45 protein-coding genes, 1 other RNA gene and 1 pseudogene (1 of these 47 cut by a window edge) are annotated in these 57,671 nt (G+C 43.3%); 26 read left to right on the top strand and 21 right to left on the bottom strand.

Features of this window, described 5'->3' with window-relative positions:
- The first annotated feature begins 237 nt into the window (after nt 1–237).
- Entirely contained in the window at nt 238–819 is a 582-nt protein-coding gene (locus INT03_RS14245) for a hypothetical protein (protein WP_193009447.1), read from the top strand.
- A 1,440-nt stretch (nt 820–2,259) separates the two neighbouring features.
- Here the strand turns inward: INT03_RS14245 and INT03_RS14250 are convergent.
- From INT03_RS14250 to INT03_RS14295, 10 genes are all read right to left on the bottom strand, one after another.
- Nucleotides 2,260–4,380: a DUF3987 domain-containing protein gene (locus tag INT03_RS14250; RefSeq protein ID WP_193009448.1), complete on the bottom strand. Its 2,121-nt coding sequence runs from the start codon at nt 4,378–4,380 to the stop codon at nt 2,260–2,262.
- A gap of 107 nt (nt 4,381–4,487) precedes the next feature.
- Entirely contained in the window at nt 4,488–4,889 is a 402-nt protein-coding gene (locus INT03_RS14255; RefSeq protein WP_193009449.1) for a hypothetical protein, read from the bottom strand.
- Complete coding sequence (locus INT03_RS14260) at nt 4,882–5,424, bottom strand: hypothetical protein (RefSeq protein ID WP_193009450.1); 543 nt, start codon at nt 5,422–5,424, stop codon at nt 4,882–4,884. Before INT03_RS14260 ends, INT03_RS14255 begins: the two co-directional genes overlap by 8 nt.
- Nucleotides 5,417–5,677 carry a hypothetical protein gene (locus INT03_RS14265; RefSeq protein ID WP_193009451.1) on the bottom strand — a complete coding sequence of 87 codons (261 nt, stop codon included), beginning with the start codon at nt 5,675–5,677 and terminating at the stop codon, nt 5,417–5,419. The genes INT03_RS14260 and INT03_RS14265 overlap by 8 nt, the downstream gene beginning before the upstream one ends.
- A complete protein-coding gene (locus INT03_RS14270; RefSeq protein ID WP_193009452.1) occupies nt 5,674–5,928 on the bottom strand; it encodes a helix-turn-helix domain-containing protein in 255 nt (84 codons plus the stop codon). The genes INT03_RS14265 and INT03_RS14270 overlap by 4 nt, the downstream gene beginning before the upstream one ends.
- A 3-nt stretch (nt 5,929–5,931) precedes the next feature.
- On the bottom strand, nt 5,932–6,228 hold the full coding sequence (locus tag INT03_RS14275; protein WP_226950211.1) for a helix-turn-helix transcriptional regulator: 297 nt from the start codon (nt 6,226–6,228) through the stop codon (nt 5,932–5,934).
- 121 nt (nt 6,229–6,349) lie between these two features.
- Complete coding sequence (locus INT03_RS14280) at nt 6,350–7,273, bottom strand: hypothetical protein (RefSeq protein WP_193009453.1); 924 nt, start codon at nt 7,271–7,273, stop codon at nt 6,350–6,352.
- A 118-nt stretch (nt 7,274–7,391) separates the two neighbouring features.
- On the bottom strand, nt 7,392–8,633 hold the full coding sequence (locus tag INT03_RS14285; protein WP_193009454.1) for a tyrosine-type recombinase/integrase: 1,242 nt from the start codon (nt 8,631–8,633) through the stop codon (nt 7,392–7,394).
- A gap of 163 nt (nt 8,634–8,796) precedes the next feature.
- Nucleotides 8,797–9,174: a transfer-messenger RNA gene (ssrA, locus tag INT03_RS14290) on the bottom strand.
- A gap of 85 nt (nt 9,175–9,259) precedes the next feature.
- On the bottom strand, nt 9,260–9,931 hold the full coding sequence (locus tag INT03_RS14295) for an alpha/beta hydrolase (RefSeq protein ID WP_193009455.1): 672 nt from the start codon (nt 9,929–9,931) through the stop codon (nt 9,260–9,262).
- 363 nt (nt 9,932–10,294) lie between these two features.
- On the opposite strand from INT03_RS14295, the gene INT03_RS14300 reads away from it, so the two are divergent.
- The 3 genes from INT03_RS14300 (at nt 10,295) to INT03_RS14310 (ending at nt 13,275) form a co-directional block, all read left to right on the top strand.
- Nucleotides 10,295–11,089, top strand: coding sequence for a response regulator (locus tag INT03_RS14300; protein ID WP_193009456.1), 795 nt, complete (start codon nt 10,295–10,297; stop codon nt 11,087–11,089).
- A gap of 69 nt (nt 11,090–11,158) precedes the next feature.
- Entirely contained in the window at nt 11,159–12,958 is a 1,800-nt protein-coding gene (creC, locus tag INT03_RS14305) for a two-component system sensor histidine kinase CreC (RefSeq protein ID WP_193009457.1), read from the top strand.
- 116 nt (nt 12,959–13,074) lie between these two features.
- Complete coding sequence (locus INT03_RS14310; RefSeq protein ID WP_193009458.1) at nt 13,075–13,275, top strand: hypothetical protein; 201 nt, start codon at nt 13,075–13,077, stop codon at nt 13,273–13,275.
- Nucleotides 13,276–13,426: 151 nt separating this feature from the next.
- On the opposite strand, the gene aroC is transcribed toward INT03_RS14310, so the two are convergent.
- Together aroC and prmB are read right to left on the bottom strand one after the other, a co-directional pair.
- On the bottom strand, nt 13,427–14,530 hold the full coding sequence (gene aroC, locus INT03_RS14315; protein ID WP_193009459.1) for a chorismate synthase: 1,104 nt from the start codon (nt 14,528–14,530) through the stop codon (nt 13,427–13,429).
- Nucleotides 14,531–14,674: 144 nt separating this feature from the next.
- A complete protein-coding gene (gene prmB, locus INT03_RS14320) occupies nt 14,675–15,841 on the bottom strand; it encodes a 50S ribosomal protein L3 N(5)-glutamine methyltransferase (RefSeq protein WP_045451878.1) in 1,167 nt (388 codons plus the stop codon).
- A gap of 290 nt (nt 15,842–16,131) precedes the next feature.
- On the opposite strand from prmB, the gene INT03_RS14325 reads away from it, so the two are divergent.
- The gene (locus INT03_RS14325) at nt 16,132–17,571 is read left to right on the top strand and encodes a L,D-transpeptidase family protein (RefSeq protein WP_087814153.1); all 1,440 of its coding nucleotides are present in this window, start codon (nt 16,132–16,134) and stop codon (nt 17,569–17,571) included.
- Nucleotides 17,572–17,686: 115 nt separating this feature from the next.
- On the opposite strand, the gene INT03_RS14330 is transcribed toward INT03_RS14325, so the two are convergent.
- Nucleotides 17,687–17,899, bottom strand: a complete 213-nt coding sequence (locus INT03_RS14330; protein WP_087814154.1) for a hypothetical protein — start codon at nt 17,897–17,899, stop codon at nt 17,687–17,689.
- Nucleotides 17,900–18,190: 291 nt separating this feature from the next.
- Between INT03_RS14330 and INT03_RS14335 the strand changes: the two genes are divergently transcribed.
- The 5 genes and pseudogenes from INT03_RS14335 (at nt 18,191) to INT03_RS14355 (ending at nt 25,443) form a co-directional block, all read left to right on the top strand.
- On the top strand, nt 18,191–19,960 hold the full coding sequence (locus tag INT03_RS14335; RefSeq protein WP_087814155.1) for a DUF389 domain-containing protein: 1,770 nt from the start codon (nt 18,191–18,193) through the stop codon (nt 19,958–19,960).
- Between the two features lie 164 nt (nt 19,961–20,124).
- Nucleotides 20,125–22,797: an alanine--tRNA ligase gene (gene alaS, locus INT03_RS14340; protein WP_193009460.1), complete on the top strand. Its 2,673-nt coding sequence runs from the start codon at nt 20,125–20,127 to the stop codon at nt 22,795–22,797.
- 325 nt (nt 22,798–23,122) lie between these two features.
- Nucleotides 23,123–24,409 (top strand): aspartate kinase, encoded by a 1,287-nt coding sequence (locus INT03_RS14345; RefSeq protein WP_055124395.1) that lies wholly within the window; start codon nt 23,123–23,125, stop codon nt 24,407–24,409.
- Between the two features lie 369 nt (nt 24,410–24,778).
- Nucleotides 24,779–24,946 (top strand): annotated as a pseudogene (csrA, locus tag INT03_RS14350) (carbon storage regulator CsrA); the annotation flags it as partial.
- Nucleotides 24,947–25,068: 122 nt separating this feature from the next.
- On the top strand, nt 25,069–25,443 hold the full coding sequence (locus INT03_RS14355) for a HopJ type III effector protein (RefSeq protein WP_045445094.1): 375 nt from the start codon (nt 25,069–25,071) through the stop codon (nt 25,441–25,443).
- Between the two features lie 86 nt (nt 25,444–25,529).
- Here the strand turns inward: INT03_RS14355 and INT03_RS14360 are convergent, their stop codons facing one another.
- The gene (locus INT03_RS14360) at nt 25,530–25,841 is read right to left on the bottom strand and encodes a YeaC family protein (RefSeq protein ID WP_045451872.1); all 312 of its coding nucleotides are present in this window, start codon (nt 25,839–25,841) and stop codon (nt 25,530–25,532) included.
- 67 nt (nt 25,842–25,908) lie between these two features.
- Nucleotides 25,909–26,913, bottom strand: a complete 1,005-nt coding sequence (locus INT03_RS14365) for an NAD(+) kinase (RefSeq protein ID WP_226950210.1) — start codon at nt 26,911–26,913, stop codon at nt 25,909–25,911.
- 299 nt (nt 26,914–27,212) lie between these two features.
- On the opposite strand from INT03_RS14365, the gene INT03_RS14370 reads away from it, so the two are divergent.
- On the top strand, nt 27,213–27,935 hold the full coding sequence (locus tag INT03_RS14370) for a Bax inhibitor-1/YccA family membrane protein (RefSeq protein ID WP_045445091.1): 723 nt from the start codon (nt 27,213–27,215) through the stop codon (nt 27,933–27,935).
- 204 nt (nt 27,936–28,139) lie between these two features.
- Here the strand turns inward: INT03_RS14370 and INT03_RS14375 are convergent, their stop codons facing one another.
- Complete coding sequence (locus tag INT03_RS14375) at nt 28,140–30,920, bottom strand: heavy metal translocating P-type ATPase (protein WP_193009462.1); 2,781 nt, start codon at nt 30,918–30,920, stop codon at nt 28,140–28,142.
- A 477-nt stretch (nt 30,921–31,397) separates the two neighbouring features.
- Between INT03_RS14375 and mrcB the strand changes: the two genes are divergently transcribed.
- From mrcB to INT03_RS14410, 7 genes are all read left to right on the top strand, one after another.
- Complete coding sequence (gene mrcB / locus INT03_RS14380; protein WP_060490725.1) at nt 31,398–33,875, top strand: penicillin-binding protein 1B; 2,478 nt, start codon at nt 31,398–31,400, stop codon at nt 33,873–33,875.
- 35 nt (nt 33,876–33,910) lie between these two features.
- On the top strand, nt 33,911–34,720 hold the full coding sequence (locus INT03_RS14385) for a tetratricopeptide repeat protein (protein WP_193009463.1): 810 nt from the start codon (nt 33,911–33,913) through the stop codon (nt 34,718–34,720).
- 122 nt (nt 34,721–34,842) lie between these two features.
- The gene (prmA, locus tag INT03_RS14390; RefSeq protein ID WP_193009464.1) at nt 34,843–35,769 is read left to right on the top strand and encodes a 50S ribosomal protein L11 methyltransferase; all 927 of its coding nucleotides are present in this window, start codon (nt 34,843–34,845) and stop codon (nt 35,767–35,769) included.
- 196 nt (nt 35,770–35,965) lie between these two features.
- On the top strand, nt 35,966–37,258 hold the full coding sequence (locus INT03_RS14395) for a DUF3426 domain-containing protein (protein WP_193009465.1): 1,293 nt from the start codon (nt 35,966–35,968) through the stop codon (nt 37,256–37,258).
- A 275-nt stretch (nt 37,259–37,533) separates the two neighbouring features.
- Entirely contained in the window at nt 37,534–37,893 is a 360-nt protein-coding gene (gene fis / locus INT03_RS14400) for a DNA-binding transcriptional regulator Fis (RefSeq protein WP_193009466.1), read from the top strand.
- A 153-nt stretch (nt 37,894–38,046) separates the two neighbouring features.
- Nucleotides 38,047–39,627: a bifunctional phosphoribosylaminoimidazolecarboxamide formyltransferase/IMP cyclohydrolase gene (gene purH, locus INT03_RS14405; RefSeq protein WP_193009467.1), complete on the top strand. Its 1,581-nt coding sequence runs from the start codon at nt 38,047–38,049 to the stop codon at nt 39,625–39,627.
- 144 nt (nt 39,628–39,771) lie between these two features.
- Nucleotides 39,772–40,791 carry a transposase gene (locus INT03_RS14410; protein ID WP_193009468.1) on the top strand — a complete coding sequence of 340 codons (1,020 nt, stop codon included), beginning with the start codon at nt 39,772–39,774 and terminating at the stop codon, nt 40,789–40,791.
- Between the two features lie 133 nt (nt 40,792–40,924).
- Here the strand turns inward: INT03_RS14410 and INT03_RS14415 are convergent, their stop codons facing one another.
- Nucleotides 40,925–42,799 carry a SurA N-terminal domain-containing protein gene (locus tag INT03_RS14415; protein WP_193009469.1) on the bottom strand — a complete coding sequence of 625 codons (1,875 nt, stop codon included), beginning with the start codon at nt 42,797–42,799 and terminating at the stop codon, nt 40,925–40,927.
- Between the two features lie 385 nt (nt 42,800–43,184).
- Nucleotides 43,185–43,457, bottom strand: a complete 273-nt coding sequence (locus INT03_RS14420) for an HU family DNA-binding protein (protein WP_045445077.1) — start codon at nt 43,455–43,457, stop codon at nt 43,185–43,187.
- A 519-nt stretch (nt 43,458–43,976) separates the two neighbouring features.
- Between INT03_RS14420 and INT03_RS14425 the strand changes: the two genes are divergently transcribed.
- The 8 genes from INT03_RS14425 (at nt 43,977) to fdx (ending at nt 51,362) form a co-directional block, all read left to right on the top strand.
- A complete protein-coding gene (locus tag INT03_RS14425; RefSeq protein ID WP_193009470.1) occupies nt 43,977–44,621 on the top strand; it encodes a hypothetical protein in 645 nt (214 codons plus the stop codon).
- 545 nt (nt 44,622–45,166) lie between these two features.
- A complete protein-coding gene (locus INT03_RS14430) occupies nt 45,167–45,676 on the top strand; it encodes an Rrf2 family transcriptional regulator (RefSeq protein WP_045451863.1) in 510 nt (169 codons plus the stop codon).
- Nucleotides 45,673–46,899: an IscS subfamily cysteine desulfurase gene (locus INT03_RS14435; protein WP_193009471.1), complete on the top strand. Its 1,227-nt coding sequence runs from the start codon at nt 45,673–45,675 to the stop codon at nt 46,897–46,899. Before INT03_RS14430 ends, INT03_RS14435 begins: the two co-directional genes overlap by 4 nt.
- A 198-nt stretch (nt 46,900–47,097) precedes the next feature.
- Entirely contained in the window at nt 47,098–47,508 is a 411-nt protein-coding gene (gene iscU, locus INT03_RS14440; RefSeq protein ID WP_055124404.1) for a Fe-S cluster assembly scaffold IscU, read from the top strand.
- A gap of 248 nt (nt 47,509–47,756) precedes the next feature.
- Entirely contained in the window at nt 47,757–48,077 is a 321-nt protein-coding gene (gene iscA, locus INT03_RS14445; RefSeq protein WP_045445072.1) for an iron-sulfur cluster assembly protein IscA, read from the top strand.
- A gap of 118 nt (nt 48,078–48,195) precedes the next feature.
- A complete protein-coding gene (gene hscB / locus INT03_RS14450; protein WP_193009472.1) occupies nt 48,196–48,777 on the top strand; it encodes a Fe-S protein assembly co-chaperone HscB in 582 nt (193 codons plus the stop codon).
- Between the two features lie 274 nt (nt 48,778–49,051).
- Nucleotides 49,052–50,932, top strand: a complete 1,881-nt coding sequence (gene hscA, locus INT03_RS14455) for a Fe-S protein assembly chaperone HscA (RefSeq protein WP_193009473.1) — start codon at nt 49,052–49,054, stop codon at nt 50,930–50,932.
- A 91-nt stretch (nt 50,933–51,023) separates the two neighbouring features.
- Nucleotides 51,024–51,362: an ISC system 2Fe-2S type ferredoxin gene (gene fdx / locus INT03_RS14460; RefSeq protein ID WP_045445066.1), complete on the top strand. Its 339-nt coding sequence runs from the start codon at nt 51,024–51,026 to the stop codon at nt 51,360–51,362.
- A 128-nt stretch (nt 51,363–51,490) separates the two neighbouring features.
- Here the strand turns inward: fdx and INT03_RS14465 are convergent, their stop codons facing one another.
- From INT03_RS14465 to mfd, 3 genes are all read right to left on the bottom strand, one after another.
- Nucleotides 51,491–52,768, bottom strand: coding sequence for an adenylate/guanylate cyclase domain-containing protein (locus tag INT03_RS14465; RefSeq protein WP_226950209.1), 1,278 nt, complete (start codon nt 52,766–52,768; stop codon nt 51,491–51,493).
- 659 nt (nt 52,769–53,427) lie between these two features.
- The gene (locus INT03_RS14470; RefSeq protein WP_045445060.1) at nt 53,428–53,859 is read right to left on the bottom strand and encodes an HIT domain-containing protein; all 432 of its coding nucleotides are present in this window, start codon (nt 53,857–53,859) and stop codon (nt 53,428–53,430) included.
- Nucleotides 53,860–54,108: 249 nt separating this feature from the next.
- On the bottom strand, nt 54,109–57,671 hold the 3' portion of the coding sequence (mfd, locus tag INT03_RS14475) for a transcription-repair coupling factor (protein ID WP_193009475.1). The gene runs 193 nt beyond the window's last position; 3,563 of the gene's 3,756 nt are visible here — the last part of the coding sequence; its start codon lies beyond the right edge, outside the window — the gene reads right to left on this strand; the stop codon is at nt 54,109–54,111.

Genomic DNA, 57,671 nt, shown 5'->3' on the forward strand with positions numbered 1-57,671 from the left:
CTCTAAAGGCTTAAAGCTCATTCACTAACACTCACATAGTTATCAAGCTTGCAGCTATAGTAGCTACTTGTGTGGAAAGCGTTCGATATTAAAACGTCCACATGCCAACAATTATAAATATAACGATTAGAATCTATAATTAATAGCTTGGCGTAGCTTACCGACGCTTATAGATGTTGCTCAAATATCACTAATCGGTTAAAGTCGAGTAAATATAAATTTGTTGAGTATTGAGCAATGAAAAGACTGGTAGCTTTGGGTGTGATATTGGCATTAAGTGGGTGCGGTGGTGGGTATGATAGCTTGCCACCACAAGTAAGTAACGGCAATGGTGGGACAGTTGGTGCGGGTGGCAGTTTTCCTACCAAAGAAGATGGTAAGTGGAAATACGGTGATGTAAGCAATGAAAGTGGCGTTTTTTCATTATCCGCTAGAATAGATGCTACTAACACATATATCGTGCCAAAATATCCAAACCTTAAACAGCGATCATGGATTGACTTAGAAAAAAGAAAGATGGCAGCAGGTACAATATCTAAAAGATTTACTATCTTTGCACCAGAGCAAGTTAAGTGCACACCAACCTGTGATATAAGAATTAAGTTTAATAGCCAGATAGCGACTTATAAATTTGAGCAAAGAGTTGAGGGCGTATTAACCCCGATAAATGATCAGGTATCATCTGAGTTGTTTGATAAGACCACGCAATCCAATAGCGCTACTGTTTACCTACCTATCGTGGGATTATCAGACGATGTTGAGTCCGAATTTAACCTTAGAGGCTATAACAAGGGTAAGATGACATTTGAGAGTCTATAACAAGGGTAAGATGGCATTTGTTGCTTCACTCAATATTATTTTTCCTGTTTACCGTTTCAATATTTCTCAACATGATAGGGCGGTCTAATTGTTCAGGACTTCGCAAGCTGTGACCGCTGCCTAAGTGATTTTTATGCGTCCGCGTAATTAAAAGTTTAGGGCTTGCACTTTGTTTGCATGGGGTTGTTTTGCTAATGACTGCACGCGCTCAATAATGGCGCTTAAATGCGTGCGTTTTTCGTGCGTTTCTGTGCGTTTAGCTCGCATAAATTCGCATTGCCTCGCGATACCTGTCCGAAAAGTCCCTTATGCTGCCTCATGTTACTTGTCGCGAAACTATCCAGCATGGGCAAAATATGCCCCGTGCGCTTACTGTTCCATAAACTACCCCTAACGTGTCCAACAATACATTTTTAGCCCTCTTACGGTGTCCGAAAAGTCCCTTACGATACCTGTGCATAAAGTCCCTTTTATGGACTTGCAAAATTACCCTTAGTCGATTTAGAACAGTCCGAAAACAGTCCCTTTTTATGGACTCCAAAAACCACCCTCTGCGATGTCCGAAAATTACCCCAGTCCTTTTAAAACAGTCCGAAAAATTAGCCTCTTACGATGTCCGAAAATCCCTTTTTCATAGTGTATGAAAACCCCTGTAATTGCTGTTTGCCTCGCTTGCGCGCGCGATACTTGTCTATTAATTAGCTAAGCCCTTATACTGTATAGCTTTGTGATATTGGCAATGATGATTGATTGCCTTGCAAAATGTTAGCATTTGTCAACATTGGGCGGCGTGTGATTTGGTTTTGAATATCAGGTTTTATCAGGTTTTGGATAACAAGTTTTGACAAATTGGCGGCTGTATTAATCGGCTTTGAATGTAAGGTTTTGTAAGGTTCTAACGTGTCCGAAAACTACCCTTTGCATGAGATAGGCTCAAAACTGGGCGCATCTAAAAACTAGGGGAAACCTAAGGTTTTTGAGCGTTATAAAAAGGCTTGGTTTGTCCAATGAATGCCCCCTTATTAAGTTTTAAACCTTAACATACCTTAACAGGCTGCCAGTGCTCAAACTGTTTTGAATGTTAACAAATGACAACATGCGGCGCGATGTCTGTTGATCTAAAACATGGAAACCTTAGGGTTTCTTTACACTATAAAAAAAGGCAGACGATAAACGCCTACCAATATCACTTTATACCTAAGAAAACGTGCCTAAACTGCCTAAATAGCTTGTAAGTCTTGCCATGTATAGCATCAAGTTAGTAATGCCCCCGTCCTAAGCGTGCCTAAATTGCCTTTATTGTGCCTAAATGGGCATGTTTTTAGGACGGTTTAGGCAAAAAAGGCACGGTTAGGCAAACGCCTTTACTAAGCAAAAACCCCTAGCTATATGGTCTAAGGGCTGTTTAGGCAAAAAAGGCACGTTTCTAGGTACATATGCTTATATAAGTAACTTAGGATTAATATAAATCACTTTCTTTTTACCCTCCTCCATCTGTCTTATGTGCCCCATACTTTCTAAGTTATCTAACTCGTTTTGCAGCACCTTGTTATTTTTACGCATTGGCTTAGGTGCGCCATTGTAAGCATCAGTACGATTTAACATAGGCGGATTTTTACCCCTCGCTTTATCCACTAGCCAGCTGCTTAACTTCTCACTGTCGTTCTGCTCACCTGTAGGCGTTGCATCAAGGTAGCGTAAGCGTTCGGCTGTGGAATACTCAACCAGCATAAAAGCGCGCGTTATATCATCAACCGTGATTATCTTACGTCCCTCAAAGAACGCCATTAACGAGGCTATGCGGCTCGCATTTTCTGCCATGCGTGAAGCATACGCTTTTAAATATTCCAATGTCTGCCCGTTAGCTTGGCGGTTCTCTATCCCCTGCATGTGACTGCAAAATACTTGTTCTGCACCCTCTGCCCATTGCATTTTGATGCGCTGGGGCTGTCCTTGTGCTGTCGTAGGCTCATTGGCTGGTAATGGGTCAAGTAAGCTCTGACAGCGTGACCAGTATTCTATTAAGTGTGGATTATCATAAGGGCTATCATTGCGGCGCTTAGCATCGTCCCATACTCTGTGACCGCGCAAGTCAGGTGGGCAAGCAATCAAAGCACGGGCTAAAAACCCTTGCCCATTCATCAGTGGGTCGGTTAATGCTTGCTCTAATACTACCCGTTGACCTTGTAACAATAGCGTCATGCGGACGCTGTGGGCATCGGTTTGCGGTGTGGCATAGGCAGACTTTTGCGAGCGTAAACGGGACACTTCGCCATCACTCCATAACTTAGTGAGTGCTGATAAGGCGCTGCCAGCGGTGTCACCTGTCATGGTATGACCATTAAAAAACTGCCCTGCTTCGTCTGTTGTCCATGATGCGTTATTCATCTCACCACTGATAAACCTATCGAGTATCGGCTCAATAGTGGCATCATCAAACAAGGTCTTAGGGTTTTGGGGCTTTGGGTTGTCCTCTAAAAACTGGGCTAACTCTTTACCTTTTAACCCTGCCTTGTCACTGTCCCACGCTGCTATGTTGTCTAAGTAAATGGCGTATTGCTGGCGCTCATACTCTTTGATTTTAAAGTGAGTCAAGCCCATTGCCTGTGTTTTACCGCTACCGCTTTCCCCCTCTGTGATTAGTATTAGACTGGTTGGCATGTGTCCGTGCCCCATCGGTGCATCAATAAACCGCTGCCCCATGTGTGCCAGTGCGCCTAAAACACATTGCCCTGCCATCGCATCAGGTACTTGCGAGTAGTGCGCTATCGCCTTAACAACATGCTTTAGCAGTCCTTTAAACGCCTCTATGGGGTATGGGGTGGGTTTGCTGGGATCATTGGCTAAAGGTTCAGGCGTGCCCCATATCTCGCTTTGTAGGTCAATGATGATTGTATCGTCATCGGCTAAAATAGCAGCATAGCTAGAATGATTATCTAGCTGTAGCAGTACGTCAAAAACAGTAATAACCGCTTTGACGTTGCAGCCTGCCAGCGGCTTACATACCTTATCTTTCTTATCTATGGTGGTAAAGATAGTAACGGGCGCTACTTCGGCAAAATGCTTTACCATGCCATTGAATAGCAGACTATCAAGGCTTACCAATATCGTAACATTGTCGTTTATTAAGCATTGAGCAAGCATTACAGCGTTCTCAAGCGTGTCATCAATCGCTATTAGTTCGCGGTTGCTGTCCAATGTGCCAATGATGAAAGCAGACGGCTGCATACGGTCAATGATTAGCGGCTTTGTATTGCCATTAGGGGTTATGCTGGCAAGGGTGACGGGTTGGTCTTGATTATCGCTTAATACTAGCCCTATCGTGCCAGCGGTGGGCGCTCTCCTGCCTGTATCAAAGCCTGTGGTTATGGTAATATCACTATCAAGGTGCAATAGCTTATTTTGTATGCCTAACTGCTCACATTGGTCATATAAACTTAGTAGGGTATTGTCATCTGCCAGCCCTTGCCGTGTGGCTGCATTAAACCTACTTATCATGTCTAAGCCTGTGCTGAATGCACGGGCTTTTTCATGGGCGGCGGTTTGTGGTGTGGTAGTCATCTAGTCCCCCCTTGCTTGTGACTGGTTCGGCTTACGCGCTGCTCTATATTTCTTGTAGTAGCTTTTGCGCTTGGCGTGCTTACGGCTTTGCTTTGGTGGGTAGCGTTTCATTGGCTGCCCTCCTTGCCGTAACCTGTCATTGCTAGGGTGTCGTTAATGCTTTCTAATTGCTCATATAGTAGGCTTGCCCATGTGTCGGTGGCATCATGTGCTAGGTGTTCCAGTGCTGGGATTGTATGCGCTTCTATCTTGTCATAGTGCATGAGTGCTAATAGCTGTCCAACATCATATAATGCAGTAGCAGCCCCATCAATATCACAAGCAATATCCGATAGCATGCGTGACGGTATTAAAATCACTTCGTCATCATTAGGATTGGTTAAGTCGATGACCTTACATTTTTTGTTTAGGACAATAGACAAGCCGTCATCATGCGAGCCGTTAAGGGCTTGATGCGCTGGTGTGCTATTAGTTTGAGTGTTTGAGGTCGTACGGATTGAATTAGGCATGATTATGCCCTCCTTGCGTTGTTTTTTGAGTGAATGCCACGCTATACGGTAAAAGTATAGGGTGACGGGTCTTACTCTCGGTCACGCAAGCAACCGCCCTGCATATTCGCCTTTCGGCTCTTTTATTTTGCAGCGTCAACCCGTCATAGTTGGTTAGCAAGTGATTTGCTATAGATATGATGGTTTGCCCCCTTGATACGCTTAAATGCGCTTGTGGGGCTATGCTTGAATAGATAGTGACAGCTTGAGAGGCTGCGGCGCTATTATCAGGCATAAAAAAAGCCAATAAGTAACGGCTTGGCGTGCCGCTTGCGTGTTCTTTTGAGAGGTCTATATAGTAACCATTGTTGGTATTGGTTGCAATCAGTTTTGCATCGACTGGCTGGCAAGCAAGCAATGCCAGTGCTAAGCCAATACCTGCCACCCATGCCATGAATATGGTAAAGCTAAGTAGTAAGCCGCGCTTATGTGGCTGTGTGCGACTGTGTGCCCCGTCACGGGCTTTTAGATTGGTTTTGGTATGATTATCACTCATAGCGCGTAACCTCCATTTCAGGCATTGATAGAACACTGTCCATCTGTTCGCTTGCATCAGTGGCAAACAGTGAGTCCCTAAACAATGCAGCAATGACGGCTTGAATAACGCCTTTAGATATTGGGTCGTTTGTCTGCACGGCTTGCAATGCCATAGCATAATGTTCTGTATCAATTGATAATAAGATTAGCTGCTCGTTGATATGCTCGAGTGTGTCTGCTATCTGTAATAGTCTGTCGTTTGATTGGCTCATAATTGCACCCCACTAGCGTTATTGTTGTTATCTGTCGGTTGGTCTATCCAGTAGCGTTTAAAGCGTTTGCCGTTATTCTTTACCCATTCATCTTGAATAGTTATACCTTGATCTCTTAGCTCACTGATACGCTGTAAAAAGCACGTAATATTGTATAGATCGTATGCTTCATAAGTGGATAGGCTTTTGCCTGCCAGCATGTGATTAAGAATGATTTGCTTATATTTTTGCTTTGTTTGCCGTGTGTTCATGGGTTACACCTCGCTAGTGGTTGAGGTGTGGCTGTTTAGCCAATGATGTACTTCGGCATAGCTCCATGCGGTCATGGTAGGGCTTAGCTTCTTGCCAGCTGGAAACCTCCCGTCCTTACTCCATTCAAACAAGGTGGTTTTGCTAAAGGGTAGAAACGGGAGTATGTCCTTAGCTCTACCCATGCCAGTAGTAGGCAGTTGCATAGCTGGACTGTTTGCGGTGGTTGGTTCGGTATCGTGCGAGGTGTCACCAGTAAAGGGAATTACTGGCGTGTTTTGGGTGGCTTGTTGCTTGTCCATGTGTCTAGCTCCATGATACGCCGTAACGGTGTGCTACGGTTCATGTGGCTATCTTATGGGGTAGGGTTGTTCGATAGTTCTAGTTAGAAGTTTAAGAGTTCTAACTAGAAGCTAATTAGAATTAAATACTATTTTCATGAGCAAGCTTTAACCAGTAAGCAATAACGTCCTTACTCACGCTATTACCTTGTTTTTCAATAGCTCTTTGTATTCTCCCATTACTATCAGTTGAATAAGGTTGTGTTAAGTCTATGCTTAACAGCTCACTGGTAAGTGCTGCTATAATTTTACTAGCATTATTGGCTGTTCTAGGGTGCATTGGCTCATCTTCACTTGATAAATACTTACCTTCTAAATTTCTTATTTTTTCTAGTAAATCTTTGACTTCATTTTCCTTTTTCTTCAATTTTTCAATAGCGCTATCATATATATCAGGATCAATATTTTGGCTTCTCGCTATCTTTTGCTGTTCTACTTTGAGTTTTTCTTTAAATTGGTGTCTCTCTTTTATATAACTAAGAGTTGTGCGAGCATCTATCGTTAATGCTTTTTCACATTCTCTATATGAATGCCTATCTAAACCTATGTGCTTCATGCAATCTAATTCTAGTATGTCTTCTACCTTCCAACACTTATCATTAAAAGAGTCATCTAGGTCATCTTCTAGCAATCGCTCTAAGAATTCCTCAGTTGGGTAGAAGCTGGGATCGTCGTCACTATAAGCATCGTAACTATAGCGGACATATGTAAGAACATGGTCTAAAGACTCTATAAATTCTCTACTAGTCCCTTCATTAATACTACATAATATATCTACTTCTGCTCCATTTTTATCTACTGTTATATAATCATGACGGTAAAAATCTAGTTTTAAAAATTCATCATTATTGATTAAATATTGTGTTATCAATTGCCTTCTATCATCAGCATAGAGTTCTAGCAATTCTATAAACAAATAGAAGCTAATAAACTTATCATCGTCTTCTGTTTCCCAAGATAGTTCTTCATCTTCTGCCTTTCTTATCGCTTCGTAAATAATTCCCACAATTCACACCCCTACACCCTTAAATCAAAGTAGGTGCAAGGCAGTGACAGCATAAGGGTGTGAATAGCTGTCGTTCGGGTAATTAGTCCTAGCCTTGCATAGTCGTTACAGCATGATGTTAGCCATGCTTTTGTTTTTGTTGTTTAAAGCTCGTATGTATGACGTTATCCAATTTGCCAGCATAAGCATCATCAATAAAGTTTGCCCATTGGTGCATCATGTCTATTCTGTATGGTAGGTGCTGCGCCCCGTTATAGGCTGCACTAATTTTGTTCTCTCTATCATGTGCCAGCTGTAGCTCTATAGCTTCGTGCATAAACTCTTTTTCATGCAATGTGGTACTAGCAAGCCCTCTAAACCCGTGCCCCGTCATCTTGCCTTTATAACCCATATTCCATAGGGCATTAATAAACGCGCTTTGACTGTATGGCTTACGGGTTGAGGTATTAAAGAAAACGTACTGATCCGAAAAACCTAGCTCTTTGATCTGCTTCAATATCGCTACTGCTTGCGGTGCTAGTGGCACAATATGCAAGCGCCTAGCTTTCATCTTTTCAGCTGGGACAGTCCATAAGCCGCGATTAAAATCTATGTCCTGCCATTCCATAAAGCGCAATTCATTGGTACGCACAAACGTATAGCATAAAAACCATAAGCCTAGTTTCACCAATACATCACCTTGATAAGCATCAATGTCTTTGAGTAGCTTAGGTAATTGCTGGATAGTGATGCGGCTATGATTGACGGTTTTGTGTGGCTTGATGGCTTCGGCTAGGTCGGTGGCTGGGTTATGTGTGGCTAGTCCATTGCGTATGGCGTGCTTGAATATCTGCCCTATCTCTCTAATGGTACGCCTTGCCATCTCATTAGCGCCGCGGCTCTCTACTGCTTTACCAATAGCCAATATGTCAGGTGCGGTAATGTCGTTTATATTCTTTTGACCAATAGATGGCTTAACATCGCGCATATAGGCGGAGTAGTTACGGGAAAAGGTGCTCTCTGCTAGGTAGGTTTTGCGCTCGCTATACCATGACTGGGCTATGTTATCGAAAACATTTAAACCGTCTTGGCTGGCTTGCTGCTCTTTCTTATGATCTTTGGGGTTCACACCATCAGCTATTAAGCGTTTGATCTCAATATTGCGCTGGCGTGCATTTTGTAGGCTCATTACTGGATAAGTGCCAATAGTCAGGGTTTGCTGCTTACCTTGCCAGCGGTAGGCACTGATCCATGACTTAACGCCCGTATAACGCACCCATAATTGCAGCCCGTTACCATCACTATGCTTGTCAGGTCGCTTTGTATCAATCGAGGTGCTACTGGGCTGTAGCTTATTGATAACGGTATGAGTTAAGGGCATTGGACTATCCTTTGTTGGTATTGAGCGCGTGTATAAACTCTAATACCAACAATAATACCAACATTCTATATGGGACGCCATACCCCTATATAACCCTCAATCCTTGAAAAACGCCCAAAATAAAGGGCTAACAGTCTATGACGGTCAGCCCTTTATCAATGTTTGGTGGAGATGGCGGGAGTTGAACCCGCGTCCGCCAGCATTACGCTCATGAATCTACATGTTTAGTTTCTGTCTTTAGATTTAATCCGCACCGATCCGACAGTCAGGATGGATTGGACGATTCTCTACTTTTGAACCCAAGCGATTGAGACAATCACTTGTGGCGAGCCTACATGCGGACGCTTCAACTTAGTTGACTAACTGTAGGTGATCAGCAACTAAGTAAACAGGTTTAAACCATGTAAACAGGATTTAAGCTGCTAGAGCGTAATTTTCGTCGTTTGCGACTATAACAATATATGTTTGATTAACGAGAGGACATATACTCTCGACATGCATCATTGAGTTTCATTACCAGCGTCGAAGCCAGAACATCCCCAATAAGGTCATCTATTATATAGGACTTATAGGTCGACTTTCAACATATATAATATCTATATTACATTACGTTACAGCTGAACTCTCTAAGCCAGTACTTTATTGAGCCATTTACCAATATTTTGAATCTGCGGCATGCAAACTTGATGTGCCATCGGATAAGTATGATAAGCAACATTATAGCCTTTAGCGGATAATAACTGCTGCGCCTGCTCGCCCAAAATTACAGGAACAACTGGATCATGCGTACCATGCTCAATCAATATTGGCATATCTTTATTAGCAGCGCTATAGCTAATATTATCATTAGTCGCTAGATAAGTAGAGAGTGTCATCAAGCCAGCTAAACGCTGCGGGTAGCCAAGTGCCACATGATATGCCACTGCACCGCCTTGCGAAAATCCTGCGATTACAATGTGTTCAGGCTTAACACCACGCTCTATCTCACGGCTGATCAAATCACGGATTTGCTGCGCAGACTCTTCAATCTGAGCGATATCGACTTTACGCTCTAGGCTCATCTCTAAGATGTCGTACCATGCTGGCATTATCATACCACCATTCACCGTCACTGGGCGCTTTGGTGCATGAGGGAAAATAAAACGCACTGCCATATCATCCGCTAAACCGAGCTGTGGTACCACTGGCTCAAAATCATGACCACTCGCGCCCAAACCATGTAGCCAAATAACGGCTCTATCTATCTTTTTTTGCGTTGGATTATGCTCAACGATGACCGCATCTAAATAGTCACTCATATTTTTAAATTCCTTTAAATAAAAATGGTAGGTACATCAAACTTATTTTTAGTAAAACTGAAATTCGCACTATATTTCAATATTTTTTATAATAATACTGATTATTTTACAGCCTTTCATCAGAACCGCTAGTCAAAAAAGTCTTCGCTAATAATGCCAATTTCCATCAACTTTTCACATCTTTTAAGGCCTGATAGCAAAAGCGAGTGCGACTTTTGTGCTACGATAAATTCGTCAACTTAGATAGCACTCTAGCTACTACTGTATGATGCCCTACACTCATTTTTCAATGTTCGTATCTCATTAGATATTAATACCCCCTTCATCTTAAATAGTTTTTCTTTATATAGCGATATAGAGCTTATGACCCATATTTTATTGGTAGAAGACGATCCTGCTATCGCGATGTCACTGAAAGTCACTTGCAAACGTGAAGGCTGGCAAATCACTTGGCTTGATAACGCCAGTAGCGTGTTGCCTTTTCTGCGCAATTTACATAATAGTGCTGAAGCGCAAGATCTATCGGCGATTATTTTGGATGTTGGGCTGCCAGATGGCGATGGTCTCAGTCTCTGTCAACAGATACGCCACACCCCTGATATTAACGGCTTAAAAGACATTCCTATCATCTTCTTGACGGCGCGTAGCGATGAGATCGATCGTATTTTGGGTTTAGAGATGGGCGGCGATGACTATTGTGCCAAGCCATTTAGCCCGCGAGAGTTGGTCGCCCGTCTAAAAGCCATTTGGCGACGTGAGCAATTATTGTCTCAGTCCTCCACCTCCCATACAACAGAAGCCAGCGATACAACCAATCCTGCATCTCCAAATACTATGTCAGGACAAGCGTTAACGTTTGAATGTCAGTCTGGCATCTGGTACTACCAACCACTCAATTACTCCTTGATATGGCAAGAGCAGAAGCTTGAGCTAAGTAACACAGAACGCAAAATCTTATTAACCTTGTTAAAAGCCCCTAATCAAGTCTTTAGCCGTGAGCAACTGCTGAGCGCGGTAAGCGACTATCCCGATCATCGCTTGGCGAGAACTATAGACAGTCATATCAAGTCCATTCGTAAGCAGCTGGCGACCGTCGACGCGAGCATTGATGTCATTCATACCCATCGCGGCTTGGGTTACGCCTTGTGTCCAGCATAGCTGCACTGCCTATAGCCATATTTTAATTAAAACCGATATTCTATAACGTCAAATAATACACCTAAAAATATGAATCCTAAAACCAACGATAGTGCTAATAGCCATCCTAATACTCATATTAATAAGGCTGATAACAGCGCGCATGTCAGCCAAAGTAATTGGTATGCAAAACTGCATCCTATCGGCACCGCGCAGCAAACGACTAAACCAAAACGACTACTGAATTTAAGTATATTTTTTAGGATTTGGCTCGCGTTGGCGTTAGTGCTGATTATCTGCGGTGTGGTCGCATTTACTCAGCTGTTTGGTTATGTCAAACCGACGGCACAGCAAGTCATCGAAGATACGTTGTTAGATACCAGCAAATTGCTGGCAGCAAGTTTGCAGATGCCGTTATCTTCAGGACAGCTATACGATGAGCAGTATCAAACGAAACTCGATGCGGCATTTATCGGCACGCCCACGATAAGTAAAACAACAGATCCAGAATATAAAAATAAAAGTCCTAGCAGCTTTCGGATATATGTCACCGATGATAAAGGGATTGTCATATACGACTCACTACCCGAACCTGACAATGATGAAGGACAAGATTACAGCCGCTGGAATGATGTCTATCTAACGTTAAATGGTCAGTATGGCGCGAGAAGTACAACGCTAGATCATAATCAGCGAGATGGTACGGTGATGTATGTGGCACAGCCAATAAAGGATAACGCTGACAATCTCATTGGTATCATCAGCGTTGGCAAACCTGTCGCTAGCGTGTTGCCTTATTTAGACGATACACGCAATCGCATGCTTATCACAGCGCTGCTCATGAGTATTGCTGCCCTTATATTAGCAGGACTGGTCGCCTGGTGGCTCAAGCAAAGCATCAGCCTTGTGACCCAATATACCAGTGCACTGGCAGAAGACACCAAAAAGCCCTATTTTTACTTAGGTCATGAGCTTAACAGCCTAACGGATACCATTGAGTCTATGAAACATCGATTGGAAAATCGCGCCTATGTCACCGACTATGTTCATACCCTGACCCATGAGCTCAAAAGCCCGTTAACCGCCATTCGTGCCAGTAGTGAGTTGCTAGAAGACGATGGGCTTGATAAAGAAGATCAACAGATGCTCATCCAGTCCATTGGTGAACAAAGCATCAAAATGCAACAATTGATTGATCGGCTGCTATTACTTGCCAAAGTTGAGCAACCGACTTTTAAGCTGAATCGCCAGCTGACCCCTCTACTACCGTTGTTGCAAACCCTTGCAAAAGACAATAGCGCTAAATTGCAACAGCAGCACCTAGCGCCTATCGACATCTATCTTAATGATAAACGGGTGACTGAAACAACAACTTTATCGCCAAATACCTTGGCAAATACCAACGTCTTCGCTGACCAGTTTTGGTTGGTACAAGTGCTGCAAAATGTATTGGACAATGCCATTCATTTTGCCGATAGCACAGTCGTTATTTATCTGCAAAGCATCGCGCAACATGGCTCAGCGCAAACTGTGACTATTGATATCTTTAATAATGGTAAATTGCTCCCTGAGTATGCCGTTGATAAAGCGTTTGACCGTTATTTTAGCTTATCGCATCAGAGTCAAGCTGCTGAAAAAACCTCAGATCATCTATCAGAATTTTCAGCAGAGAGTCACTCAACATCCGATACTACGCAAACACAGTCTAGCATGGCTAGCAATACCTTAAAAAAAGGCACTGGCCTTGGTTTAACCCTTGTGAAGCAAGTTATTGAGCATCATGGCGGTCAGGTAACTATTAATAACGTCCATGATGATAACGATAAAATTGGTACTGATAAGAATCAACGTTCTGGTGTCATGGTTAGCTTAACCCTACCATTGGCTTAAAAATAAGCATCTATGCCAGTCCATGAATTTTCCATCATTCCTACACAGGTTTTCTATCTGCTTGTTTTACGATAGCGTTATTCAAATTCGTAACCCCTATTAAGGATAGAAAGACCATGAAAGACGCTATTGAACAAAACCAAATTATAGAAAACTGTTTAGGCGGTAGTCGCCATTTTTGCCTACAAGCGCTGTCAGATGAAGGGATTGATAGTATCGCTTTTGGGCATTGGTTAGCCATTCCCAGTCAACAACTACTATTGGTATTTCGCCACCAGCAATGTGTGGCAGTTGACCACTATCAAGTAGCAGCTTAAGAATTCATTCAATTTACTGATTAAATCTTATCAACTAAGTTGCTGGCTTGTTAATTATTTATAAAAAATCAGTCAAAAAAACCCTCTATCATGTCTAGTTAGAAACACTAGTTAGAAATAATAGAGGGTTTATAATTTTACGGTAAACAATCTAAGTAATAGATGCTACTGGCGGCTTAACATCCGCATTTTGGCCGCGATGGCGCAAATAGTGATCGAGTAAAACAATGGCCAGCATGGCTTCTGCGATAGGCGTGGCACGTACCCCTACACAAGGATCATGACGACCTTTAGTCAACATATCAACCGACTCGCCTTGTGTATTGATACTCTTGCCAGCCGTCGTAATACTAGAGGTTGGCTTCAGGGCAATACTGACACGGATGTCTTGCCCTGAAGAGATACCGCCCAAAATACCACCAGCATGATTGGCAGTAAAACCGTCTGGTGTCAGCTCATCACGAGAGCTATGACCGAACTGTCCTGCCACTGCCATGCCGTCGCCGACCTCAACGCCTTTAACAGCATTGATGCTCATCATCGCATGGGCAATATCTGCATCCAAACGATCAAATACTGGCTCGCCAAGTCCGACTGGCACACCGCTAGCGATAATCTCTAGGCGTGCCCCGCAGCTAGTGCCTTCACGGCGTAAACTATCTATCAAGGTCTCAAAACGACTGACAGCATCGGCATCGGCGCAAAAAAACGGATTGCTATTCACAAAGTCCCAATCAATTTGGCTTGAGTCTAGGACATTGCTGTACTCACTGCCAATTTGGGTGACATGACCACGGACTTGCACACCTAAGCGCTCTTGTAGATATTTTTTAGCGATAGCACCTGCCGCCACGCGCATCGCAGTCTCGCGCGCTGAGGAACGCCCGCCGCCACGATAATCACGAAAGCCATATTTCATGCTATAGGTATAGTCGGCATGACCGGGGCGAAACGTGTCTTTAATCTCGCCATAGTCTTTGGACTTTTGATTGGTATTACGAATCAGCAGGCCAATAGAGGTGCCGGTCGTCTTACCCTCAAACACACCAGAAATAATCTCAACTTCATCGGACTCACGGCGCTGGGTAGAGTATTTAGACGTGCCCGGTTTGCGGCGATCTAAATCGATTTGCAAATCATCTGCGGATAAGACTAAGCCAGGCGGCACGCCATCGACGATTGCCATAAGACCTGCACCATGCGACTCACCACAAGTCGTGACTGTAAAAACCTGTCCAATGCTATTGCCTGCCATATTTATCCTTAAACAAATGAAGTCGATTTTTAAGTAATGAAGTCGATTTTTAAGTAATGAAGTCGATTTTTAAGTATCGCGTAAATCTCGATGGTTTTATTGCTCAATAGTTCTCTTGCTTGATAGCTTTGTTACTTTATAGCTCTATTGAATGCTATCTAACAGTTGTACGTAAGCATTGAACAGCTCACGATGTGCCATAAGCTCATCATAAGTAATCGCAAAGACACCGTGACCACCGTGGGCAAATTTCAACCAATCAAACTGAATTTCAGGATAGGCTTGCTTTAATGCCCACTCACTATCACCTACTTCACAAACTAACAAGCCTTCAGGGCTCAGATAATCTGGCGCTTCAAACAAAATACGATGCACCAAATCCAGCCCATCTTGACCCGCGGCTAGCGCATGCTCTGGCTCATATAAAAATTCAGGTGGCAGCTCTGCCATAATAGCCGCATCAACATACGGCGGATTGGTGACTATCAACTCATACTGGTGTTCAGCAGGAATCTTAGCAAACAGATCGGACTCAATCACATTAACCTGATGCCCAAGATCATGATGATCGACGTTAACCATGGCTACTTCAAGCGCACTTTTATCGATATCAACAGCATCAACCAGCGCATCAACAAAACGCGTCGCAAGTGCAATAGCAATACAACCAGAGCCAGTGCATAAATCTAAAATACGCTCAGGCTGCGACAGCTGCTTGACCTCTAAACCGTGATCATAAAATGCAGCAGCCTGCTCGTTGACGCTCTTACCAAGTGGTTTGGCAAGCTCATTGACATCAAAATATGGATGGAACTGCTGACGAATCAATTCTGCGATAGGCGATCTTGGAATTAGCACCCGCTCATCGACATAAAAAGGCAAATCACAGAAGTATGATAAGTTGATCAAATAGCTTAATGGTTTACGCTCAGCGATACGCTCTTCTAACAAACTCAGTACCAACTGCTTCTCTGATGTGGTCAAGCGACAATCGAGAATCTGCTCATTGGCTGACCAGTCTAAAGCCAGAGAATGCAAAACAATGGCGGATGCTTCAGCAAACTCATCGGTGGTGCCTTGTGCAACGACCACATCATAATTACGAAGCTGGGTGACCGAAAAGCGAATAAAATCACGAATACTGACCAATTGCTCGCGGGCCTCTTCTAATTCTGCAGGCAAATTGGCAAATTGATCGTCTTCACCCAGAATCCCACTCTCTAAATCAAACACCATTTCACTCTCTAGACCATCGTCATTGAAGTATTGATTTTGAAATTCTTCTGCGCTCATTGTTTGGTCTTCTGACATATCGCACCTTGCTGATTACATGTTCACTGACTACATGCGGATGGGTTAAAACGCCTTTTATTAAAAGCCGATCTATTAAATAAAAATTTATTCACCATTATAGACATAAACGCTAAGTTGCGCCAATTTTTGCAGTTTTATATTCATAAAAATGGCTCTAAAAACAATGTGAATAATGAGGATTGTAAGTAAGAATAGCGCATCATCTTATGCATACCCTCGCTCAGTTATTGCCCAACTGTAGTGAATACGTCAACGGTTGACGTTTGGCAAGACTTTAATGAAAAAAGATGTGTCAAAAGTTTGCGAAGCATTCAAATTATGCGCATAATAGCCCCATTAGTTATAACCATAAGTATCCCAATATGATGAAAATGAAGCCTCTTATTACCGCTATATCAATTGCTGTCGTTACTGCCAGTGTCAGCGCCGTTGCCGCACCTGATGATAATACGCGCACCTTACCAGTACGAACCGCTGACTCAATGCCTAGCATTGCCAAAAAAGTCAGCCTTAATGTACAAGAGAATCGCAGTAGCTCAATCGATGGTCGTGCTCCTGTCGTAGCCACGCCTGCTTTAAAGCCTAATATGCCTGACCGTATGACTCAGCTGATTGACGAAAAGCAGGAAGTCGATGTAGAGACAGCGCAACAAGCAGTCAGTGCTGATAACATGACGGTAGAAGAACTGGCTCGTAAGGATGTGCAGTCTGATAGCACTGACGATATTAGTGAAGGTCAAGCCGTCGCTGCCCCTACCGCAGCCATATCTGATACTAGCCCAGCAGATACTTCTATCAAAAGCATCGAAGATGTTAATGGTAAAAAACATACCACGCTGAATTTGTCGAATTATGCCAAACAAGTAAACGGTGCCACATGGACACCGAATATGAAAGTTAACTCGGCAATGACAATCAAAATGCAGGCACTGCTTGATTGGAACCATGCTTCTCCTGGCGCTATCGATGGCGGCTGGGGCATGAACAGTAAAAAAGCGCTGATCAACTTTCAAACCATGAAAGGTCTGCCAGCCACAGGTAAAATGGATCAAAAAACGTGGGATGCGTTAAATAAAAATATCCCAGCGAATAAACCGGTACTCGTGACTTACACCATCACTGAAGATGATATTAAGACCAACTTTGCTAGCACACCTGCAGGTTCAGAAGCCAAGTCCAAAATGAAAGGCTTATACTATCAAGACATTAAAGAGATGTTTGGTGAGCGCTTCCATATGGATGTGCGTTATTTAGATAAGCTGAATAAAAATAAGCAGTATAAAGCGGGCGAAACCATCACTGTTTTAAATACCCGTACACCACTTAAGCAGCGCATTAACCGTGTGGTTGCCAATAAAGCCGATAAGACATTATATGCTTATAACGGCGATAAGCTGGTGGCTACTTACCCAACGACAATCGGTAGCGATGCCACACCATCGCCACAAGGTTCGTTTAAAATCATTAACAAGGTGAAAATGCCTTGGTACAAAGCAACCGTTGGTAAAGGCGCAGACAAACAAATACATATGCTACCACCAGGACCAAATAGCCCTGTTGGCGTCGTATGGATGGGCTTATCTAAACCTTCATATGGTATTCATGGTTCACCAAAGCCTGAAGGCATCAGTCGCCAAGCCTCTGCAGGTTGTGTGCGTTTGACCAACTGGGATGTGTTAGAGGTTTACGCCAATATCGAAAATGGCGCGACTGTTGAGCTTAAATAAATTGAGCTTAATTAATAAGTCATAAATGATGAATAAAAAAAGACCTTACTATCAAGGTCTTTTTTTATGGCTGATAATCGGATTTATTGATTTAAATTGACAACATTATTCATTTTTATGCTTTATAGCCTTCTTCATTACCAGTAATGCTACCGACTTTTTTGGTAAAAAACATGCCTGCAGGGATGGACACCAAAACGCCCAATGCTACTGCTATTTGGATATGAGGTATTTCATTAAAACCTGTGACTAAAGCGCCAATCATAAAAACGCCAATGGTAACGGTTGCTGCGATTGAATAGATAACAGAGAATAATGGCCAGTTCATAACTTATTCCTCATTTTTATTGTGGATATAGTACCTTTATACACTAAACCCACAAAGAAAGTAAGTATTTCCTATAAACCTGCGAGCCAGCTATAGTAGGTGACTAAGCATAAAAAACCCTGTTAAAGTTAAGGTTTTTATTGTTATAAGTTAGTGATGCATAATTTTACTATTTTAAGTATTACTACTTAATGACACTGCGCTCTATTTAGTGGTAAAAAACCCATACGTTGTCCTCTTTTTATCATTACAATAATGTCTTTCTTTTACTTTTTAAGAAAGCTATTTGCCATGACCTCACCTGAAAACAAACCCTCTAATGATTCTTCAGTTATAAAAGATGCCTCAAGCACGGCCAATTATTCAGACAAAAAAGTGGTGCTAACTGACGCAGATGATAGCTCTGTACTAGATAGCACTGTTGAACATACTGAGTCTTCAAAAAGCTCAGAGACTCATGATGACAATGACTGTGGCGAGGATATGGCTTGTGCACAGCCGCCTGAAACAACGATAGCGATAAAGTCCATTGGTGCTGACGAGGTAGTGGCAACGTTAGAAACCGCTCAGCCCAACAATGAGTCTGAAACAACTAAACTTGAAATCACTGGGCTTGAGACACCACTATCCAATGAATCGTTAAAATCGACAACAGCGCCCAATCATAAAAATCTAAAAAATGTATCAGCAGAACATGCTCAAGCAGAAGAAGATAACGCTTACGAGCAAAATTCTCAAGAAGATGCTGAGGTAACGGTAGAGGCAGAGGATAGTGCCCCCGCTGATGCACAGAGCACTTATCCTATCTCTGATAACCCTCAGCAAGAAAGCAAAGCAAATAGTAACAACGCAAAACCGTCCTCAATTGATAAACAGCCAGACACGCCTAAAAATAATGACACTATCGTAAAAAATACTGTGAAAGATAAAGTTGATAATCAGGAAGAACTAGAAGACGAGATTAAAGAAAAAAAAGAAGCTAAATTGGAGTCTTATAAGCAATTTGTTGCCGAGCAATTCAGCAATCAAAAGGTAGACTATCCAGAAGTACGGGTCAGAATCGAGGCCAACGCTCTGCCTAGCAAAATATATTTCATTATGAATATACTTTCTGCCATCATCGCCAGTTATGGGTTAGTGACCAATTCAGCTGCCGTCGTCATTGGCGCCATGTTGGTTGCCATGATGTTAGGTCCCATTACTGGCATAGCGTTAGCGATTATTGATCATCGTATGCCATTGCTACGTAAATCACTGATTACGGTTATCGTTGGTGTGTCCTTAGTGGTATTGGTTGGTTTTATCGTCGGCTGGTTACACAAAGATCAGCCACTGACCGCAGAGATATTATCGCGCACTCAGCCAACCTCGATGGATTTAATGATTGCGCTGGCAGGGGGTACTGCTGGTGCTTATGCGATGGTTTCACCGCACCTATCAGTGGCAGTGGTCGGCGTGGCGGTAGCCACTGCATTGGTGCCACCTCTTGCCGCGAGTGGTATCTTATTTGCCAATGGCGAGACGCAGCTTGGACTTGGGGCACTGCTACTGGCGCTAACCAATATTATTGCTATCCAGTTTACCAATGCTTTAGTACTTTGGTTATTAGGCTTTCGCCGTTTGGTCGATGACGATTATAAATCCAGCACCTATTTGACCTTTTTACGGCGTAATGCGGTGACGTTATTATTGTTAGGTGGCTTAGGGACATATTTGACCATCAACCTACAGACCAATGCCAAACAACAGGTTTTTGAGAGTAGCGTCAAAGAAGCCATCAATAGCTACTTTATCGACAAAGGCAACGTGCTGACCAATACTCAGTTTGATACTTCAGAAGAAAATAAAGTCGTACGTGCGGTCATTCGCGGAGAGACGACGCCTACCTCATACGATGTACGGCAAATCGAAACCGTCATTGCTCAAGATATGGCAGAGAATTTCCCTGAGTATTTACCCATTAAGCTACAGCTACGCTACTTGCCAGTACAAGTCATTGAGTCTAATCCATTGATACAAGATAAACTGGATAAGACTGATGCGGCGATTTTGACCAATTAGCTTTTTTGACCAACTGGCTTTAAGATGCGCTACAAATCCATCGAGCATCTACATGCGTAGAATAACCTAGCCGTTGTAACTCTTGTACCAAGAGCTTGGGCGTTTGTGCTAAAATCGTTTGCAAAATTATTTTACTCAATTCTATTCGCCAGTAAGGAGCCGCTGTGAGCCAGCCATTTCGCTCAGCCGATATTCGTCAAGCTTTTATCGATTTTTTCATAAGCAAGCAGCACACCCCCGTCGCCTCATCGAGTTTGATTCCACACAATGACCCGACATTGCTATTTACCAATGCCGGTATGAATCAGTTTAAAGAAACGTTTTTGGGTATGGAGCCACGTGATTATACCCGTGCGGTGACCTCGCAGAAGTGCGTACGTGCTGGCGGCAAGCATAATGATTTGGATAATGTCGGTTATACGGCGCGCCATCATACGTTCTTTGAAATGCTTGGCAACTTCTCGTTTGGCGATTATTTTAAGCAAGCCGGTATTGGCTATATTTGGGAGTTTTTAACCTCGGACGAATGGCTTGCGATTGATAAAAATCGCTTGTATGTGACCATTTATGAGACCGATGACGAAGCCTTTGATATTTGGCATAAAGACATCGGTATTCCTAGCGAGCGCATTATTCGTATTGGCGATAATAAAGGCGCGCCTTACGCCTCAGACAACTTTTGGACGATGGGCGATACCGGTCCTTGTGGTCCTTGTACTGAAGTCTTTTATGATCATGGTGCCGATATCGAAGGCGGTCTACCGGGCACACCTGAAGAAGATGGCGACCGTTATATCGAGATTTGGAACTGCGTCTTTATGCAGTTTAATCGTCAAAAAGACGGCTCTATGCTACCGCTACCAGCGCCAAGCGTAGATACTGGCATGGGACTTGAGCGTATCAGCGCCATCATGCAAGGCGTCCATGGCAACTACGAGATAGATTTATTTGTACATTTGATGGATGCGGCGGCTGAGATTTTAGAGATTGAAAACCAGCAACAATCGTCATTAAAAGTCATCGCTGACCATATTCGCGCTGTTTCATTTTTGATTGCTGATGGCGTGACACCAAGCAACGAAGGTCGTGGTTATGTACTGCGCCGTATCATTCGTCGTGCGGTACGTCATGGCAATAAACTTGGTGCTGACAGTGAGTTTTTCTATAAAATGGTCGCGCCTTTGGTTGCTGAAATGGGTACGGCGTATCCTGAGCTAAAAGATAAGCAAAGCGTCATTGAAAATGCCATTCAAAAGGAAGAAGCACAGTTTGCCAAAACTTTGGCACAAGGCTTACGTCTACTTGCCAGCGAGCTGGAAGGTCTAAAAGATGGCGACACGTTATCTGGGGAAGCCGCATTTAAACTGTACGATACTTATGGTTTCCCGGTCGATTTGACTGCGGATATCACTCGTGAGCGCGGTATTGTTATTGATGAAGCTGAATTTGATGAGCATATGCAAGCGCAACGTGAGCGTGCTCGTGATGCTGGCAAATTCGACGTTGATTATAGCAGTGTCATTCAAGTAGAAAACCCAACGACCTTTATCGGTTATGAGCAGCTTGCAGAAGATGGCGTGACGATTGATGCGCTGTATCAAGATGGCAATCCAGCAGCCAGCTTAGCTGAGGGCATGGAAGGCGTCGTGGTACTTGACCGTACACCGTTTTATGCTGAAGGTGGTGGTCAAGTTGGTGAGCTTGGCGAAATCCGCACTGCAACTGGCGTTTTTGAAGTGCAAGATACCAAAAAATCTGGTCAAGCCATCATCCATTACGGTGTCGTGACCATGGGTGACATTAACACCAAACAAACAGCCGATGCGCAAGTCTTGTCCAGCATCCGTGCGGCTAGTGCCAAAAACCACTCTGCCACGCATTTATTGCATGCCGCATTAAGAGAAGTATTGGGTGATGAAGTCACACAGAAAGGCTCATTAGTATCAAGCGAAGTCTTACGTTTTGATTTCTCGTATGACAAGCCTGTCAGCACTGCTGAAATTACGCGTATCGAACGCTTAGTCAATGAGCAAATTCAAGCCAACACCCCTGCTCGCATCGAGAATATGTCTATTGACGAAGCGATGAAACAAGGCGCTATGGCATTGTTTGGCGAAAAATATGGCAGTGACGTTCGTGTCTTAACCATGGGCACTGACAGTATCGTCGATGGTCAGCGCAAGCCCTTCTCTATTGAGCTTTGTGGTGGTTTGCACGTTAAACGTACTGGTGATATCGGTGTGCTAAAAATTACCAGCGAATCAGGTATTGCTGCTGGCATCCGCCGTATTGAAGCTGTCACTGGCATGAATGCGATTAAAAACATTCAGCAAAGTGAGCAGCAGCTGAGCGAGCTTGCCAGTCAGCTAAAAGTGAAACGTCCTGAAGTGGCACAGCGCGTACGTACCATGGCGGATAAGCAGCGCGAACTTGAGAAACAACTGGAGCGCTTAGAGCAAAAAATTGCCAGCGCCCAAGCAGCCAATTTACTCGATGAAGTGCAGACCATCGCAGGCACGCCGGTGCTTATCAGTACCTTAAGCGGTATCGACGGCAAATCTATCCGCACCCTGATGGACGATATTAAATCTAAACTTCCTGATGGCGTGATTGTATTGATTGGTGATAAAGACGAACAGTTAGCCCTAGCTGCAAGCGTGGCAAAATCAGTCACCGCTAAAGTAAAAGCTGGTGATATCATTCGTCATTTGGCAGGTGAGCTGGGCGGTAAAGGTGGTGGTAAGCCAGATTACGCACAAGGCGGCGCGCCAAAGTCTGGCAACAGTACCGCGGTTATCAACGCCCTACCTGCTTGGATTGAAACTCAGCTTAGCTAGTCCTGAAAAAAACATGAATACAGCGCATCACTTGGGTCTACTACGCATAAGATACGCGATTGGTTATAACGGTTATAACCAATCGCCATGTATCTAAGCGCTACGGGCACTTAACGTTGTGACGTAGATATGATATAAAGGTCAACGTTTATATGCATCGTGCGTGCATTACCTAGTCAGCACTACTGAATACATAAACGAAAAGCATGGGCGCAATTCTTATAATACGGCTTTATCTATACAAGCATTGATTGAGCGTCACATCCGCATATTGGCTCTCATTGATGATAATAAAAGGCCATTAATGAATAATAGGTAGATTTTTATGGCGTTAATAGTACAGAAATACGGCGGCACCTCGATGGGCAGTATCGACCGCATCAAAAACGTCGCCAAACGAGTCAAACGCTGGCATGACAACGGTCATCAAATAGTTGTTGTCGTCTCTGCTATGAGCGGCGAAACCAACCGTTTGATTGATCTAGCACGCCAAATTAGCACTCAGCCTGATCCCCGTGAATACGACCAAATGGTCTCAACCGGTGAGCAAGTATCGATTTCATTGCTTGCTATGGCGATTAAAGAGCTTGGTGTAGGCGCTCGTTCATTTACTGGTCGTCAAGTCGCGATTAAAACGGACAATGCCCACAATAAAGCCCGTATCGAAAGCATCGATGACAAAAATATCCGTGAGCAACTTGATGCAGGCAATGTCGTCATCGTCGCAGGCTTTCAAGGTATTGATGACGAAGGCAACGCGACCACATTAGGGCGCGGCGGCTCTGATACCACAGGTGTCGCTATTGCTGCTGCCTTGGGTGCTGATGAATGTCAGATTTATACCGATGTTGATGGCGTTTATACCACTGACCCTCGTGTAACCTCAAAAGCCAAAAAACTTGAAAAAATTACCTTTGAAGAAATGCTGGAGATGGCAAGTCTTGGCTCTAAGATTTTACAGATTCGTTCGGTAGAATTCGCGGGTAAATATGGTGTACCACTGCGCGTATTATCTAGCTTTGATGAAAACAACGATGGTAGCTTCGACCAAGAATTTCAAGACAATGTCGGCACCTTAATTACGATAGACGAAGGAGACAATATGGAACAGGCAATCATCTCAGGTATCGCTTTTAATCGAGACGAAGCAAAAATAGTCGTGCGCGGTGTACCTGATCATCCTGGTATTGCCTCTGCTATCCTAAGCCCGATTGGTCGTGCCAATATTGAAATTGATATGATAGTGCAAAACCTCTCTACCAATGGCACCACCGACTTTACTTTTACTGTCAACCGTACTGACATGGACAAAACCATGAAAGTACTGGAAAATGAAGTCAAAGATGAGATCGGTGCTAAAGAGATATTGGCTAATGATGAAGTCGTTAAAGTCTCTTTAGTCGGCGTCGGCATGCGCTCTCATGCTGGTGTTGCGAGCCTCATGTTCCAAACGCTTGCTGAAAACAATATCAATATTCAAATGATATCAACCAGCGAAATCAAAGTGTCTGTCCTTATCCAAGAACAGTATTTAGAAAAAGCCGTTAAATCACTACATACCGCATTTGGTCTGGATCGTGAAGATGGCGAAAGTAAAATCGCTGGGCTATAACTTATTTTAAAACGCTTAGAATAATCGATTTAGCATTAACAGTTATGCATTAAGTCAGTATCAATTACTTTCAACAATGTATTAATTTAAATAGGGTCTTTTTAGATCCTATTTTTATTTTTTATTATTGCTAGGGTGAGTATTTACCCAATAGTTTTGTGAAAACCCGTGACAGTCTCTGTTATGCCCCCTATAATGGGGCTTTCATTTGGGCTAAATGAATCTACCTATCATTACCGCTATTGGCACAATAGTAAGCATTGTGGTTGTCATTGATACATTGTCTTTCTAGTGCTGCGGTAATGTCCTGCAATTGAGAAGTAATCTGATGAGTAATAATTTGTTGATGCGACATAAGGAGTGTGACGCATGTTAATTTTGACACGCCGCGTGGGCGAAACGCTAATGATTGGTGATGAGGTCAGTGTGACGGTCCTAGGTGTCAAAGGCAATCAAGTACGTATCGGTGTCAATGCACCGAAAGATATTGCCGTACACCGCGAAGAGATTTACCAACGTATTCAGCATGAGCGTTCTGTACAGTCGCAAATGCAACATCTTGAGCAGGGCAATTTTGCGCCTTCATTTGATGACGAAGACTATTTCAATCGCTAAGTTACATACTTTCACTTTTTAATCTGCTCTGAGGTCATTTATTTATGAGTATCCGCCAATCAGATGTATCGGCTCTACTTAATGGTTTGGATAAAAAAGCCATTGGATTCAATGATGTCATCAGTTTTATTGATGATTTTTATCGCTACGCACCTGCCCCGTTTGTGAACGGTATGGTACACAATGCAGCTGGTGAAAATGAAGGTAGTGCGAAAATTTTTGGCTTTGCCAAGCACCATGGTCTGAACCAATTGGACACGCTAAAACTGTTTGGCGAGCATTATGCCAAAGTTCAAGCAACTCCTAACGGTACTGACCATGCCAATATCCGCAATTTTTTACATTGGGGCTGGCAAGGGTTTTTGATGCAAAAAAACCCATTAACGGTTCGCCCTAGTGTTGATACGACGGCGCTTTAAAAAATTATTAAATAAGAAAAGGCCACGCTGATTAGCGTGGCCTTTTTTATGTGCTTCATTTTTTATTAGAAAATTTAGCCATCAGCCTATTTATCACGAAACTTGACGGGTTGGACTGCGCCTTTCGGATTAGGCATGTTTGGATAATGATGCTCATGCTCGACATCACATTCTGCCCCGACGATAGAACCATCGTCTTTGACTGGCTTATGAATATAGCCTGTGCGCTCAGCAGGTGGTAGATGCTCGTGCTCCCACACCATCACCGCTTGCATACAGGTCTCGCGCTGCTCAGCGGTCAGCTTGCGACCATCAGGCCACTTACCCAACTCAATCGCCATGCGGAATTTATCCACCACTTCTGGCGTTAAACTTGCTAATATCGTTTGCTTATCCATCCTGCCTATTCTCCACTACTATTTTTTATAACATATTTTTTATAACGTTTTTATATAAAAGAGACACTTATTCGTCGTCCATAATATCATCATCCACGTCAAGACTGAATTCCTCAGCATGGACGTTCCAGTGCAATTTAGTGCGACAAGCTTCATAAAAATCAAACCCTGGCGGGTGCAATAAAGTAAGCTTATCTGGATGCTTACGAATATAGAGCCGTTGCTCCTGCTCAAGTGGCACGCTTGGCTTGCCGTCGGCACTGACCATCGGCTGAGTGCGATTGTCTTCATGAATGCGAATGCATACTTCGCTATTACCGCTCACCACAATCGGTCTGCTAGACAGCGTATGGGGATGCATGGGCACCAAACAGATAGCATCCATACTCGGATGAATAATGGGACCGCCGCCAGAGAGTGCATAGGCCGTTGAACCGGTAGGCGTTGCTGCAATCAAACCATCACTATGCTGACGATAGACATCTTGACCATCGATTTTCATCTGAAAATCAATCATATGAACCGATTTTCCCGCATGCAATACGATATCATTGAGCGCCATGTCTTCATGAATGATAGTACGCCCTTCTCGTATCTCCATCGTTAATAGAAAACGATGATCCAACTGATAATCACCCATCAGGACTTGGCGCAATTTAAACGCCGCTTCATCAGGTTTTACATCCGCCAAAAAACCAAGCCGACCACGGTTGACGCCAAATACAGGCACACGGTAGCGTGCCAACGCTTCAGCCGCGTGCAATATCGAGCCATCACCGCCAACAACGATGACCAAATCACAAATCTCACCAATCAAACTACGCTTAACGATTTTGACCTTTTCAATCTCAGTAAGGTTCAAAGTGGGCAAGTTCGCCGTTTGCACATCCATAATCAATGTGAGATTCATCTCATTGATAGTCTGGGCAATTTGTACCAAACTTTGAGTGACACTACGTTTACCAGCGCGGCCCATAAGCCCAATACGCCTAAAAGCAGGGTTTTTGATAGCGTGGAACAGCTCTGATTCATGTAAGTGCGGCAATCTTGCGGATTGCGCTGAGTTTTCCATAAAACGACTCGGCATAACGGTAAATTACTCGCCAATGATAGCGATAAACGAGCGTTTAGACTAGCATGTTTATGAATTATCGTTGTTAACTGTCGTAATCAACCCCATATAAAAGCCATCGCACGTTACTCTTAAACGTGTTTGTTTAGCTAGGCAATACGCCAAAATACATCAACTAATAATAGCTCTATAAGGTCGTGAAGCCTTGATGGCTGTCACGTAAACACAGTTGACAATAATGGCGGTTTTGCTAAAGTAGCTAGCATCATTATTATTTATATTTTATTAAGGACAACTTTATGGCCAATCCTATTGTCAGTCGCGCAGAACTTGCGATCGGCGGTAAGCCAATGACGGTCAAGGGCGTGATTCAAAAGACCAGTCTATTACTTGGATTATCTGCGATCACTGGTGTGGGCTTTTTCTTTTATGCCCTTATGGCAGGTTTGTCGCAAGGCTTTATCACGATGGCTGCCTTCGGCAGTATGTTTGCTGCTTTTGGTCTCGCGCTTTTTATCACTTTTAAACCTCATAAGGCCAAAACCTTTGCGGTGCCTTATGCACTGTTAGAAGGCATATTTTTAGGCGGCATCTCGCTGTTCTTTATGCGGATGTATCCGAGTGTACCAGTGACCGCTATGTGTGCCACTTTTGTGACGGCAGCCGTTATGCTAGGGCTATATCGCTCAGGTCTGGTCAAGGTGACTGAAAAGTTCCGCTCAATTGTGACTTCAGCATTGATTGCAATTATGCTGGTTTATGTGGCGCAATGGGTACTTTCTTTAGCGTTTGGTTCAAGCTTACCGTTCTTATTTGAAGGTGGTGCTATCGCTATCGGCTTTAGCTTATTTGTGATTATCATCGCTTCTTTCACGCTGTTATTAGACTTCGATAATATCGATCGCGGTGTGGCAATGGGTGTCTCTGAAGACTACGAATGGTTATTCAGTATTGGTATTCTTGCCACGCTCGTATGGATGTACATTGAATTTATGCGTTTGCTAAGCTACTTGCAAGACTAATCTAAATATTATTTAACAGTCATTTAAATAAAAAAACCGCCTTGGCTATTCATATAGTTAAAGGCGGTTTTTTTATGGGTAAAGTTAAATACTTATGATAGACATACTGTTTGGAAAAATGTGAGCAGCAAGGAAGATGAGTCTCAGTACTACATTAGTAGGCTAAGTAAGTATGGCGCAGCTAATCGTTTTTTTGAATAGGTATTAAGCACGCTTTAAGCGCAGCGCATTTAAGACCACAAACAATGAACTTAATGACATACCAATAGCAGCCAGCCAAGGTGGCACATAGCCTAACGCTGCTGGTATTAGCACACTGCCATTATAAATCAGTGCCCAGCGGAAGTTTTGTTTGATAATACGTTCCGTTTTATCAGAGATACGCTTAGCCGCAGTAATAGCGTCGATTTGACCATTTAAGATAATACTGTCACTCGATACTTGTGCCAAATCTGCCGCCCCCGCAATAGAAGTCGAGACATCTGCTGCGGCTAGCACTGGCGCATCATTAATACCGTCTCCCACCATCAACACTACGCCACCTTCCGCCTGTAGTTTTTGAATGTGAGTAACCTTGTCTGTTGGCGATAGACCATTGTAAGCAGAATGCATCCCTAAGCTTTCAGCCAATACCAGCGCTTGCGGGCTTGGGTCACCAGTCAACATAACTGTCTCAATACCCAACTCTTTAAGCGTATCGAGCATGGCTTTGGCACTATCACGCACCTTATCATTGAAATAGAAGCATGCCAGCGCTTGCCAAGTGACCGAGTCATTTTGTTGACAAGATAAAACCACTGCTGAGCTGGCGCGCTGTGATACTAAATCAATGACCATATCATTATCAGCATCGTTTAACGCAAAATCCACATGACCAATTCGATATAATACGCCATCAATCATTGCCTCGACACCGCCTGCTGGATAATGCTGTAAGGCCTGCGTCGATGGCAAATGCAACTGATAGGCAGCGGTAAGCAGCGCGTGTGCAATAGGATGACGGCTCCCTACTTCTAGAGCCGCAGCGATGGCTAATACCGTATCTTTTTGCTCATCTGTAGCCGTTGCAATATCATTATCTTTAAGCAGCTCAATATTTAATAAATTCGGCTTACCATAAGTTAAAGTGCCTGTTTTATCAAAGGCGACATGAGTGATTTCCGCTAAAGTTTGTAGCGTATGTCCACGCGTCGTCAAAAAGCCATAGCTTGCCAGTCGATTGGTCGCGACCGTCAGCGCAATCGGTGTCGCTAAAGACAGCGCACAAGGGCAAGTCGCGACCAATACCGCGACCGTAGCCCAAATCGCTTGACTTGGGTCAACGATATACCAACCAATGAATACCAAGACAGACAATACCAAAATACGCGCCACAAACCATCGTGCCAGCTTGTCTGCTTGCTGTGCCAGTTTGGGCTTTTCACTCATGGCACGGTTCATCAGCCGATCAATTAAGCCAATTTGGCTGTCTGCTGGCAATGCTGTGACCAGCATCTCAAACGGTTGGCTATCGTTTTGTGCACCGCCGACGATATAGTCACCTTGGCTCTTGATAATCAAGTCGCCCTCACCCGTCAATAGGCTTTGCGACACGGTAGCAGTCTGGCTCAGCAAAATACCATCGCTGATGATTTCAGAGCCAGCCTCAACTAAAATGATATCACCCACTTGCAAACTATGGGCGGTGACCATTTGTTTTTCTTTTGCCTCATCTGCTGTTGTTGATATGGCTGATTTTTGAGTACGCGTGCGTTGCCAGTCTTGTGCAATTTTTGATGTGAGCTGATGAACATTGGCATCCATGCTTTGCATAAAATTAGGCGTTGGATTGGCTGATGTGCTCGCCTCATTTGTATCCAAATTACTGACTTGATTGCTCACGTCTTCATTTATAGCTGTTTTCTTGAGCTCATTTTTCTTTAACTGCTGTAATATAAGCTCGGCGGCTTCTTTATCTTCCGCAATTTTTTGTACCAGTACTGGCTCAACCACAACCAAGTCATTGGCCATGGTGGCGGCTTTTAGGCGGGCATTATGCTCAATGTAACGCCCTGCCAGTAAAAAGAAAATAAACATACTGACCGAATCGTAATAGGTTTCCCCTTGCCCAGTGATGGTGGCATATAGGCTCGCGAAAAAAGTCACAATCAGCGCGATGCTGACGGGCACGTCCATATTGACTTGACGGGCACGAATTGCCGACCACGCTGAGGTAAAGAACGGGACACCCGCATAGAAGAAAACGGGCGTACTGACAAATAAAGACACCCAGCGCAAAAAATCACGCTGAAATATTAGCATATCGCTGTATTCACCAAAATAGATGGCAACGGCATACATCATCGCTTGCATCGAGCCCAACGCGGCAATGCCAAGACGTATCAGCATTTGGTTGTTATGACGCGCCAGCATCGCCTCATGCGTATCTTGACGATAAGGCTTGGCTTCATAGCCGATTTCATTAATGGTGGCAAGAATACGGCTGATCGGCAGCTTATCCTCGTTCCAAATCACACGCATACGCTGATTGGTCAAATTCACCTGACATTTACTGATACCCTCTAACTCATCGAGACGCGACTCAATTAGCCAAGTACATGCCGCGCAGCGTAGGTTATTGACGGACAGCTCTGCAACCGACAGTCCGTCTTGAGCATAGACGAATTGTGATTTGATCTCGTCATGGTCATACGCCTCAAGGCGAGTCAACTGCGTCGGTAGACTTGCCGTACGATTAATCTCTGAGCGGTCCAAGTAATACTGCTCAAGCCCTGCCTCTACGATGCTTTGAGAGGCTAACTGACAGCCCATACAGCACATCTCACGCGGCTTACCCAATATCTTGGCATGGAACGGCGGCTGCGGTACAGGATCACCGCAGTGGAAACAGTGACCTGCGAGTGGCAGTACTAAACCTTCGATGATAGAGTTATCTTCATAATGCTGGCTGGTGGTCGATGCCATTGATGATGGGACATTGGACATAATCGCGCTTACTTCCTTTAGACAGGTTTGCTCGAACCTTATTCGCTTTAAGTAAACTTACTATCACTAACGAGACTCAACGCCTATGCAGAAGACTTATCTAAAACAGCTATTTTAAATAACTTTCAGCACGGCTCACAAAAAATAAAACAATAACAGTAGCGGTTAATTCATAAAAAACACATCGTTGGCGCGTCTCTAAACTGCTATCGTGCATGGCTATGTGACATGGTTACATGGTGACATGAAGCTAATATGACACTTATATAACAATGATACTGCCAATCTAAAGCTTTTAATGCTTTGTTAGCAATGACCGTGTTTTAACAGAGATTATACTATAAGCAAGTGCTGTGAAGAGCATAACGACTCACAGCTTAAAATCAATGAATGCCTGCGTTGACGATGATAGATTGAAAAATTTGTCAATTTGCGTCATTATGAGGCAGTTTTTTATACCAAAATGGTGCGACATCAGTGCAAACATCCAATTCCAAGTTACCAAATACCAAGTTAACACAGTCCTCTAAATCTGTTAACCACACGCTCCCTTCACAGCAGCGTGGGTTGGTATTTAGTAGTCTTATCTTAATTGTCATTATTGCTGGCATGGTGCTCTTGGCGCTATATTTAATCAAACTTGATCGCACCATTACTCATAAGTTTGAGGGTAAGCGCTGGGATATTCCTGCTAAAGTGTATTCGCAGCCGCTTGAATTGTATCAAGGCGCGAGTGTCGACAAAGATACGATGAAGACATGGCTGGAGTTGCTGAACTATCAAAGCAACAAAGCTTATGATCGCACAGGAACCTATCATAGATCAGGTAATACCTACTTTATTCATACTCGCGGTTTTACTTATAGCGCCAACGATGTGGATAAAGAGCAAGTCATAAAAATGACCATTGCTGGTAACAAGATTGAGTCCGTACAAAGCACTTTGCCTGCCAAAAGCGGCATCATTCGCTTAGAGCCGGTGAGTATCGGTGGTATTTATCCTGACAGTAATGAAGATCGTTTGGTCGTCTCGTTAGATGAAGTACCACAACCACTCATTGATGCGTTAATAGCCACGGAAGACCGTGCGTTTTATGAGCACAAAGGCGTCTCTATACGAGGCATTGCACGTGCCGTACTGAACAACTTCTCTGGTGGCTCTAGACAAGGCGGCTCGACCATCACTCAGCAGCTGATTAAAAACTTCTATCTCAATTCAGACCGTACGCTGAAGCGCAAAGCCAACGAAGCGTTAATGGCAGTATTGCTCGAGCTACATTATAGCAAAGATGAAATTCTACAAACGTACCTCAACGAGATTTATTTGGGTCAAAACGGCAACCGCTCTATTAATGGTTTTGGCTTGGCATCACAGTTTTACTTTGATAAACCACTGAATGAGCTGCGCTTGGATCAGCAAGCCCTGCTAGTCGGTATGGCAAAAGGCCCGAGTATCTACAACCCACGTCGCCATCCAAACGACTCAAAAGCGCGCCGTGACGTCGTGCTGGGCAACATGCTGGCCGTTGGCTCACTCAGTCAAGAAGACTATGAAAAAGCGCTAAAGCAGCCACTTGGTGTTGTGGACAAACCTGTCGAAGGCAAAAGTCAATTCCCTGACTTTTTGGATATCGTCAAGCGCGAGCTGAATACCGTGTACTATTCTGATGACCTCAAAAATGAAGGTCTTATCATTATCAGTACTTTAGACCCTATTGCACAATTAGCCGCAGACAAAGCGGTTGATAGAAAATTGGGTGAGCTGCGTCGTAATAGTAGCAAAACCAAAGACTTGCAAGGTGCCTTAGTGAGTGCCAATCCTGAGACTGGTGAGCTGGTATCTGTAGTGGGCAGTGGCAGTGAATTTACCGGCTTTAACCGTGCGGTCGATGCCAAGCGCCAAGTGGGTTCGTTATTGAAGCCTATTATTTATATGACAGCGCTTGAAAGTGGGCGCTATAATCTTGCAAGCTCAGTCGATGACTCACCGATTACCGTCAATCTAAGCGATGGTACTAAATGGAACCCCAAGAACTATGACAATCGTGACCATGGTTATGTGCCATTTACCACTGCTTTATCAAAGTCTTATAACCAAGCAACGGTACGCTTAGGTATGGAGTTTGGGGTCGATACCTTTGCCAAGCAGTTACAGCGCATGGGAATCAAAGAAAAAATACCACCTTATCCATCAGCATTGTTAGGTTCTGTTAATCTTAGCCCAATGGACATGCTTGGTGTCTATCAAGTCTTTGCAACTGGTGGCTTCCGTACGCCTATCCATAGTATTCGCACCGTCATTGATGACCGTGGTCGTATTTTACAACGTACTGGACTCAACACTCAGCGTAGTATTCCGCCTGAGACCAATTTCTTAATTAACTATGCTTTACAAGATGTGGTCAAAAACGGTACTGCCAAACGCGTGCAATCACTTGGTAGCAATCTAAATCTTGCTGGCAAAACAGGTACCACAAATGATTACCGCGACGCTTGGTTTGCAGGCTACAGTGGCAACTATGTCAGTGTGGTTTGGGTTGGCCGTGATGATAACAAGCCAATTGGTTTAAGCGGCGGTACTGGCGCATTGCCAGTTTGGGTTGACTATATGAATCGCTTGAAACTGACGCCTGTGGCACTACCAGAGCCTGAAGGTATTGAATGGTTGTGGTTAGAGAACAACTCAGGCAAGTTGTCTAATGAGCGCTGTGCAGATGCACGCTATCTGCCTGTCCTGTCGGCATATTTACCAGAAGAAGCCAGCAGTTGCGCTGTCGGCTTATATCAACAAGATCGTGCTCGTGAACAAAACCAGCAGCGCCGTAGTGAAGGTTTAGAGATTCCAAATGGCGAAGCTGTTGATAGCGACAACCAGGAAAACAGTGATGGGTCAAATGGTAATGATGCAGAAAGTCGTGCCGATACTTGGTATGATCGTGCCGTTGAATGGTTCTAAAGTTATTTGTGAAACTTAAAAAAGGTCTCAATCTAATGTTATTTCTCAAGCGAACTGTATCAGCTAGGTCAGCCGTCATAACGTGGTCTATCAAAATCAAGCCAGCCAATAAGATGCTGGCAGTCAGCGCTCTAGCTGGCATGTTGAGTTTGAGCGCTTGCCAGACTGCGCCGACTGCATCTACCGCGATCAAAACGGTACCGACTCAAACGCTGCCATCATCGCAAACAGCTAAAGCCCCCATAGCGACTGTGACGCAAGCGCCCATTGTCAGAACAGAGGACGAGGACGACTACCCCATTGAGCCTTATAACTCCTATGAACCAGCCGAATCAACCAATCCATTGACTCAAGAGACGCCTGTATTTACACCATCTAATCCTGTGTTGACCCAACCTGATCCAGTTATTATCATCCCTTCGCGTGATGACTACATCATCTCTGAGCCGTCAGCACCGTCACACAACGAATTGCTAGAACAGGCAAGAAAAAACTCGCAGCAACGAACACAGCAAGCTACCACCAACAATAGCAACCTGCCAGCATTTCGCAATTTGATGCAAGCAGGTATCAGTCAACTAAAAGCTGGCAAACTGACCAATGCTGAAAACAGCTTTACCCGTGCACAGCGCCTAGCACCTAAATCTTCTGCGGTATATTTCTATTTGGCGCAAGTAGCATTAAAAAAGAACCAGCCGCGCAAGGCAGAAGCCATGGCACGCCGTGGTCTGAGTGTTTCTCAAGATACCAGTCGTCGTCGCGCGCTGTGGCAAATTATTTTGCAATCAGGACAAGCCCAAGGCAACGCTCGCGTCATCAGTGAAGCGAAGCAAGCCTTACGCTAATATCAAGACATACCGAAGTGAATAGATACCAAGTGATAAACTTGGTATCTATTCACTTTTTATATTCTGTACCCGCATCATTTATCCAAAATAGACATTCATTTTTAATTAAGGTTATCGTTATGGCATGGCAACAACTGCATTTACAATGTGAAAAAGCAAACGTCGATTTGGCTGAGGCACTGCTCCTAGAAGCAGGTGCATTATCCATCGCCTTAGACGACGCAGGTGACCAACCTCTATTTGAGCCCTTACCTGGTGAATCACCGCTATGGGATGAGGTTATTTTGACAGGGCTATTTGATGCGACCACCGATGCTGGCAGTCGTCAGGCAGTCGAGCAGCTCAGTCATGAAATCGCAGCACAAGTGCAAGCCACTCGTATCTGGCTCACGGCTGTCGATGATAAAGATTGGGAGCGCGAATGGATGAGCAATTACCATCCTATCGAATGTGCTAATAATTTATGGATTGTGCCCAACTGGCTGACGCCGCCCAATCCTGAGGCGACTAATATTATTATGGATCCTGGCCTAGCTTTTGGTACAGGCTATCATGCCACTACCCGCTTATGTCTTGACTGGTTAACAGAACAAGATCTAAAAGACAAAGTGGTGATTGATTATGGTTGCGGTTCAGGTATTTTAGGCATTGCTGCTTTGTTATTAGGTGCACGCCACGTGTATGCCGTCGATATCGACCCACAAGCAGTGCTGGCAACCAATCAAAATGCCGCACGCAATCACGTTGGGGATCGCCTGCAAGCGTTTTTACCAGAAGACTTCACTGACTACTGCGCACAAAATAATGTGTTACCTGTAGACGTAATCGTTGCAAACATTCTAGCCAAGCCGCTTATTGGCTTAGCGCCTTACTTCGCCACCTTAATCGCACCAAAAGGTCGCATTGTATTAGCCGGTCTAATAGAGTCACAAACCGAACAGGTAACGGCGGCTTATCAACCTTATTTTGCGCTTGATGCAAAGCATGCTTTTACAGCGCAAGAAGACCAACATTGGCAGCGTTTATCTGGTACATTTACAGGCTAGCAACATTTAATTACATCTGTTACGATAGAGGGCAGTCAAATGTCATGCATTTGACGCCACTCTGTCCTTACTCATCATTTATGGACATTTACAGCTAATATTTAAAGCTGATACAAAAGGCAGTATTAGCACTATAGGCAACTATTAGCGAGTGGCTAAGCGGTATTGATAACCATAATTTTTTGGATTCGACCCTATGACCACGCCCATAAAAACTCAGTGCCCTCATTGCCAATCTTGCTTTAAAATACAGCAAACACAGTTGAATAAAGTAAACGCCACTGTTAGCTGTGATCAATGCCAACAGAGTTTTTTGGTCAATAAACATCTTATCCTCACTGCCGATGCTGTCAGTACTTCCGCGATTCAAGAAAATACAACGACTGACACCAATACGCTAGCCGATTCAAATGGACATCCTGCACAAACCGCTGACAATCATAATAAAAATCAACATGCAGTAGGTGCTGCTAAGTCACCACTCACTCCTCCATACTCAAAAAATGCTTCATCTGATACTTTAATTGAGGATGATTTGATTCATGACGGCTTAATCTATGATGATATGGATAGCGATGAACCAGAAGAAAGCGTTTTGGAGTATGATTCTCTAGATAGTATGGATGCTTGGCTGACTCAAGCAAGTAATATGAACAATAGCAGTTATACTTCTACAGCAGACAACCAACCACCAAGTAACCTCTCTAAAAAAACAGATAAAAACAACGCGTCATCAGCGAAAGTATCATCTGATGCTACAACAGAAAATTCCTCATCAGCACAAATGGCGCTCAGTTCAGCAGCCGCTAATGATATTCATGCCAATGTGGATGATACTGCGGACAATTCTTGGCTCGAAAAACTCCTAAAAGAACAAAATAAAAGCGAAGAGGTTCGACAAGACGATACCGATTTATCACAACTATTGCTCGATATGGGTGTACCACTGAAAGATGAAGCGCCAACCTCCGAAGAGCGTGTGAGAAAAGCACAAGCAAAGTTTACACCTACGCCGCAGAGACGTTCTATCGCATCCTTACTATGGACACTAGGATGCTTAGTATTAGCACTGCTGCTTTTTGCTCAATACGTCATTTTTAACCTAGAAACTTTGATGAAAAACCCAGTGCATGCAGAGCGCTTACAATCAGTATGTGCAGTCGCTGCCTGTAGTTTACCTAGTGCCGATCTAACAGCATTCACGATTACCAACCTTAATCATAAATCGAGTAAGATTAAGATGGATGGAAAGTCGAGCGATGTCAGTGCCACATTAAACAATCAAAGTGCCAAAGCACAGCTGTATCCGAATGTTAAAGTCAGCGTATACGGCGCACATGATATGATTGGAGAATTCATCGCCACGCCAGCTGATTATCTATTAAGCAAGCAAAGCCAATTAGCGGCGAACAGTAGTCGAAACATATTATTTACCATCCCTGTTGCTAATAGACAAATTCGAGAAGTGACTATAAGTCCTTTGTATTGAATGGATAATTACCAACAAAATACTGTCTATCTATAAACAACCTCGTCTCTTAAAACTTCAGCCGTCAGAAAAACGTAGGCAGGTCGCAAGTTCAGTAGTGATGCAAGTGCGACACAGCCAGTTATATTTTGTGGCAATGTTATAATAGTAAGCATATACCCTAGTCATACTGCTGCCAATATAAGGTTAATCTGTCAGCGCTAAACGATATTAATTTGATATAATACCCTGATATCTTATGGTTTGACTCTTTCCAATCCCAAGGACATTATCTTATGGCACCTCATGCACAGCATAATGCCAGTCATTTTGCCACAAGCTCTGAGCATCCTGCCGATTATAGTACAGCTAACCATCATTCAAATCGTCATGTTGACTCCTCATTAGACAGCGATGCAAGCCACCGGCATGAACCACTGCGCGTACATGTGGAGCGTGTGGTACGACAGTACTTCGCGATGCTAGGTGATGAGACGCCGACCGACTTGTATGAGCTTATTTTAAAACAAGTTGAAGAGCCGCTATTGTCGGTTGTCCTTGAAAAAACGCGAGGCAATCAAACCAAGTGTGCACAAATCTTAGGTCTGAATCGTGGCACTTTACGCAAAAAACTCAAAACTTATGACTTAATGTAGCATCTGCTATATGCATTTCTCTGTCTTTATTACCAATCATTATGTATGGCAATTTAACGTTATTGATGCTATCCACCATGATATTGTCTGCAAAAATTGTCATTGTCACCTTGCCAGACGTTTACGTCAGGCTTTTTTTATGGAACTTTTCTTATGAGTACAACCCCACTTGCTCTATTGTCAGTCTCTGATAAATCTAATATCGTTGAATTTGCGCAAGGCCTTATTAAGTCAGGCTTTGGCTTACTGTCTACTGGCGGTACTTATCGTTTACTCACAGAAAACAATGTTGCTGTGACCGAAGTATCCGATTACACGGGTTTCCCTGAAATGATGGATGGCCGTGTCAAAACGCTACATCCTAAAATTCATGGTGGCATCTTAGGACGCCGTGGTACAGACGATGCCGTCATGAGTGAGCACGCGATTGAGCGTATTGATTTGGTTGTCGTGAATTTATATCCGTTTGCTGAAACCATTGCTCGTGCGGATGTCACCATGAACGATGCTATCGAAAACATCGACATCGGTGGTCCTACGATGGTGCGTTCTGCGGCGAAAAACCACGCTCATGTGGGTATCGTGACTGATCCAGCAGATTATGAGCGCATACTTGCCGCTTTAGGTGATGGCACCGAGCTGACACCTGCTTTGCGCTATGACTTAGCGGTTAAGGCTTTTGAGCATACTGCACAGTACGACGGAATGATTGCCAATTTCTTAGGTAGCCGTGTCAATGAAAACCAGCAACCTGAGAATTTCTCACGTACTTTTAATGTGCAGCTCGAAAAAGCACAGGATCTACGCTACGGCGAAAACCCACATCAAAACGCTGCTTTTTATACAGAAAACCATCCGCTAAAAAGCCAACAAGCCTCTATAGCGACTGCTAAGCAACTACAAGGTAAGGCACTGTCTTATAACAATATCGCCGATACTGACGCTGCCCTTGAGTGCGTCAAAGCCTTTAGTGCACCTGCTTGCGTTATCGTTAAGCATGCCAATCCTTGCGGTGTCGCTGTGGATAACGATCAGGTAACCGCTTATAACACTGCCTTCAGTACTGATCCTGAGTCTTCTTTTGGCGGCATCATTGCTTTTAACCGCCCATTGACGTTGGCAGCTGCTAAAGCCATTATCGACAACCAGTTTGTAGAAGTTATTATTGCACCAAGCATCGAAGATGGTGTGCTTGAAGCGACAGCTGCTAAGAAAAATGTCCGTGTCTTGGTGTGCGGCGAACTGCCAGCGCCAGATCAACGCGATAGTCAGCTTGACTACAAGCGCGTCAACGGTGGCCTGCTAGTACAAGAGCAAGATCTTGGTTTGATTACAGCCAATGACTTAAAGATTGTCACTGATGTACAGCCAACAGAAGCGCAAATCGCTGATCTATTATTCAGCTGGAATGTAGCAAAATACGTCAAATCCAATGCGATTGTTTATGCCAAAGGTCAGCGTACTATCGGTGTTGGTGCTGGTCAGATGAGCCGTGTCAACTCAGCGCGTATCGCTGCTATCAAGGCTGAGCACGCTGGATTGGCTACTGAAGGTGCTGTTATGGCATCAGATGCCTTCTTCCCGTTCCGTGATGGCATCGATAACGCTGCCCAAGTCGGTATTGCTGCTATTATCCAGCCAGGTGGGTCTATGCGTGATGATGAAACCATTGCTGCGGCAAATGAGCATGGCATCGCGATGGTATTCACTGGTATGCGTCATTTCCGCCATTAAATTGTTCCGTATCACTTTGAATAGTAGCATTGATAGCAGTATTGAATTTCGTATCGCTATTAATGCTAAATCTTTATGATTAGGACTTACGCAAAATCTAATAGACATTGCTAATCTCAAGAATAACGTAGTAGCATAACAGTCATGAAAAAGCCCAAAGTAACCCGACTAGATTATTGCCAATATCTCATGGTGAGTCAAATAAACTACACCATTACCAACTATGCGGACCATCATCCTGAGAACATCAGCCATGACCGTATCAACCGTTACCTTAAAGGCGACAAGCTCAAACCTCGTCTAGTATGGGAGCAAGTCAAACAAGACCTTGTCGCCGATGCTGAGGGTTACTTGCTCTTTGATGATACTGTATTGGACAAAGACCATAGTCACAAGATAGAACTGGTCAACCGCCAGTACAGTGGTAATGCCAAACGCTTGATTAAAGGCATTGGCCTTGTGAACTGTATTTACGTTAACCCGCATACCCAGCAGTATTGGGTCATTGACTACCGTATTTACGACAAAGCCATCGATGGTAAAACTAAGCTTGATCATTTAAAAGATATGCTACAACACACTATCGAATACAAGCAATTGGCATTTAAAACGGTACTGATGGACAGCTGGTATGCTACCAAAGACATCATGCTCACTGTTGATGGTTTAGATAAAATCTTTTACTGCCCGCTTAAGAGCAACCGTTTGGTTGATGACTCCAAGGGACAACGCGCATATACCGCAGTCAGTGCTTTACAATGGACTGAGGCCGAACAAGATAATGGCAAGTTAATTAAGATCAATAAGTTCCCTAAAGACTATAAAGTGCAACTGTTTCGGGTAGTGGTGAGTACTCACCGCACGGATTGGGTCGTGACCAACGATACCACTCAAACTCATCGTGATGACGTACAACAGGTGTGCGCCATACGCTGGAAGATTGAGCAGTTTCATCGTGAGATTAAGCAGTTAACGGGTATAGAATCTAATCAGTGTCGCAAAGCACGTATTCAGCGCAATCATATTTGCTGTTCTATACTGGTTTGGATTTGCTTAACTCGTATTGCTAGGCAAATAAAGAAAACGGTGTATCAGTTAAAACATGGCTTACTTGATAACTATCTGTGCGAGCAATTACGCTCGCCTGAATTGGTGGTTGCGTAAGTCCTAATGATAAAAGTAATACTCATTAAAAAAGCCACTGTAGACAGTGGCTTTTTTATGCTTCAAACTTGAGAAGATTATTTAGAAAGAATGACTAAGTAAGTATCTCAAGTTTTCCTTAATAGCTTTATTTCTAACGCCCTTGCGCGTTTGCTATATTGGCGTCATTAACTTCAACTTTATATACCAAGCGTAGATAATCCAAGTAATCTTGTAGCTGATCTTGCCCCAAGTTATCACGAATGATGGCAGCCGTTTGTGCTCTTTGCACATCAGATAATGGCGACTGCTCCTCTGTTTTAATACGATCACCGACCAACAAAGTCGCGCCCATCTCAGTCTCACTGGCAATAGCAACGACGCCATTATTAGCTGCTTGCTGACTAAAGGCCAGTCCGCGTTCTTTCTCTGTCAATAGAGTGGTTTGGCGATTCACTTCACCTAATGATTGAAAACGTACTGGCTGTTTATTGATATCAGCAGGCGTTTTAATACCAGCGGCTAATTTCTTCGCCTCTTTTAGCGCCAATGCCGTGGCCTTTTCTTGACGTAATATCTGAGTGATTTTTGGCGTAGCAGCAGCTAAGCTAAGCGTTTTCGTAGGACGATAGTTGCTTGGTTGCACCCATACCGTCCCGTTACCAACCTCGATACCTGCGGTTACTGCCTGATCTTGAATCGTAAACTCATCAAAAGCCTGCTTAATCACTGCTGGTTGTGATAGCTCCGATTTGTTGTTTTCTTTACGATAATCCTTGATACGTTTTAGCGTTACGTTCTCTTGCTGAGCGATGTCCTCGATACTAAAGCCATCTGCTGCCAAGTCATTAATCGCTGTCACTTTATCTGCATAGATTTCTTGACGCTTATATTCTTTCGCTTTTGCTGTCAGCTCTGCACGCATACTTTCTAGGCTTGGGATTTTACTACCGTTATCTTCGGTTACGGTAAATATCTGGTAGCCAAAGCTAGTCTTAATAGGTGCTGTTACATCACCCACGCTTAAGCCCTCTAAAGCCTGCTCAACTGCTGCGGCATCATTACCAAACACAGAGGGATTAAAGGTACCAATATCGCCACCTGTTGCTCCTGATGGATCATCTGACTCGGTTTTAGCCAATGCCGCAAAAGACTCACCTTTATCCAAGCGAGCTTTGATTTTGGTCGCTCTGGTCTTCGCGTCTTTACCCGTTAATAGGATTTGACTGATCTTACGTTCATCGACGACCGCTAGCCCTTGCTTATAAGCTTCATATTGCTGCTGCAAATCCTCTTCCGTAACCTCATTCACTTGAATGGCTTTAGGACTTAATTGCAAATATGCCAAATCTACCATCGCCGCACTTTTTAGTGTGTCTTTATTGGCATCATAATAGGCTTGTATATCGCCTTTGCTTAACTTGACCTGATCTGCATAATCTTGCCAATTAAATCGATGCAGCCAGATATTGCGCGACTCAAGTTGTAAGTCAATCAATTGACTGACCGCTTGCATTGGATATACTGCCGTGCCAACGATACTGGCATTGAGCTGATCAAGGCTTAACTGATTACGGAACTCAGAAAATAGCTGATCTTTCGTCATACCACGCTGGCGCAAAAAGTTTGAGAATTGCTCGTTAGAGAAATTACCTTCTGCGTCCTTAAAAATTTCTTCTTCACGCAATAGACGATTAATCGTGTCATCAGAGACTGTCATACCAAGCTTGCCCGCTTGCTGCTCCAATAGCGTACGATCAATGAGACCTTTGAGCACCTGCTCGTGCAATACATCTTCATTCAATAGACTGGCATCATCAACTTGTTCTAGTATTTCAGTACGACGGTTATTTACGGCAGTCTGATACTCGGACAACCCTACGCTTGCTTCACCCACCTGAGCGACTTGGTTGGGATCGACCCCACCTCCAAAATAGCTTTCGACACCCAATAGAGCGAGCGGCGATAGGCATAAAATCAATAAAATGCGACCTGGCCAGCTTTTTAAGAAATCGCGCAATTTATCCATAGTTATCTCTGCTTTATAAACCTATATTGATGAAAAACCATTGTAATATTACTATTAATATCAACGCTATCTAAGCAGGCAATGGTAAGAATAAGAACGTGTGAATTTGATATAGAACAACAAGACTGAGTAAAACAGCCTTATTTGAACAACGCATCTATCGCGCGCCCTATGATACGTGATTTTTGATGCAGACTCAAAATATTCACGTGGTATGATACAAACTATAGCGATAAAAAAAGCACCTAGATATTAGGTGCTTTTTTATGATTCATACCATGACTTATTAGCCATGCTATAAACCATATGATGCTTTACTATTAGTAAATGCCGTATTCATTCGTATATTACGTCGTTATACAGCATCTACTTTTAAAAGAACGGCTTAGTTTAAACGCTCTTTTAAGTTTTTACCTGCTTTAAAGCTTGGTACTTTGCTTGCTGGAATGCTAAGCTCTTCACCCGTCTTAGGGTTACGGCCAGTACGTGCTTTACGGTCTTTTACGCTGAAAGTACCAAAACCAACCAATGAGATGCTATCGCCAGCTTCTAGCGCTTCACCAACACTTTCCATAACAGCATTCAATGCATCGCCAGCTTGGGTTTTGTTTAGGCCACTTTTGTCTGCGATGCTATCAATTAATTCTGACTTATTCATAAAATTTCCTTCAAGTTTAAGGGGGATAATAAACGCTCACGCCAAGCATTGTAACGCTCTCATAGCATTTAAGCAATAAAAACTGCCTGACTGGCGTATTAACAGGTTTCGCTTTGTTATCGTCTTTATATCAAGGCAGCATAAGGAGCGCAAGCGATTTTACATATTTTTGCCTACTGTACTACGTATTTGACACTCAATGTTACGCAAAGCCTCTGCAACGGTTATAACTGCTAGCAACCTTGGCTTTTTCTAACGTTGACTTAGCTAGTCAACCTCTATACTGCCTGATCGTTCAAAGAGATGTTATCTCGTACTGAGGCATCGCCAGTCATAAATATCTGTGTCCTTGTTGATTACCAAATTGCAAAGTAATAATTTTCCGACTGACAGAAACTAGCGTTACTTTTTATTATAAAGGCGTTACTATAAGCAAAATATCACTGCACCTTTTGGGTCAATTTTGACTCTTGTTTGTCTTTTGCCTCTAATTTACCAAATATAAAACGGATTATTTACATGAAGCGTTCTACGTTGTCTCACTCTTTTCTTAATATCATTCTGGTGTTCATCGAGTCGGCGCTGACACTATTGTTACGTTTAGATCCCGAACTACGTAAGGCCGCTTACCCACTTGCCAAGCAAGGTACTGTCGTGGCGCTACGCTTGTATCTACCGCATGTTGAGGTGTTTGCCACGTTTAGCACCAAAGGCGTATTATTAGACGCAGAGTTACCTATTGACCGCAGCGAACCTGACGTCATTATTAATGCTTATAGCATCCAAGTGATCAATGCGATCACCACTCATGACAGCGAAACCACCGAAAAACTACAAATGCGCGGCGAGTCTGTTCAAGTACAGTTGGTCAAGCAGTTTATTATGCAGCTCGGTCTTGGCAGCTTAATTCAAGGTCTTATTAAAAAGATAAAAGGTGGCAAAGGTAAGACCAAGCCGTCTGATGCTGAAATGGCCGAAAAAAAGGATCACTATAAGCTGCGCATCAAAGAGCAACAAACCCAAATAAACACCTTAACTATTAAAAACCGTGAGCTTGAAATCACGGTTAAAGAGTTACAGAGCAAACAAAAAACGCTGATAATCGTCACCGTGGCTGCTCTCGTCATTATGATCGCAGCCATTATCGCGCTATTGATGAATTAATGTCGCCAACGACGACTTATCAATGACAGCTTACCAATGACGGCTGCTTACTTTACCAAACGCGTTTGATGCCGATTAAGGCATATTAAGCGCTTAATATACTAAGCGCTTAGATGACTGGGGCGTATTGAACATTCAGCACGCCCTAATATAATTGATAGTCGTTAAAGAAAAAACTTAGAACTCAAACCTCAAGACTGTATTTTAGTATTTCAAAATTTTAGTATTTCAAAAATGCTAGGAATCAATGTTCTCAATCTTATAGTCCCTCCTTTTAATACCATTGTTTTTATCAATCATGGTGATAAGCTCGATTAACCATTCAACCACACTTTAATCTTGACTAAATTACTCAGGATTAAGTATAATTGGCTTAATCGTTGCACACATCGGGTTCATCATCTGCTGTTTAATAACGATAAGACACAACTTAGCGGTTATGTGATTTCATCAGTAGCTTTCATATTGCGCTACAAGCTGCCACCACTATCATTTTGCTAAGGTCGTTGTTAAATAAAAATGACTTAAAAGTTTGGAGATAACACATGCGTTTGACTACTCGAGGCAGATATGCCGTTACTGCGTTACTGGATTTGGCATTACAAACCAGCCAACAAGACACTGCAGTCTCCTTATCTGATATCGCCAAGCGGCAATCGATTTCTATCTCTTACCTTGAACAACTGTTTTCCAAACTTCGTAAGCGTGGTCTAGTCACTAGCATCCGAGGTGCAGCAGGCGGCTATCATCTAGCTAAACCGTTGCATGAAATAGATGTCATGAGCATCATATCTGCCGTCGATGAGTCGGTTAATGCGATGCAGTGCGAAGGACGTGGCGACTGTCAAGGTGGTACAATGTGCTTAACCCATGATTTATGGTGTGCACTGTCCAATCATATCGAACAGTACTTGAAAAATATAACATTAGCGCAATTATTAGACATGGAAAATGTGCAGTCAGTGTCAGAGCGTCAGCACAGCTCTACCAAAGAGATTTCCATAAAAGATATCAACACTATTACCCTATCGAACAGCGAGGCAAACCCAGCATGAGCCAACATAACAACCTTATATACTTAGATTATGCCGCCACTACCCCAGTTGCAAAATCAGTAGCTGCTAAGATGAGCGAGTATCTGACAGTAGATGGCATCTTTGGTAATCCAGCCTCGCGCTCGCATGGCTATGGCTGGCAAGCAGAAGAAGCGGTAGAAACAGCGCGTCAACAAGTGGCTGAAGTCATTAATGCTGATCCACGCGAAATCGTCTTTACCTCTGGTGCAACAGAATCAGACAACCTAGCCATTAAAGGTGCAGCGCACTTTTATCAATCTCGTGGTAAGCACATCATTACCAGCAAAATCGAACATAAAGCCGTATTAGATACGTGCCGTGAGCTTGAGCAGGAAGGTTTTGAAATCACTTATCTTGAGCCGCAGCCAAGCACTGGGCTAATCCTACCAGAGCAAGTTAAAGAAGCATTACGTGACGATACTATCTTAGTATCACTCATGATGGTAAATAATGAGCTCGGTACGATTACTGATGTCGCTGCCATTGGTGAAATCACTCGTGAAGCGGGTGTGATCTTCCACGTCGATGGCGCACAATCTGTTGGTAAAGTATTGATTGACCTTGAAACCACGAAGATCGATTTGATGAGCTTCTCAGGTCACAAAGCCTACGGTCCTAAAGGTATTGGCGCATTATTTGTTCGCCGTAAGCCACGTATCCGTTTGAAAGCAGAGCAGCATGGCGGTGGTCATGAGCGCGGTATGCGTTCAGGTACATTACCGACGCATCAAATCGTTGGTCTTGGAGCAGCATTTGCTTTAGCTAATGAGCGTTATGAAGAAGACCATGCACATGCAGCTAAATTACGCCAAAAACTGTGGGACGGTCTACAAGATATCGAAGAGATCTACCTAAATGGTGATCTTGAGCACAGCGTGCCTAACATTGTAAACATCAGCTTTAACTTCGTTGAGGGCGAGTCTCTCATGATGTCACTCAAAGACTTAGCCGTATCATCAGGCTCAGCCTGTACATCAGCAACGCTTGAGCCATCATATGTATTACGCGCTATTGGTCGCCCAGATGAATTAGCACATAGCTCAATTCGTTTCAGCTTCGGTCGTTATACCACAGAAGAAGATATCGATACTGTCATCAAACAAATGCATGAAGCGGTCGATAAATTACGTGCTTTATCACCACTTTGGGATATGTACCAAGAAGGTGTTGATTTAGATTCAGTCGAATGGGCTGAGCACTAAAATTACCGAAAGCAACGACATAGTTATCAAACAGAACCATTAAACGATTGATCAGACACTTATAAATCCAGTTTTTATAAATACGGTTTTTATAAATACCGTTTCTATTAACTAAATGTTTGACCCCAATTATCGATGAGTAGTTAGACATTTAAAGTCAGTAATTGACTGCTCATCATCTAACTAGGAGAAAACCCCATGGCCTATAGTGACCAAGTTATTGATCATTACGAAAATCCACGCAACGTCGGCAATCTTGATAAAAATGCCAAAAACGTTGGTACTGGTATGGTTGGTGCCCCAGCTTGTGGCGATGTAATGCGCCTACAGATTCAAGTTGATGATAACGGCATCATTGAAGATGCACGCTTTAAAACTTATGGCTGTGGTTCAGCAATCGCTTCAAGCTCGCTCGTGACTGAGTGGCTAAAAGGCAAAAGCTTGGATCAAGCGGGCGAAATCAAAAACAACGATATCGCGAAAGAGTTGGCCTTACCACCAGTAAAAGTGCATTGCTCTGTACTTGCTGAAGACGCCATTAAAGCCGCTATTAGCGACTATAAAGGTAAGCATAGCGCAGCAGTAGAGACAGAAGAAGCGGCTAGCTAAACCTATTAGCGTAAGCATTGTACTTCTAAGTACACGGTCTTAATGGCCGTACTTTAGTAGTCGATGTATTGAACAGCTACTAACGCTAAAGAGGTGACAATAACGCTAATGTAATTGTCACCTCTTATTTTCTAGTGATTCTTAACTGGTCGTTATTAAGATTTTTTTGGCAAGTGTGCTATTTTCATTGCCAGTTTATACAGATTTTTTTGATTGATATTTATTATTGATAGTCAATGGGAGTTGGCATGATTGAAATGACAGAACGCGCCGCTCAGCATGTTCGAGACTTTTTGGACAATCGCGGCAAAGGCGAAGGCATTCGAGTGGGTATCCGTACTGCGGGTTGCTCAGGCTTAGCTTACGTTTTAGAGTTTGTAGATACCCCTGATGAAAATGACACGCGTTACGAAAGCCGCGGCGTTAACATCTTTATTGATCCTAAAAGTTTGGTGTATTTAGATGGTTTGTTGATGGACTACGAAAAAGAAGGCCTTAACGAAGGCTTTAAGTTCACCAATCCCAATCAAAAAGGCGAATGTGGTTGCGGCGAGTCTTTTACCGTTTAATGCTTCAAAGGTTGAAAACCCTTGAGCTTAGAGTTTCCTGACTCTATATTTAAGCCACAGTAGATATGTTCTCAGCTAAAGAAAACTTTCAAAATAAACAACAAGCAAGGCGTATGATATGACAGACATTACTGCAGAAGCCCAGTTTGATAATTTCTTTGCCCTATTTGAGCAGCCTGTACAGTTTGAAGTCAATCAAGAGAGTCTCGATCAGCATCTACGTCTGCTACAAAAACGCTATCATCCTGATAATGTCACCAAGAATCTAGCCAATACTACGCAAGCGCAACAGCAGTCTGAGCAGGCCTCAGCGTTAATCAACCAAGCCTACCAAGCGCTAAGTGCGCCTGATAGTCGTGCTAGCTATCTACTAGACATGGCAGATCAAGCACAGAATCTAGAGCATTCAATTGCAGACTTGGACTTTTTAGAAGATGCGATGCAGATGCGCATGGATTTAGATGACGCTATCGAGGGTAAGGATCGTGCGACATTGCAACAACTACACCCTCAAATCACCGAACGACTGGCAAAACAGTCTAAGCGTTTTAATGATGCTTACCAAAGCCAAGATTGGCAAACGGCGATTGATGCGACACAAAAACTAAAATTCTTAGTCAAATTAAATGCTGACGTGACTACTGGTATCGATGAGTTAGCAACTGCTGAGCATTCAGATGATGATGATTTATACGTCTAACTAACTGACGTATAAGCTTGTTAATTTATTTTATATGCCAAATTTATTTATAAATGCTATTAGCTTATGACGCTTATTTGAAAACTATATTATAAGCGATGGTTAAAATAGTCACAGCGATGCCGTATAATCCCTTATTTTAATCACTTTTAATCGCTAAGTATCTTCGTTTTCACGTGCATACAACGCAGTTAAACTACAATAGTGCGCTTATCATATTTGTTCCATTTCACTTATTAATTTTATCTCTTTCATTTTATCTTTGAGTTATCTTATGTCTTTATTGCAAATTGCCGAACCCAATCAAAGCGCCCAACCCCATCAGCATCGTTTTGGCCTAGGAATTGATCTTGGTACTACGCGCTCATTGGTCGCGGTAGTACGCTCAGGCAAGGCGCAAGTCTTAGAGGCAAGCGCAGCTACCGATACCTTATTACCTTCTGTGGTCTATTATCCAAGTGTAGGTAAGCCGTTAGTTGGCTCTGATGCATTAGCCCACTTAGCGGATGATCCAAAAAATACGATCGTCTCGGCTAAGCGTTTTATGGGTCGTAGTCAAGCTGATATCAAATTCTCTCATCCTTATGAGTTAAGCAGCAGCAAAGATGAAATGCCAGCATTTGTGACGGCTCAGGGTAAAGTATCGCCTGTTGAAGTATCAGCACGTATTTTAGCAGCGCTTGAGCAACGGGCAGCGAGCGCATTGCCTGCAGACAGTATCGAGGGTGCGGTCATTACTGTCCCTGCTTATTTTGATGAAGCACAGCGGCAAGCGACCAAAGATGCAGCTCAAGCAGCTGGTATCAATGTGCTGCGGTTATTAAATGAGCCTACGGCTGCTGCCGTCGCTTATGGTCTAGATCAACCGACGCAAGATGGCGACAAAAAAAGTTATTATTTAATTTACGATCTGGGTGGCGGTACTTTTGATGTCTCTATCTTAAAGCTGACTGATGGTGTCTTTGAGGTATTAGCAACGGGCGGTAATAGTGCGCTCGGTGGCGATGATATTGATCGTCTTATGACCAATTGGCTTATCAAACAATTAGCTATCGATCCTAAAGATGTGAATCGTCATGACAAGTCAATACTGGCGCAACAAGCCAAAGCTTATAAGCAAGCATTGACTGACGATGAACAAGTTGATATCGATATTACTGTGAATGAGCAATCTTACCAAGGTGTGCTTCGCCGTACAGATTTGCTGGCTATTGCAGAGCCAGTTAGCCGCCGTACATTGAGCGTATGCGAACAAGTCCTGCGTGATGCCAAGCTTTCGAGTGCTGATCTAGACGAAGTGATTTTGGTCGGTGGCTCTACTCGTATGCCTGCTATACAACAAGTCGTGACGGAGTTTTTTGCCAAGCAACCACTTTGTCGTCTAAATCCAGATGAAGTCGTGGCTTTGGGTGCTGCCCAAACGGCGCATCAATTGGTCAATGGCGATAGTAATAACAACCTACTATTGTTAGACGTAACGCCGCTATCGCTTGGTCTTGAGACCATGGGCGGCTTAGTTGAAGTACTGATTCCACGTAATACGCCTATCCCTGTCAAAAAACGCCAAGTGTTTACCACCTATCAAGATGGTCAAACAGGCATGGTGATTCATGTGGTACAGGGCGAGCGCGAGACAGTAGATAACTGCCGTTCATTGGGTCGTTTTGAGCTATATGGTATCCCGCCGATGAAAGCTGGATTTGCTCGTATTGAAGTGACCTTTAGTATCGATGCGAATGGACAGCTAACCGTCAGTGCACAGGAAACCACAACCAAGACAGAAAGTAAGATTGAGATTGTGCCTTCTTATGGGTTATCAGATGAGCAAAAAGAGCAATTGCTCGTCGCAGGATTCAAGCATGCAGAAGAAGATAAAAATACACGTTCTTTAATCGAAACTAAAGTAGAAGCGGAGCGTGAAGTATTAGCGCTACAATCTGCCCTTAAAGAATTTGCAGCCTTATTGTCGTCTGAGGAGCAACACTCATTGGCTGAGCAAATACAAGTGTTGCAAACAACGCTAAGTACTGATGATTTGGCACTTATCGAGGCACAGCAAGCAAAGCTCAAGCCTCACAGTGATGCCTTTGCTGCCCGTATTATGAATCAAAGCGTTAAAGCCAGCATGGCAGGCACGAATGCCCAAGATTGGTAGCAGATACATTTAAAATATGACTTAGTCACCATACTAAGCTCATTTCTTATATTTTTATTCTTTTAATTGATTAGCACTGGAAAGACGATTTATGCCAAAAATTACCGTACTACCGCATCATGAAATTTGCCCTGAAGGCGCCGAAGTCGAGCTAGAAGCTGGCAGCAACTTATGTAAAGCGCTATTGGAAAAAGGCATTAAAATTGAACATGCATGTGAGATGTCAAAAGCCTGTACCACATGCCATGTGGTCGTCCGTAAAGGTTTTAATAGTTTAGATGAAATGGATGATATTGAAGCCGATTTATTAGATCGTGCTTGGGGGTTAGAGCCTGACTCACGCCTATCTTGTCAGGTCATGCTCGATGATGAAGACTTAACCATTGAGATTCCTAAATATACGCTCAACCATGCAAAAGAAAACCACTAAACGCTAGAACACGTCCTAATATTACAGTTTACTTCATTAGATAAAAAAGCCAGCTATCATAATAATAGCTGGCTTTTTTGCGCTTGATTTTATAAACATTATTTTTGGATAATTATTTATGACGATTGTCATTGATTGTCATTACGTTTGCTTGCTGCCGCTATGTCAGTTGCCACTTTTTCTTGCTCCTGCTCGACACGTTCAAGCGCAAAATTTAAGCGTGCTCTGATATCTTGATAATCATTATCCTTCATATCTTTAAAATTTAGATGCAAATTAAAACCTGGTAATGTGTGATCAACCCACTTTGATAAATGACCTTTATACGTATCTGGATCTAGCACTTGCCATGCATTTACCTTGCTATCAAAACCCTTTAACTTGAACGCACCTGCATGCTGACAGTCATAATTATGACAGATATAATCGTAAGTACTCTCACTGACTAGTATCTCATCTTTACCAGCGCTTGACTCCAGTCTTGCCGCTAGATTGGCCTCTTTACCAATAAGAGTATAGCTTAGACGATTATTACTACCAAAATTACCAACATGGCAATAACCTGTGCTGATGCCGATACGAATGTACAACCCCTCAAAGCCCATCAATCGCCATTTCTGCCTCAAAGTTCGCATCTCTCGACGCATATCTATTGCCATTGCAATACAGTCTAAAGCATCTTGGCGCGCACCGCGACTATTTGGCTCACCGAAAAAGCAAACCATGCCATCACCAATAAATTTATCAAGTACGGCGCCATGCTTGTTTGCTATCAATGTCATACAATGCATATAAGTATTTAAGATATCAGCCAAATTGTCAGCGCTCAAACTATCTGACAATTCCGTAAAGCCAACGATATCTGAGAACATAATCGTCAGCTTAGCACGCTTATTAGCAACGATAACTGGGCTATCAGATTTTACGATAGGCTCCCAGACTTGTGGAGGTATGAAGCGCGTCAACTTATTAATGACGGAGACCATAGTGCTTAATCTCCCAACGGCCTGATTAGCACGAGTTTCATAACCAATATACTCTTGGTACACATGCCAAAACTGATACAGTATGACGATCATACTGGCTAATAATATTATTGGTGTGGTCCAGCCTTCGTGGCAATCTATGTCAGCACTGCTTAGGGTAACGCTAACATAATAGAAAACAATGAAGGTTATTACAGAGACGGCAATCAGTTTTAAATGATTTTCAGGGCTACTAATAATAATTCTGAGTGCTATGAGCGCGGCTAAGCTAAGCGAAATAACCGTGCAAAACTGTATCGACCCAATAACTACCGATAGTAAAATGATAACAATGTTAGACGTCCAAAAGCTTTTTTGGCGGCGATAGTTATAAATCAAAATCATTAAACTTGGCAGACAAACAATAACGAGCAGTGCCATTGAAGTAGGTCTAAAATTAAAATGTACAGCGAGGAGTATGACCGTAAGTATTAAAACGAAGACTTCTGGATAGTCAAATCGATAAATCCCTTCATTTTTTGAAGAGTGATTTGGTCTCAGCGTGTCTAAAAAAGGCATATGAAGTATTCGCTCACGTAAAACAGGCTATGTAAAAAATTAAAAGGCTTGAGGATAGCACACGCGTACTACCTGCCTCTATGCCAAGTTGTGTATAAAATTAATCAATGATTACATTATACTTTTTAAATGCAACAAAACCCATGTCACTGATAGCCAAAAGCCTACCACTCATCACTCATCTTGTCTTAATACGCTACCAAATCAGGATTATAAGACATATCATTTGAGCCAAACACAAAAAATCCAGATAATATTTATCTGGATTTCACATACTTAAAACCTATTAATATATAAAAATTAAGTCATGTAATAACCGAGCATAACGTTGGCACATAACCGTAAAACGACTAAGACACCAAAATAAGGCTTAACTTTAAACGTTTAGTCATTTTTCTAGTTATTTTGATGGGTCAATCGATGCCCAGTTAATTGATACCTAGTTAATCGAAGCCTAGCCAATAGAGTATCATTATCAATTTGCCAATCAACTTACCGACCTATTGCTACTCAGGTATTTATTACATTTGCCAGTCAAACGGCATTTGATGATGACCACGTAGCGCCATCATTAATGTCTGCTGCATCTGCGCCAGCACCTCTTTAGTATAAGGAATAGCAGGGACACCCCATACTGGATTTGGCCATTGCATGTCATTTTGATAGCGAACGATATGATGAAAATGTAGCTGTGGTACTTGATTACCGAGTGCAGCTACATTCATTTTATCAGCTTGAAATGTCTTAGCTAGCTGACTCGACAACCAGCTTGACTCACGTAAAAACTGTGTTTGATCGGCTTCAGATAACTCATATAACTCTTTGATACCTGATACACGCGGCACTAATATTAACCAAGGAAACTGGCAATCATTGATTAAACGACAAGTCGATAATGGGAAATCACCCACTAAAAAACTATCGGCAGCAAGTTTATGATGAAGTTGGAACATAATGACGGTTCTCTTGTTATGACACTCAGATAAAAGGAATATGAATCTAGAAAAGCAGAATTTAATTTACTAAAAAACAATAGGCTAAATATAGGATGTCGCTATTTTATCAGTTATCCGACCGATAAAATAGCGCTATGACTCATTGTCTTGACGTCCTACTTGAGCACCGGCTAGCTGACTTATTAAGCTGATTTAATCTACCGAAAATCATTGCTAACCTCTCAAAATGCCGAAATGCCAAAACAACTACGCTGACTCTGCCACCGTATGCTCGCTAAAATAGCGTAATAACTCTTGTATCGCGGTGACGCGCTTTTGCGGCGTTGCCAGTTTATCAGCATCTTGATAACGAATACCAGAAGCACCGTTCATACGATAACGCTGACCATTGCTCTGAATCAACTTAATAATCGCTAAGGCATCGACTGGGGTATCAGGCGCAAACTCTAACGTCATGCTATTACTATTTGCATCAATCTTATTTATTTTGAGCGGCTCAGCTTGTATACGCAGTCCGTGGATGGCGAATAACTGCTTAGTTTGCTCTGGTAATGTACCAAAACGGTCAATCATTTCGGTACGAATATCAATCAATGCCTCTTTATCATCGGCATTACTGATGCGTTTATAGAACAATAAACGCTGATGGACATCATGCAGATAGTCTTCTGGTATCAATGCTGAGCTATGCAGATTAATCTCACTGGTCAGCGACAACGGTGTGCTTAAATCAGGCTCTTTACCCGCTTTAATCGCCTTAGTTGCTCGCTCTAGCATGTCCATATATAAACTAAAACCAATCGCCTGCATATTACCACTTTGCTGCTTACCGAGTATCTCACCAGCACCGCGAATTTCTAAGTCTTCGCTAGCCAGCATAAAACCTGCACCCAGCGTATTGGCACGTTCAATCGCATGCAATCGGCGCTTAGCATCGCCTTTAAGCCCTTTAATAGATGGCACAAGTAGATAACAATACGCTTGATGATGACTACGACCGACACGACCACGCAGCTGATGTAATTGTGCCAAGCCAAACTTATCGGCGCGCTCAATGATAATGGTATTGGCATTGGGCACATCAATACCGGTTTCGATAATGGTAGAGCATATCAAAACGTTGAATTTTTTATGATAAAACTGCTGCATCACTTGCTCAAGTTGGCGCTCTTGCATTTGCCCATGAGCCACGCCTACTCGCGCTTCAGGCACCAATTCACGTATGGTTTCTGCCATACGCTCAATGCTCGCCACATCATTATGTAATAAATAAACCTGCCCACCGCGCAATAGCTCGCGCAAGATGGCCTCTTTCATTAAAGCATCAGTTTTTTGCATGACAAAGGTTTTAATCGCCAAACGTCGTGCTGGAGGTGTCGCGATAATTGACATGTCACGCATACCTGAGAGCGCCATATTGAGCGTTCTAGGGATGGGGGTTGCTGTCATCGACATACTATCCACATCAGTCTGAATCGCCTTGATACGCTCTTTATGGCGCACCCCGAAGCGATGTTCTTCGTCGACAATCATCAAACCTAGATTAGAAAACTTCACATCAGGTTGTAATAGTTTATGGGTGCCGATGACGATATCGACTTTACCTGCTGCTAAATCTGTCAACACCGTTTCTTGATGCTTTTTGCCACCAAAGCGTGAGAGCGTCTCGATACGCACTGGCCAATCAGCAAAACGATCACGGAAATTGTCTTCATGCTGACCTGCCAGCAACGTAGTAGGCACCAATACTGCCACTTGATAACCTGCGCTGACAGCAATGAATGCTGCCCGCATAGCCACTTCTGTTTTACCAAAACCCACATCACCGCAGATGAGCCGATCCATTGGTTGGTTTTGTCGCATGTCTTCCATCACCGCATGAATGGCATTGGCTTGATCCGGCGTTTCTTCAAAGGCAAATTGACTGGCAAAGAGCTCATACTGTGATGCATCTATTTTAAAATGAATACCGACTTTAGCCTCACGACGCGCCTGCATATTAAGCAGTTCAGCTGCCACGTCATGGATTTGCTCAAGCGCTTTTTGCTTAGCCTTATCCCATTTGCCGCTGCCAATTTTATGCAATGGTGCAAGCTCAGGATCACCGCCGCTATAACGGTTAATCATTTGTAAATTAGCAACGGGCACATAAATACTGGCATCACCGGCATATTTTAAGTGAATAAACTCTTGCTCACCGTCGCCCACATCTAACGTAATCAGCCCATTGTAACGCCCAATACCATGCTCGATATGAACAACTGGGCTACCTTCGGTTATTTCAGTAACACTTTTAACCAAAAACTCTTCGGACACCCCGCTTTGACGACGACGGCGTGTTTGCAATACTTGGCGACCAAATAACTGCGTCTCACTAATCAGCACCAAACGCTCGGGTACATAGACGCCGCGCTCAATGGGCGCAACGGTTAAACCAACCTGCGGTAGCTTATTACCTTTCACATTGTTGGTTTTGTCCGCTGCTAGAAACGCTGCAAAGCTGTCATAAGCCTTAATGTCAATCTTGCCTTTGAACAGCTCAATAAGAATCTCACGACGACCAGCTGTTTCAGCAACGATCAATACTGGCGTCGCTGTTTGCGCTTGTAACTCTAAAAATTCTAATAGCTGGGTAAGAGGCTCAGCCTTTTGGTGGTTAACGGTCAATTGTGGCGGCTCTTGCGCACTGAGCGTCACCAAGCCTTGCGGCTTATTTTCCGTCAGTGGCAATTGAGGCTGTAAATCTGATTGGTGTTCAACTTGTAGCAACGAACTGTCTGCTAACAACGAATCATCGCTGTCAATCGCAGCGACATCCGTCATGCTAGCCAGCTCATTGCGCGCACTGAGAATCACGCGCGGATAATGATTAAGATGCTCATTTAAAGTATTCGATAGCAAATATAACCATTCAGGCGCGACAATAGGTTTATCGATATCATGACGGCGCTCTTCATAGCGGCGCTGAATTTGTGACCAGTAATCTACCTGCTTTTCATTAATCAATTCATCAGTGATAAACAGCGCATCGCTTGGTAAGTAAGCAAATAAGCTACTCTCTGCTGTCCACGCTTTTAAATCAAAAAATAGCGGCTGATAATATTCAAGTCCGCTACTAGCGATACCTGCCATTACGTCTTTATGTAGCTCAAACTTACGACTGCTCGCATTAGGGAACATCGTGGCGAAGTTGGTACGAAACGTCTCACGCCCTTCATCAAGCGGAAATTCTTTAGCGGGTAGTATTTGGAATTGTTCGATAGGTTTTGAGATATCTGGCAGCTTGTGTAGCAGTGATAGTGACTCTTTGCCCATGCTACTATCGTTGCCGCTCATCATTGTTTTGAGGTCATCAACGGTCAGTGTCCGCTGGGTTTGCGGATTAAAAAAACGAATGGTCTCAATCTCATCATCAAACAAATCTAAACGTAGTGGAAACGGCTGACCCATGGCAAAGATATCAATGATACTGCCACGTACCGCGAATTCACCCGGCTCAAAAACATTCTCAACGGCGCGGTAACCTGCCTTTGCCAGCAATCCGCGCTGGGTATTGATATCAAATCGATCACCAACACTCAAATCAAAATGCTGCCCTATCAGCCAGCTTGGCGGTGCGACACGATGCATCAACGCCTGAACCGAGATGAGCAGCACACCTGACGTTGGCATATCGGTTAATAGATTGATACGCTCACTAACAATGTCTTGATGCGGTGACAGCTCGTCATAGGTCAACGTCTCCCAATCAGGAAACACATAAGCATCGACGCCGCAAAATGCCAATTCCGTCTCTATCTGATTGAGCT

It is taken from the genome of Psychrobacter sp. PG1 (assembly GCF_014897815.1).
Classification (GTDB): Bacteria; Pseudomonadota; Gammaproteobacteria; order Pseudomonadales; family Moraxellaceae; genus Psychrobacter.

Excerpts from the sequence above, each read along its gene's own strand:
- INT03_RS14245 (WP_193009447.1), top strand. The coding sequence starts at position 238 with ATGAAAAGACTGGTAGCTTTGGGTGTGATATTGGCATTAAGTGGGTGC.
- INT03_RS14250 (WP_193009448.1), bottom strand. The coding sequence starts at position 4,380 with ATGACTACCACACCACAAACCGCCGCCCATGAAAAAGCCCGTGCATTC.
- INT03_RS14255 (WP_193009449.1), bottom strand. The coding sequence starts at position 4,889 with ATGCCTAATTCAATCCGTACGACCTCAAACACTCAAACTAATAGCACA.
- INT03_RS14260 (WP_193009450.1), bottom strand. The coding sequence starts at position 5,424 with ATGAGTGATAATCATACCAAAACCAATCTAAAAGCCCGTGACGGGGCA.
- INT03_RS14265 (WP_193009451.1), bottom strand. The coding sequence starts at position 5,677 with ATGAGCCAATCAAACGACAGACTATTACAGATAGCAGACACACTCGAG.
- INT03_RS14270 (WP_193009452.1), bottom strand. The coding sequence starts at position 5,928 with ATGAACACACGGCAAACAAAGCAAAAATATAAGCAAATCATTCTTAAT.
- INT03_RS14275 (WP_226950211.1), bottom strand. The coding sequence starts at position 6,228 with ATGGACAAGCAACAAGCCACCCAAAACACGCCAGTAATTCCCTTTACT.
- INT03_RS14285 (WP_193009454.1), bottom strand. The coding sequence starts at position 8,633 with ATGCCCTTAACTCATACCGTTATCAATAAGCTACAGCCCAGTAGCACC.
- INT03_RS14295 (WP_193009455.1), bottom strand. The coding sequence starts at position 9,931 with ATGAGTGACTATTTAGATGCGGTCATCGTTGAGCATAATCCAACGCAA.
- INT03_RS14300 (WP_193009456.1), top strand. The coding sequence starts at position 10,295 with ATGACCCATATTTTATTGGTAGAAGACGATCCTGCTATCGCGATGTCA.
- creC (WP_193009457.1), top strand. The coding sequence starts at position 11,159 with ATGAATCCTAAAACCAACGATAGTGCTAATAGCCATCCTAATACTCAT.
- INT03_RS14310 (WP_193009458.1), top strand. The coding sequence starts at position 13,075 with ATGAAAGACGCTATTGAACAAAACCAAATTATAGAAAACTGTTTAGGC.
- aroC (WP_193009459.1), bottom strand. The coding sequence starts at position 14,530 with ATGGCAGGCAATAGCATTGGACAGGTTTTTACAGTCACGACTTGTGGT.
- prmB (WP_045451878.1), bottom strand. The coding sequence starts at position 15,841 with ATGTCAGAAGACCAAACAATGAGCGCAGAAGAATTTCAAAATCAATAC.
- INT03_RS14325 (WP_087814153.1), top strand. The coding sequence starts at position 16,132 with ATGTGTCAAAAGTTTGCGAAGCATTCAAATTATGCGCATAATAGCCCC.
- INT03_RS14330 (WP_087814154.1), bottom strand. The coding sequence starts at position 17,899 with ATGAACTGGCCATTATTCTCTGTTATCTATTCAATCGCAGCAACCGTT.
- INT03_RS14335 (WP_087814155.1), top strand. The coding sequence starts at position 18,191 with ATGACCTCACCTGAAAACAAACCCTCTAATGATTCTTCAGTTATAAAA.
- INT03_RS14345 (WP_055124395.1), top strand. The coding sequence starts at position 23,123 with ATGGCGTTAATAGTACAGAAATACGGCGGCACCTCGATGGGCAGTATC.
- INT03_RS14355 (WP_045445094.1), top strand. The coding sequence starts at position 25,069 with ATGAGTATCCGCCAATCAGATGTATCGGCTCTACTTAATGGTTTGGAT.
- INT03_RS14360 (WP_045451872.1), bottom strand. The coding sequence starts at position 25,841 with ATGGATAAGCAAACGATATTAGCAAGTTTAACGCCAGAAGTGGTGGAT.
- INT03_RS14365 (WP_226950210.1), bottom strand. The coding sequence starts at position 26,913 with ATGGAAAACTCAGCGCAATCCGCAAGATTGCCGCACTTACATGAATCA.
- INT03_RS14370 (WP_045445091.1), top strand. The coding sequence starts at position 27,213 with ATGGCCAATCCTATTGTCAGTCGCGCAGAACTTGCGATCGGCGGTAAG.
- INT03_RS14375 (WP_193009462.1), bottom strand. The coding sequence starts at position 30,920 with ATGTCCAATGTCCCATCATCAATGGCATCGACCACCAGCCAGCATTAT.
- INT03_RS14385 (WP_193009463.1), top strand. The coding sequence starts at position 33,911 with ATGTTATTTCTCAAGCGAACTGTATCAGCTAGGTCAGCCGTCATAACG.
- prmA (WP_193009464.1), top strand. The coding sequence starts at position 34,843 with ATGGCATGGCAACAACTGCATTTACAATGTGAAAAAGCAAACGTCGAT.
- INT03_RS14395 (WP_193009465.1), top strand. The coding sequence starts at position 35,966 with ATGACCACGCCCATAAAAACTCAGTGCCCTCATTGCCAATCTTGCTTT.
- fis (WP_193009466.1), top strand. The coding sequence starts at position 37,534 with ATGGCACCTCATGCACAGCATAATGCCAGTCATTTTGCCACAAGCTCT.
- purH (WP_193009467.1), top strand. The coding sequence starts at position 38,047 with ATGAGTACAACCCCACTTGCTCTATTGTCAGTCTCTGATAAATCTAAT.
- INT03_RS14410 (WP_193009468.1), top strand. The coding sequence starts at position 39,772 with ATGAAAAAGCCCAAAGTAACCCGACTAGATTATTGCCAATATCTCATG.
- INT03_RS14415 (WP_193009469.1), bottom strand. The coding sequence starts at position 42,799 with ATGGATAAATTGCGCGATTTCTTAAAAAGCTGGCCAGGTCGCATTTTA.
- INT03_RS14420 (WP_045445077.1), bottom strand. The coding sequence starts at position 43,457 with ATGAATAAGTCAGAATTAATTGATAGCATCGCAGACAAAAGTGGCCTA.
- INT03_RS14425 (WP_193009470.1), top strand. The coding sequence starts at position 43,977 with ATGAAGCGTTCTACGTTGTCTCACTCTTTTCTTAATATCATTCTGGTG.
- INT03_RS14430 (WP_045451863.1), top strand. The coding sequence starts at position 45,167 with ATGCGTTTGACTACTCGAGGCAGATATGCCGTTACTGCGTTACTGGAT.
- INT03_RS14435 (WP_193009471.1), top strand. The coding sequence starts at position 45,673 with ATGAGCCAACATAACAACCTTATATACTTAGATTATGCCGCCACTACC.
- iscU (WP_055124404.1), top strand. The coding sequence starts at position 47,098 with ATGGCCTATAGTGACCAAGTTATTGATCATTACGAAAATCCACGCAAC.
- iscA (WP_045445072.1), top strand. The coding sequence starts at position 47,757 with ATGATTGAAATGACAGAACGCGCCGCTCAGCATGTTCGAGACTTTTTG.
- hscB (WP_193009472.1), top strand. The coding sequence starts at position 48,196 with ATGACAGACATTACTGCAGAAGCCCAGTTTGATAATTTCTTTGCCCTA.
- hscA (WP_193009473.1), top strand. The coding sequence starts at position 49,052 with ATGTCTTTATTGCAAATTGCCGAACCCAATCAAAGCGCCCAACCCCAT.
- fdx (WP_045445066.1), top strand. The coding sequence starts at position 51,024 with ATGCCAAAAATTACCGTACTACCGCATCATGAAATTTGCCCTGAAGGC.
- INT03_RS14465 (WP_226950209.1), bottom strand. The coding sequence starts at position 52,768 with ATGGCACTGCTCGTTATTGTTTGTCTGCCAAGTTTAATGATTTTGATT.
- INT03_RS14470 (WP_045445060.1), bottom strand. The coding sequence starts at position 53,859 with ATGTTCCAACTTCATCATAAACTTGCTGCCGATAGTTTTTTAGTGGGT.